50 protein-coding genes (2 of these 50 running past the window's edge) are annotated in these 57,671 nt (G+C 37.7%); 17 read left to right on the top strand and 33 right to left on the bottom strand.

The features are described from left to right. The 3 genes from coaA to ACFIKQ_RS04675 form a co-directional block, all read left to right on the top strand. On the top strand, positions 1 to 35 hold the final stretch of the coding sequence (gene coaA, locus ACFIKQ_RS04665; protein WP_012754619.1) for a type I pantothenate kinase. 964 nt of this gene lie to the left of the window's left edge; only the last 35 of its 999 coding nucleotides appear in the window; its start codon lies beyond the left edge, outside the window; it ends in the stop codon at positions 33 to 35. A gap of 13 nt (positions 36 to 48) precedes the next feature. Next, positions 49 to 1,422 (top strand): M17 family metallopeptidase, encoded by a 1,374-nt coding sequence (locus ACFIKQ_RS04670; RefSeq protein ID WP_375635997.1) that lies wholly within the window; start codon positions 49 to 51, stop codon positions 1,420 to 1,422. 157 nt (positions 1,423 to 1,579) lie between these two features. Further along, the gene (locus ACFIKQ_RS04675; RefSeq protein WP_375639199.1) at positions 1,580 to 2,443 is read left to right on the top strand and encodes an NlpC/P60 family protein; all 864 of its coding nucleotides are present in this window, start codon (positions 1,580 to 1,582) and stop codon (positions 2,441 to 2,443) included. A gap of 212 nt (positions 2,444 to 2,655) precedes the next feature. Here ACFIKQ_RS04675 and mutT read toward each other — a convergent pair whose 3' ends face one another. From mutT to ACFIKQ_RS04690, 3 genes are all read right to left on the bottom strand, one after another. Continuing rightward, positions 2,656 to 3,069, bottom strand: coding sequence for an 8-oxo-dGTP diphosphatase MutT (gene mutT, locus ACFIKQ_RS04680; RefSeq protein ID WP_012754616.1), 414 nt, complete (start codon positions 3,067 to 3,069; stop codon positions 2,656 to 2,658). A gap of 126 nt (positions 3,070 to 3,195) precedes the next feature. After that, complete coding sequence (gene argJ / locus ACFIKQ_RS04685) at positions 3,196 to 4,428, bottom strand: bifunctional glutamate N-acetyltransferase/amino-acid acetyltransferase ArgJ (RefSeq protein WP_375636000.1); 1,233 nt, start codon at positions 4,426 to 4,428, stop codon at positions 3,196 to 3,198. 131 nt (positions 4,429 to 4,559) lie between these two features. Next, a complete protein-coding gene (locus tag ACFIKQ_RS04690) occupies positions 4,560 to 5,513 on the bottom strand; it encodes a peptidylprolyl isomerase (RefSeq protein WP_273787784.1) in 954 nt (317 codons plus the stop codon). A 434-nt stretch (positions 5,514 to 5,947) separates the two neighbouring features. On the opposite strand from ACFIKQ_RS04690, the gene secA reads away from it, so the two are divergent. The 4 genes from secA (at position 5,948) to prmC (ending at position 11,257) form a co-directional block, all read left to right on the top strand. Continuing rightward, positions 5,948 to 8,665: a preprotein translocase subunit SecA gene (secA, locus tag ACFIKQ_RS04695; RefSeq protein ID WP_375636001.1), complete on the top strand. Its 2,718-nt coding sequence runs from the start codon at positions 5,948 to 5,950 to the stop codon at positions 8,663 to 8,665. Then, complete coding sequence (locus tag ACFIKQ_RS04700) at positions 8,604 to 9,095, top strand: Fur family transcriptional regulator (protein WP_026500203.1); 492 nt, start codon at positions 8,604 to 8,606, stop codon at positions 9,093 to 9,095. The genes secA and ACFIKQ_RS04700 overlap by 62 nt, the downstream gene beginning before the upstream one ends. A 222-nt stretch (positions 9,096 to 9,317) precedes the next feature. Next, positions 9,318 to 10,394, top strand: a complete 1,077-nt coding sequence (gene prfA / locus ACFIKQ_RS04705) for a peptide chain release factor 1 (protein ID WP_375644642.1) — start codon at positions 9,318 to 9,320, stop codon at positions 10,392 to 10,394. Further along, positions 10,391 to 11,257 carry a peptide chain release factor N(5)-glutamine methyltransferase gene (gene prmC / locus ACFIKQ_RS04710; RefSeq protein WP_375652622.1) on the top strand — a complete coding sequence of 289 codons (867 nt, stop codon included), beginning with the start codon at positions 10,391 to 10,393 and terminating at the stop codon, positions 11,255 to 11,257. Before prfA ends, prmC begins: the two co-directional genes overlap by 4 nt. On the opposite strand, the gene nrdF is transcribed toward prmC, so the two are convergent. Genes nrdF through nrdH form a run of 4 tightly spaced genes read right to left on the bottom strand, consistent with a single transcriptional unit; the run spans position 11,254 to position 14,994 of the window. Beyond that, positions 11,254 to 12,228, bottom strand: coding sequence for a class 1b ribonucleoside-diphosphate reductase subunit beta (gene nrdF, locus ACFIKQ_RS04715; protein WP_375652621.1), 975 nt, complete (start codon positions 12,226 to 12,228; stop codon positions 11,254 to 11,256). The two genes, prmC and nrdF, sit on opposite strands and share 4 nt — an antisense overlap. A gap of 11 nt (positions 12,229 to 12,239) precedes the next feature. Beyond that, positions 12,240 to 14,390, bottom strand: a complete 2,151-nt coding sequence (gene nrdE / locus ACFIKQ_RS04720; protein ID WP_375636004.1) for a class 1b ribonucleoside-diphosphate reductase subunit alpha — start codon at positions 14,388 to 14,390, stop codon at positions 12,240 to 12,242. After that, positions 14,372 to 14,770, bottom strand: coding sequence for a class Ib ribonucleoside-diphosphate reductase assembly flavoprotein NrdI (gene nrdI / locus ACFIKQ_RS04725; RefSeq protein ID WP_375636005.1), 399 nt, complete (start codon positions 14,768 to 14,770; stop codon positions 14,372 to 14,374). Before nrdI ends, nrdE begins: the two co-directional genes overlap by 19 nt. Next, positions 14,770 to 14,994, bottom strand: a complete 225-nt coding sequence (gene nrdH / locus ACFIKQ_RS04730; protein ID WP_375656057.1) for a glutaredoxin-like protein NrdH — start codon at positions 14,992 to 14,994, stop codon at positions 14,770 to 14,772. The genes nrdI and nrdH overlap by 1 nt, the downstream gene beginning before the upstream one ends. A 679-nt stretch (positions 14,995 to 15,673) precedes the next feature. Here nrdH and ACFIKQ_RS04735 point away from each other — a divergent pair. From ACFIKQ_RS04735 to ACFIKQ_RS04745, 3 genes are read left to right on the top strand one after another with little or no spacing between them, the layout of a single operon-like run. Continuing rightward, complete coding sequence (locus tag ACFIKQ_RS04735) at positions 15,674 to 16,426, top strand: ABC transporter ATP-binding protein (protein ID WP_375636007.1); 753 nt, start codon at positions 15,674 to 15,676, stop codon at positions 16,424 to 16,426. Positions 16,427 to 16,429: 3 nt separating this feature from the next. Beyond that, a complete protein-coding gene (locus ACFIKQ_RS04740) occupies positions 16,430 to 17,299 on the top strand; it encodes a metal ABC transporter permease (RefSeq protein WP_375636008.1) in 870 nt (289 codons plus the stop codon). A 9-nt stretch (positions 17,300 to 17,308) separates the two neighbouring features. Further along, positions 17,309 to 18,226 carry a metal ABC transporter solute-binding protein, Zn/Mn family gene (locus ACFIKQ_RS04745; protein WP_375636009.1) on the top strand — a complete coding sequence of 306 codons (918 nt, stop codon included), beginning with the start codon at positions 17,309 to 17,311 and terminating at the stop codon, positions 18,224 to 18,226. Positions 18,227 to 19,138: 912 nt separating this feature from the next. On the opposite strand, the gene ACFIKQ_RS04750 is transcribed toward ACFIKQ_RS04745, so the two are convergent. The 7 genes from ACFIKQ_RS04750 to ACFIKQ_RS04780 all read right to left on the bottom strand — a co-directional run bounded on the left by ACFIKQ_RS04750 (position 19,139) and on the right by ACFIKQ_RS04780 (position 28,066). Next, positions 19,139 to 20,185, bottom strand: a complete 1,047-nt coding sequence (locus tag ACFIKQ_RS04750; RefSeq protein WP_375636010.1) for a sn-glycerol-3-phosphate import ATP-binding protein UgpC — start codon at positions 20,183 to 20,185, stop codon at positions 19,139 to 19,141. Between the two features lie 2 nt (positions 20,186 to 20,187). Continuing rightward, the gene (gene ugpE, locus ACFIKQ_RS04755) at positions 20,188 to 21,039 is read right to left on the bottom strand and encodes a sn-glycerol-3-phosphate ABC transporter permease UgpE (RefSeq protein ID WP_375656058.1); all 852 of its coding nucleotides are present in this window, start codon (positions 21,037 to 21,039) and stop codon (positions 20,188 to 20,190) included. A gap of 10 nt (positions 21,040 to 21,049) precedes the next feature. After that, positions 21,050 to 21,934 carry a sn-glycerol-3-phosphate ABC transporter permease UgpA gene (ugpA, locus tag ACFIKQ_RS04760; protein WP_012754601.1) on the bottom strand — a complete coding sequence of 295 codons (885 nt, stop codon included), beginning with the start codon at positions 21,932 to 21,934 and terminating at the stop codon, positions 21,050 to 21,052. A 95-nt stretch (positions 21,935 to 22,029) separates the two neighbouring features. Further along, positions 22,030 to 23,364 (bottom strand): sn-glycerol-3-phosphate ABC transporter substrate-binding protein UgpB, encoded by a 1,335-nt coding sequence (ugpB, locus tag ACFIKQ_RS04765; protein ID WP_375656059.1) that lies wholly within the window; start codon positions 23,362 to 23,364, stop codon positions 22,030 to 22,032. Between the two features lie 927 nt (positions 23,365 to 24,291). Then, on the bottom strand, positions 24,292 to 25,014 hold the full coding sequence (locus ACFIKQ_RS04770) for a glycerophosphodiester phosphodiesterase (RefSeq protein WP_375636013.1): 723 nt from the start codon (positions 25,012 to 25,014) through the stop codon (positions 24,292 to 24,294). A gap of 76 nt (positions 25,015 to 25,090) precedes the next feature. Continuing rightward, positions 25,091 to 26,647, bottom strand: coding sequence for a glutamine-hydrolyzing GMP synthase (gene guaA, locus ACFIKQ_RS04775; protein ID WP_208438601.1), 1,557 nt, complete (start codon positions 26,645 to 26,647; stop codon positions 25,091 to 25,093). 132 nt (positions 26,648 to 26,779) lie between these two features. Beyond that, positions 26,780 to 28,066, bottom strand: a complete 1,287-nt coding sequence (locus tag ACFIKQ_RS04780; RefSeq protein ID WP_375647144.1) for an RsmB/NOP family class I SAM-dependent RNA methyltransferase — start codon at positions 28,064 to 28,066, stop codon at positions 26,780 to 26,782. A gap of 515 nt (positions 28,067 to 28,581) precedes the next feature. Between ACFIKQ_RS04780 and ACFIKQ_RS04785 the strand changes: the two genes are divergently transcribed. Beyond that, on the top strand, positions 28,582 to 28,728 hold the full coding sequence (locus ACFIKQ_RS04785) for a hypothetical protein (protein ID WP_273722522.1): 147 nt from the start codon (positions 28,582 to 28,584) through the stop codon (positions 28,726 to 28,728). A 189-nt stretch (positions 28,729 to 28,917) separates the two neighbouring features. On the opposite strand, the gene guaB is transcribed toward ACFIKQ_RS04785, so the two are convergent. The 3 genes from guaB to ACFIKQ_RS04800 all read right to left on the bottom strand — a co-directional run bounded on the left by guaB (position 28,918) and on the right by ACFIKQ_RS04800 (position 33,920). After that, the gene (gene guaB / locus ACFIKQ_RS04790; protein WP_375636015.1) at positions 28,918 to 30,417 is read right to left on the bottom strand and encodes an IMP dehydrogenase; all 1,500 of its coding nucleotides are present in this window, start codon (positions 30,415 to 30,417) and stop codon (positions 28,918 to 28,920) included. A gap of 144 nt (positions 30,418 to 30,561) precedes the next feature. Next, a complete protein-coding gene (locus ACFIKQ_RS04795) occupies positions 30,562 to 32,133 on the bottom strand; it encodes a phospholipase D family protein (protein ID WP_375644648.1) in 1,572 nt (523 codons plus the stop codon). 401 nt (positions 32,134 to 32,534) lie between these two features. Further along, on the bottom strand, positions 32,535 to 33,920 hold the full coding sequence (locus ACFIKQ_RS04800) for a sigma-54-dependent transcriptional regulator (protein WP_375636017.1): 1,386 nt from the start codon (positions 33,918 to 33,920) through the stop codon (positions 32,535 to 32,537). A gap of 253 nt (positions 33,921 to 34,173) precedes the next feature. On the opposite strand from ACFIKQ_RS04800, the gene ACFIKQ_RS04805 reads away from it, so the two are divergent. Next, on the top strand, positions 34,174 to 34,533 hold the full coding sequence (locus tag ACFIKQ_RS04805; protein ID WP_375636018.1) for a hypothetical protein: 360 nt from the start codon (positions 34,174 to 34,176) through the stop codon (positions 34,531 to 34,533). A 268-nt stretch (positions 34,534 to 34,801) separates the two neighbouring features. Here the strand turns inward: ACFIKQ_RS04805 and ACFIKQ_RS04810 are convergent, their stop codons facing one another. After that, positions 34,802 to 35,794 carry an SIS domain-containing protein gene (locus tag ACFIKQ_RS04810; protein ID WP_375636019.1) on the bottom strand — a complete coding sequence of 331 codons (993 nt, stop codon included), beginning with the start codon at positions 35,792 to 35,794 and terminating at the stop codon, positions 34,802 to 34,804. A gap of 39 nt (positions 35,795 to 35,833) precedes the next feature. Next, positions 35,834 to 36,724, bottom strand: coding sequence for a UTP--glucose-1-phosphate uridylyltransferase (locus tag ACFIKQ_RS04815; RefSeq protein WP_375636020.1), 891 nt, complete (start codon positions 36,722 to 36,724; stop codon positions 35,834 to 35,836). Positions 36,725 to 36,989: 265 nt separating this feature from the next. On the opposite strand from ACFIKQ_RS04815, the gene ACFIKQ_RS04820 reads away from it, so the two are divergent. Next, the gene (locus ACFIKQ_RS04820) at positions 36,990 to 38,246 is read left to right on the top strand and encodes a lytic murein transglycosylase (RefSeq protein WP_375652619.1); all 1,257 of its coding nucleotides are present in this window, start codon (positions 36,990 to 36,992) and stop codon (positions 38,244 to 38,246) included. 14 nt (positions 38,247 to 38,260) lie between these two features. After that, the gene (locus ACFIKQ_RS04825; protein ID WP_375644650.1) at positions 38,261 to 39,337 is read left to right on the top strand and encodes an SGNH family hydrolase; all 1,077 of its coding nucleotides are present in this window, start codon (positions 38,261 to 38,263) and stop codon (positions 39,335 to 39,337) included. Between the two features lie 162 nt (positions 39,338 to 39,499). On the opposite strand, the gene ACFIKQ_RS04830 is transcribed toward ACFIKQ_RS04825, so the two are convergent. Beyond that, positions 39,500 to 41,524, bottom strand: a complete 2,025-nt coding sequence (locus ACFIKQ_RS04830) for a M3 family metallopeptidase (RefSeq protein WP_375656060.1) — start codon at positions 41,522 to 41,524, stop codon at positions 39,500 to 39,502. Between the two features lie 542 nt (positions 41,525 to 42,066). Between ACFIKQ_RS04830 and mgtE the strand changes: the two genes are divergently transcribed. The 3 genes from mgtE to ppa all read left to right on the top strand — a co-directional run bounded on the left by mgtE (position 42,067) and on the right by ppa (position 47,142). Beyond that, positions 42,067 to 43,443, top strand: coding sequence for a magnesium transporter (mgtE, locus tag ACFIKQ_RS04835; protein WP_012754587.1), 1,377 nt, complete (start codon positions 42,067 to 42,069; stop codon positions 43,441 to 43,443). A gap of 1,273 nt (positions 43,444 to 44,716) precedes the next feature. Further along, positions 44,717 to 46,543 carry a translational GTPase TypA gene (gene typA / locus ACFIKQ_RS04840; protein WP_375644652.1) on the top strand — a complete coding sequence of 609 codons (1,827 nt, stop codon included), beginning with the start codon at positions 44,717 to 44,719 and terminating at the stop codon, positions 46,541 to 46,543. A 68-nt stretch (positions 46,544 to 46,611) separates the two neighbouring features. Further along, entirely contained in the window at positions 46,612 to 47,142 is a 531-nt protein-coding gene (ppa, locus tag ACFIKQ_RS04845; protein WP_375656061.1) for an inorganic diphosphatase, read from the top strand. A gap of 54 nt (positions 47,143 to 47,196) precedes the next feature. Here the strand turns inward: ppa and ACFIKQ_RS04850 are convergent, their stop codons facing one another. The 13 genes from ACFIKQ_RS04850 to ACFIKQ_RS04910 form a co-directional block, all read right to left on the bottom strand. Further along, positions 47,197 to 47,511 carry a DUF167 domain-containing protein gene (locus ACFIKQ_RS04850; protein WP_375656062.1) on the bottom strand — a complete coding sequence of 105 codons (315 nt, stop codon included), beginning with the start codon at positions 47,509 to 47,511 and terminating at the stop codon, positions 47,197 to 47,199. 22 nt (positions 47,512 to 47,533) lie between these two features. Further along, positions 47,534 to 47,827, bottom strand: a complete 294-nt coding sequence (locus ACFIKQ_RS04855) for a YggT family protein (protein ID WP_375647153.1) — start codon at positions 47,825 to 47,827, stop codon at positions 47,534 to 47,536. A 328-nt stretch (positions 47,828 to 48,155) separates the two neighbouring features. Next, the gene (locus ACFIKQ_RS04860) at positions 48,156 to 48,716 is read right to left on the bottom strand and encodes an invasion associated locus B family protein (RefSeq protein ID WP_375644655.1); all 561 of its coding nucleotides are present in this window, start codon (positions 48,714 to 48,716) and stop codon (positions 48,156 to 48,158) included. A gap of 99 nt (positions 48,717 to 48,815) precedes the next feature. After that, positions 48,816 to 49,337 carry an RNA pyrophosphohydrolase gene (locus ACFIKQ_RS04865; protein WP_375636027.1) on the bottom strand — a complete coding sequence of 174 codons (522 nt, stop codon included), beginning with the start codon at positions 49,335 to 49,337 and terminating at the stop codon, positions 48,816 to 48,818. Between the two features lie 39 nt (positions 49,338 to 49,376). Then, positions 49,377 to 50,687 (bottom strand): S41 family peptidase, encoded by a 1,311-nt coding sequence (locus ACFIKQ_RS04870; RefSeq protein ID WP_375644656.1) that lies wholly within the window; start codon positions 50,685 to 50,687, stop codon positions 49,377 to 49,379. After that, positions 50,677 to 51,957, bottom strand: coding sequence for a murein hydrolase activator EnvC family protein (locus ACFIKQ_RS04875; RefSeq protein ID WP_375656063.1), 1,281 nt, complete (start codon positions 51,955 to 51,957; stop codon positions 50,677 to 50,679). The genes ACFIKQ_RS04870 and ACFIKQ_RS04875 overlap by 11 nt, the downstream gene beginning before the upstream one ends. 96 nt (positions 51,958 to 52,053) lie before the next feature. Then, positions 52,054 to 52,536: a 23S rRNA (pseudouridine(1915)-N(3))-methyltransferase RlmH gene (rlmH, locus tag ACFIKQ_RS04880; protein WP_375636030.1), complete on the bottom strand. Its 483-nt coding sequence runs from the start codon at positions 52,534 to 52,536 to the stop codon at positions 52,054 to 52,056. 1 nt (position 52,537) lies between these two features. Beyond that, positions 52,538 to 52,981 carry a ribosome silencing factor gene (gene rsfS, locus ACFIKQ_RS04885; protein ID WP_375656064.1) on the bottom strand — a complete coding sequence of 148 codons (444 nt, stop codon included), beginning with the start codon at positions 52,979 to 52,981 and terminating at the stop codon, positions 52,538 to 52,540. 53 nt (positions 52,982 to 53,034) lie between these two features. Further along, the gene (locus tag ACFIKQ_RS04890; protein WP_375656065.1) at positions 53,035 to 53,628 is read right to left on the bottom strand and encodes a nicotinate-nucleotide adenylyltransferase; all 594 of its coding nucleotides are present in this window, start codon (positions 53,626 to 53,628) and stop codon (positions 53,035 to 53,037) included. A 29-nt stretch (positions 53,629 to 53,657) separates the two neighbouring features. Next, entirely contained in the window at positions 53,658 to 54,914 is a 1,257-nt protein-coding gene (locus tag ACFIKQ_RS04895) for a glutamate-5-semialdehyde dehydrogenase (protein ID WP_375656066.1), read from the bottom strand. A gap of 45 nt (positions 54,915 to 54,959) precedes the next feature. Continuing rightward, the gene (gene proB / locus ACFIKQ_RS04900) at positions 54,960 to 56,099 is read right to left on the bottom strand and encodes a glutamate 5-kinase (RefSeq protein ID WP_375636033.1); all 1,140 of its coding nucleotides are present in this window, start codon (positions 56,097 to 56,099) and stop codon (positions 54,960 to 54,962) included. Position 56,100: 1 nt separating this feature from the next. Next, on the bottom strand, positions 56,101 to 57,126 hold the full coding sequence (gene obgE / locus ACFIKQ_RS04905; RefSeq protein WP_375656067.1) for a GTPase ObgE: 1,026 nt from the start codon (positions 57,124 to 57,126) through the stop codon (positions 56,101 to 56,103). Positions 57,127 to 57,298: 172 nt separating this feature from the next. Next, on the bottom strand, positions 57,299 to 57,671 hold the 3' portion of the coding sequence (locus ACFIKQ_RS04910; RefSeq protein WP_375656068.1) for an RlmE family RNA methyltransferase. It continues 356 nt past the right edge of the window; 373 of the gene's 729 nt are visible here — the last part of the coding sequence; its start codon lies beyond the right edge, outside the window — the gene reads right to left on this strand; its stop codon occupies positions 57,299 to 57,301.

Consider the following 57,671-nt stretch of genomic DNA (forward strand, 5'->3'; position numbering starts at 1 on the left):
ATTTGGTCGAGTATGTCGCACTTAGACGACTATAAGGATCTCATAACTATGCAGCATTATCACATTCATTTTACCTCAACGCGTATCGATAACAGTTGCCCTATCATCTTGGTAAACCAAAGAACTCTTGCCAACTTATCACTTGATGCGTCAACAACAGCATGGATAAAAGTTAATGACTTTACTGGTAAAGCAGGACAAATACTCTTTGTTCCTCACGAAACGGGGCATTTAAAAAAAGTTTTATTTGGAATTGGAAATGGGAACGATCCCTTTATCACAGGACTGCTTGCTCAAAAACTTCCTGCTGGTCAATGGCATTTAGAAGGTACAACCTCTGATGAAATAAATGCCTATCTTGGATTAGCATTCGGTAGCTATCAATTTAATCGCTATCGTCAAAATTCTTCTTTCAAATCATTGTCTATCCATGTCAATGAGGCCGTTGATCTTAATGAACTCCAACGAATTTATGAGGCTGTCTTTTTTGTCCGTGATCTCATCAATATTCCAGCCAATGATATGACCCCTGATGCTCTCGAAAAAGAAGCACGAAAACTAGGAAAAACCTACGGTGCTCATGTCCAAAGTATTTGTGGAGATGATCTCTTAACCCATAACTTTCCGATGATTCATGCCGTAGGACGAGCAGGCAGTACTGCACCGCGACTGATTGAGTTACACTGGGGGCAAGAACATCATCCTAAAATAACGTTGGTGGGCAAAGGGGTAACTTTTGATACGGGAGGACTCGATATTAAATCAGCCAATAACATGTTGCTTATGAAAAAAGACATGGGGGGTGGAGCAAACGTTTTGGGATTGGCTAAACTTATCATGGATGCCAAATTGCCTTTCCGTCTACGTGTTTTGATTCCAGCTGTAGAAAATGCAATTTCTGCGAATGCTTACCGACCAAGTGATATTCTCAAAAGTCGTAAAGGCTTAAGTGTTGAAGTAGGTAATACAGATGCTGAAGGGCGACTTGTCCTTGCCGATGCGCTCGCCTATGGTGATGAAGAAAGTCCACAATTCATGCTTTGTATGGCTACTTTAACAGGGGCAGCGCGTATAGCATTAGGACCAGATCTCCCCGCATTTTATTGCAATGATTCAATATGGGCACAACAAATCTCTGAATCTGCTCACGCTGTTTTTGATCCTCTTTGGCAAATGCCCCTTTGGAAACCTTACCAAGAGATGTTATCATCACCAATTGCTGATCTTAACAATGTAACTGGAAATAGCTTTGCTGGCTCTATAACGGCTGCTTTATTTCTTAATTCTTTTGTTGAAAAAGCTGAACATTTTGCGCATTTTGATCTTTATGGATGGGTTCCAAAAGAAAAACCAGGATACCCTATTGGTGGATCAGCACAAACTATTCGTGCCCTTTATAATATTTTTAAAAATGAAGTTTGACACACAATATCCACAAAGATAGACAATTTTACATCTTAAAGAATAATTGCAATCGTCTTAAACTGTGTCCTTAGTTTTGTTTGAGGATAAAAAACTTACCAATAGAGTTTTCATGAGTTTGTTTAAAAGTAAGAAGTAACAAAATGGAAGCAAAAAGATGACCTCTAAAGACCCAAGGCTTTATGCATTCAGAGATGATCTAGCGGATCAACGTCTTGAAACAGAAATTACAGCCCAGCGCTTTGTTCAAGGTGAAAAAAAACGTGTTAATACAGCGGTCGCTGGACTTTTTAAAGAAAATAGTAAAAAAAGTGAAAGACAAACAGAATGCTTATTGGGAGAAGAACTTCTCATTTTTGAACAAGGGGAAACGATGTCGTGGGGGCAATCCCTTAAAGATGGTTATGTTGGTTATATTGATACAACAGCCCTTTGTACATCAACTATAAAACAAACGCATATAGTTTCAGTCCCACGTACATTTAAATATTCACACGCTGACTTACGTGGACCAATAGTGTCTCCGTTATCTATGGGAAGCAAAGTCAGTGTTGTTGATGAAATTGAAGTCCGTGACACAATGTATTCTATTCTTGAAAATGGAACAGCAATCATTACGAGCCATCTCAGCCCCATTGGACGTGTATACGAAGATTATGTCACAGTTGCAGAAACCTTTATCCGTACACCTTATCTTTGGGGTGGTGTCAGCGGTTTTGGAATTGATTGTTCGGGACTCATTCAACTCTCTATGATGATGACTGATCAAATAGTTTTACGTGACACCGATATGCAGCAAGAAACTATAGGCAGTCCTCTTACAGATACTGATAAACTTCAACGAGGCGATTTAATTTTTTGGAAAGATCATGTTGCTATTATGGTTGATCATGAAAATATTATTCATGCAAATGGTTTTTCCATGGACGTTATGATCGAGCCATTAGAAGAGGCAATTACGCGTATAGCTAAAAAAAATCAATATCCCATCGCAAAACGTCGTCCAATGCAAGAAACTTAATACATGCCTCCTATAAAAAATAATATCTTTCTCATATTATTTATATTTCTCGTTTATATACTTATTTATGGAGATTTTTTCTTTATCTCTCATATTTGAAATGAAAAAAAATTACGACTCTGGACTTTTACATTCAACATAAAAATTATAAATTATCATTTTAAATCAATATATTGAATTATATTTAAACAATGTTTTCTTCTTATAACACATTAAAGAAGATGATTTTTCAATACCTGAACCAATGGTTTATCAGCATCAGGCATAGGGTATTTATCAAGATCATTAACAAAAACCCATTCTAAATTTTGCCCCTCTCGTCCTTGCGCAACTCCCTCATAATGATAACAAAGATACAACGGCATCAAGAGGTGAAATGTTGCATAGCTATGGCTTGCAAACGTTAAAGGTAATAAATTATTTGCCTGAACATACACACCAAGCTCTTCTTCTAGTTCACGAATCAATGAAATTTCTGGAGTTTCACCTTGCTCAACCTTTCCACCAGGAAACTCCCATAAACCAGCCAGCGATTTTCCTTCAGGACGCTTGGTAAGCAAAACACGATTATTTTGATCTAACAGTGCACATGCAACAACAAGAAGAAGGGAACTTTTTATACACATATCACTCTCCAATGAGAATATAAAGATAACTGTCTCTTTCTAGTATATTCCCTTACCTCAAAAAGAACTCACATATCTCATTCTCTTAAAAAAATAATCGGCAGTTAAATATAGAGAGTGCATCCTTTAACTTCTGTAATCACTATTGATCATAACGTACTCTTTTGTTAAATCGCAAGACCAAACCGTCGCCGTGCTCTTACCTAAACCGATATCAACACGAATTGTGATGTGCTTACCTTGCATATAAGTACCTATTGTCTCTTCACAATACTCAGGATCTCGTACGCCATTCACGGCCACACGATGCTCACCAAACCAAATCGTCAATAGATCACGATCGACTTCAACACCGGCCTTCCCAACTGCCATAACGACCCGCCCCCAATTCGCATCTTCACCAGCAATAGCCGTTTTTACGAGCGGTGAATTTGCAATTGATAAAGCAATAGTTTTAGCTGCATTGTTTGTTGTAGCCCCCATCACATTAACCTCAATTAAATGACGAGCACCTTCGCCATCACAAACAACTTGTAGTGCAAGTTCATGCAAAAGTGCACTCAATTGTTTCACAAAAACTCCATAACGCGGATCAGATTTACTTGTAAGACATGGGAAATGTTCTTTTCCTGTCGCAAACAACATAAGCGTATCTGAAGTTGAGGTATCGCTATCAACAGTAATTGAATTGAAAGAACCCTCAACTGCCTCTGATAACATGGATTGGAGTACATCCGAAGAAATAGTAGCGTCACTAACCACAAACGACAGCATTGTCGCCATATCGGGTGCAATCATACCAGCACCTTTTGCAATCCCGTTAATGGTGACAGTCTCGCCTCCACAATCAAATCTGCGTGTAGAAAGTTTTGGAAATGTGTCCGTTGTCATTATGGCTTTTGCAGCTTCCAACCAATTTCCCTCTTCTGCTGTCTCTGCCATAGTTGGTAAAAGATTCACAACGCAAGAAGCATCCATTGGCTCACCAATAACCCCCGTAGAAGCTATAAAAATTTCATCTCCTCTAACCTTTAAAGCGTTCGCTGCTGCACAGATGATTTCATTGGTTGTGTGCTTTCCTTTGCTTCCTGTAAAAGCATTTGCATTTCCAGAATTCACAACAACACCCCTCGCAACCCCATGAGGAAGCGATGCACGACAATGCTCTACAGGAGCAGACGGACATTTTGAACGGGTAAAAACACCGGCCACACTCACTGGCTTATCGAATATGATGAAAAGAAGATCTGTACGATCTTTATATTTAATCCCAGCTTCAGCTGTTGCTATCCGTACCCCAGATAAGGGAGAAAGCTCCTGGATCTTTTGAGGCGATAAAGGAGAAATTTTCAAAACCACAATATGCTCTCTGTAAAAATAAATGAAATGATTGCAGATCAATAACCTCTCATAGAAAACTGCTAGGCTTTTTGAACAAAACTAACCTAGCAAATTATCTATTAAAGAGGCTATCCACTTATTTTTCCTAGCTATTCTGTATCTTCTTCATCTGATGTCTCATCGGGAAGTAGCGTCCCATTTTGATGAAGCGATTCCATGATTTTTGTAACATTAGGATCAGGGTATTTCACATCCATCTTGCTACGCAAATCAACAATCAGTTCTTGATAGCGCTTTTTTATCAGCTGTGTCCGTAACATCTCTTTAACATCATCAAATGCAGGAGGTTGTTTCAAACGACGATCTTCTAATTTAATAATATGCCAACCAAAAGGACTTTCAACGGGTTGTTTAGTGTATTCGCCAATTTTCAAACCAAATGCAGCATCTTCAAAAGGCTTGACCATTTGACCATGACTAAAATAACCAAGATCACCCCCAACGGCAGCAGAACCATCTGTTGAACTTTTCTTTGCAATCTCTTCAAAATTTTCGCCTTTATTTAAATGCTTAATGATAGCTTCTGCTTCTTTTCTCGTTTTGACCAAAATATGACGCGCTTTAACCTCATCTTCTTTAGGTAAAGCAGCGACTTCTTGCTTATAAAGAGCTTCCAAATCAGTATCCGAGATTTTGTCAACAATCGCCTGTTTAAAATAAAGCTGTTGAAGAACATTGTCACGCATGACTGCCATACGTTTATCGTAAGCTTCTGTCTTATCAAGACCTTTGCTTCTTGCTGCTTTTGCAAGTGCCTGCATATCTAAATAAGCTTTTAGAACCATCATACGGCGTTGTTCATCAGGAAAACGTGCTAAATTAGGATTTATTTCAAGCGCTAAATCATCCAATTGGCCTGCTGTAATATTTTTCCCATCAATAACCGCCATAACATGAGAAGGAGAAACGGCTTTTTCAGAAGCTTTCTCCAAAGTCTTTAAATCATTCGACGATGAATTCAAACCTTCTTGGGCTCTCACCCCTAAACTTGTACTTGCCAATAAAGTTGATGCTAAAAAAAGCGTGATAAAGTTAAATTTCATAAATATACTCCTTAAAAATGAAGGCAGGTTCAAGATTCCAATTTTCTTTACCATAACACTTTAACCTTTAAACATAGAGAAATAAATTAGTAATTTTATTTTAAAAAAGTATAAAATTGTCCTTTTATCTGAGTTGCTCCAATCCTATCTAATGCAGATGAAAACATGATAATAGAGAAAAATGACATATTGTATCTTAAATTACTTTGTATTGTATCAGTTAAATAGCGTACCTAAAGTTGACATAGAGCGCTTAGCCTCTTATCTCTACTTTACAATTAAAGTGAAAAATTGCACACCAACAAGTATAATGGTACCATCTGCATTCCATGATGTCTCTAATCATATCAGATAACTTGAAGAAAATGTAGAGTATGGGGAAAGCGTATGAATTACCCAACAAGAGTGACAACAATTAAAAGAAAGGGCCAGAGATGGTCAGTTTAGGTGTTTTTGCCCGTAAGTTTTTTGGTTCAGCTCATGAGCGACGTCTCAAAGCACTCCGCCAAAAAGTTGCACAAATTAATGCTTTGGAAGAACAATTTGTAAAATTAAGTGATGAGCAGCTTTGCCAAAAAACAGATGCCTTTCGTAAACGTCTTAGTGAAGGTGAAAGTGTTGATTTGCTCTTACCAGAAGCTTTCGCAACTGTTCGTGAAGCCGCAAAACGTGTTTATGACATGCGTCCTTTTGACGTGCAACTTATTGGTGGAATGGTCCTTCACGACTGTGGCATAGCTGAAATGCGTACTGGTGAAGGTAAAACATTAATGGCAACTTTACCAATTTATCTCAATGCATTGGAAGGTAAAGGCGTTCATGTTGTGACAGTAAATGATTATCTCGCCAGTCGTGATGCTGAAACAATGGGGAAAATTTTTAGTTTTCTAGGGCTTACAACAGGTGTGATTCTTCATGATCTTGATAGTGATGCCCGCCGAGAGGCCTATGCATGCGACATCACCTATGCCACAAATAATGAACTAGGTTTTGATTATTTGCGTGATAATATGGCCTTCGATCGTAGTCAAATGGTCCAACGTGGACATCATTACGCAATTGTTGATGAAGTTGATTCGATTCTTATTGATGAAGCCCGTACACCCCTTATTATTTCTGGTCCTCTAGAAGATCGTACTGACTTCTATAATCTTATTGATACATTTATTCCTGCCTTAACTCCAGAAGACTATGAAATAGACGAAAAACAAAAAACAACGACTTTTACCGAAGTTGGTACTGAAAAAATTGAAAAAATGCTCGAACAAGCTGGACATCTTAAAGGTGAAAGTCTTTATGACATAGAAAATGTCGCTATCGTTCATCATGTCAATAATGCTCTAAAAGCTCATAAACTGTTTGCTCGCGATAAAGATTACATTGTTCGCAATGATGAAATCGTTATTATTGACGAATTTACAGGGCGAATGATGCCTGGGCGACGTTATTCTGAAGGACTTCATCAAGCGTTAGAAGCTAAGGAGCATGTTGCTATTCAACCAGAAAACCAGACACTTGCTTCCATCACTTTCCAAAATTACTTCCGTATGTATAGAAAATTATCTGGAATGACTGGAACTGCAACAACAGAAGCCGAAGAATTCAGAAATATTTATGGTCTTGACGTTGTCGAAGTCCCTACAAATTTGCCAATACAACGTATTGATGAAGATGATGAAATTTATCGAACAGCAGAAGAGAAATATCGGGCAATTGTGCGTGATATCCGTCAAGCACATGAAAAAGAACAGCCTATTCTTGTTGGAACAACCTCTATTGAGAAATCAGAACAATTGGCAGAGCGTTTGCGAAAAGAAGGCATTACCGATTTTAGAGTCTTAAATGCTCGCTATCACGAACAAGAAGCATACATCATTGCGCAAGCAGGAGTTCCTAGAGCTCTCACCATCGCAACCAACATGGCAGGACGCGGTACGGATATACAGCTTGGTGGTAATGTTGAAATGCGCATCCGACAAGAGTTACAGGATATCCCCGAAGGTCCAGAGCGGACAGCTAAAATTGAAGAAATAAAAAAAGATGTTCAGAAGCTTAAAGACAAAGCTTTAGCGGCTGGTGGTCTTTACGTCATTGCAACGGAACGTCATGAAAGCCGTCGTATTGATAACCAGCTTCGTGGACGTTCTGGTCGCCAAGGCGATCCAGGTCGCTCAAAATTCTTTCTCTCTCTTCAAGATGATCTTATGCGTATCTTTGGCTCCAATCGTATGGATGGTATGCTGCAAAAACTTGGATTGAAAGAAAATGAAGCTATTATCCATCCATGGATTAATAAAGCCCTTGAAAAAGCACAAAAAAAGGTCGAAGCACGAAACTTTGAAATTCGTAAAAATCTGCTAAAATATGATGATGTCATGAATGATCAGCGCAAGGTTATTTTTGAACAGCGTATGGAGATCATGAACGCAGATGATTTATCAGAAATGATCCTTGAAATGCGCAATGAAGTCGTAGAGGATCTCGTAGAGGCTTATATTCCATCAGGGACATATTCTGAAAAATGGGATGTAAAAACTCTCGAAGAAGAACTTCAACAACTCTTTAATCTTGAGCTTCCAGTAGAAGAGTGGGCAAAAGAAGATGGAATTGCCGAGGAGCAAATTTTGGAGCGTGTATCAGATGCTGTTACAAAACTTGAAAATGAACGTACTGAACGCTATTCTCCAGAGGTTATGGCTTATTTTCACAAGGCAGTATTGCTCGAAACTATTGACACGTTATGGCGTGAACATCTGGTGAGTTTAGACCATTTGCGTTCTGTTGTTGGTTTTCGTGGTTATGCGCAGCGGGATCCGCTCAATGAATATAAGACAGAATCTTTTGAACTCTTTCAAAGTATGTTGAGAAATTTGCGCCGAATTGTCACTTCTAAGCTTATGCGCTTTGAAATCATTCAACAACCTACAGAACCGATCATGCCTGAGCAAACTGATGCTACTTCTTCTGTCTTTAATGATCAAAGTCAAGAAAATGCTCCCACCTTATGGGCACGATCACAAGAAAATAGATTTGTTAATCCACAAGATCGTGACCCTAATGATATAACCACATGGGGAAAAGTTGGACGTAATGAGCGTTGTCCTTGCGGTTCAGAGAAAAAATACAAACACTGTCATGGAGCCTTTGTTTGAAAAGCAAACTATGAAAATGAATAAAAAGCGAAATTATGAGCAAGAATTGCGCACAGCTGGTTTAAGAGTAACACGTCAACGACGAGTTATTCTTGATATTTTGACTGACACAAATGACCATCCCAATGCATTTGAAATTTTTCAGCGTGCAAACAAAATAGATTCGAGTATTTCACTCTCAACTGTTTATCGAACCATGAAAACATTAGAAGGAAATGGAACAATTCATCGCCATAGCTTTAGTGGTGGTCCATCTCGTTTTGAGCAAGCAGATGGTCAACATCATGATCATCTCATTGATATAGAAACAGGACAAGTTATCGAGTTTCATTCTGATGTTATTGAAAAGCTTCAAGAGGAAATTGCAAAGTCCCTTGGCTATGATATTATTCATCACCGCCTTGAACTTTACGGAAAAAAAAACTCTTAAAAAAGTGATTATATATCATTAGATAAAATACCTCAGGTAAATCGAGTTTTATAAAAATTTACCTTTAAGATATAATAGTTTCCATTGGCAAAAAAAAAATTTTGCTCTATTACCCCTTTTTGTATGATGCTATACGGTAATTCATTGTCAGTATTATAACAAAAAATCATTGCAACAAAATATTATAAAAATTGTATTATGAAAAATTAGGCCAATATTATCATGGTTTCCTTGCCACAAGATCGTATGAGACAGCTTGAAAAGCGCTTTGAAATAATTGAAAGCCAAATGACGACTAATCCAAATGCTGAAACATATGTCAAATTAGCTTCTGAATATGCAGAACTACAACCCGTTATTGCCTCTATACGCGCATTAAATGCTCTTTACAAAGAGATTACAGAATTAGAAACAATTATCAATGATAAACAAACAGACGTAGAGATGCGTAATCTTGCCCAAGAAGAGCTACCATTGTTATATAAAAAAGTAGAGCAATTTGAAAAAGAACTCCAGATTCTGCTTTTGCCTAAAGATGTTGCTGATGAAAAAAACGCTATTGTTGAAATTCGAGCAGGAACGGGTGGATCAGAAGCAGCACTTTTTTCCGGTGATCTTTTCCGTATGTATGAACGTTATGCCCATGCTCACCATTGGACAGTAGAAGTTATTTCACTCAGTGAGGGAGAAGTTGGCGGATATAAAGAGATTATTGCTACTATCTCAGGAAAAGGTGTCTTTTCTAAATTGAAATATGAATCAGGGGTTCACCGTGTGCAACGCATCCCCGAAACAGAAACCGGTGGACGTATCCATACATCTGCTGCTACCGTTGCAGTCCTTCCGGAGGCTGAAGAAATTGATATTGATATTCGCCCTGAAGATATTCGTATTGACACAATGCGTGCATCTGGAGCAGGAGGACAGCATGTTAATACAACGGATTCAGCTGTTCGTATCACGCATATTCCAACAGGAATTATGGTCGTACAAGCAGAAAAATCACAACATCAAAACCGAGCACGAGCCCTTCAAATTTTACGGGCACGCTTATTCGATATCGAACGACAAAAAGCGGAAAGTGAACGTTCAGCTTCTCGTAAAAGCCAAGTTGGTTCTGGTGATCGTTCAGAACGTATTCGTACCTATAATTTTCCACAAGGACGTGTCACGGATCACCGTATTAATCTAACCTTGTATAAGCTTGATCGCATTCTAGAGGGAGATCTTGATGAGCTTCTTCATGCACTCATCTCAGATCATCAAACAACACTGCTTATGGAAATGGATAATAATTGAGCGAATATTCTTTCAAGAATGTCATCCAACGAATGCAAGAAAAATTGCGCACGAAAGGAATTGTTGAAGCCGATCTCGATGCGAAAATACTCGTTGAATGGATAACAGGAATAAATGCTGCTGAAAGAATTTCTAAACCAGATATGCATCTGTCTTCTGAGCATATTATACAAATAGAACAGGCTCTACAACGGCGTATTGCAGGAGAACCCGTCTACCGTATTATAGGAGCACGAGAATTTTATGGTATATCTTTTGCATTGTCTCAAGAGACGTTAGAACCTCGTCCTGATACAGAAACGCTAATAGATCTTGTTCTCCCTTTTCTCCAAAAACAGGTCGAAAATTCGAGAAGAACAAGATTCCTTGATATGGGAACAGGAAGTGGCGCCATTGCCATTACACTCCTTAAACAAATTCCCCAATCCTATGCGGTGGCAGTCGATATTTCTGAAGATGCCCTTAAAACAGCGAAAAAAAATGCAAAAAACGCTGAAGTAGCACACCGCTTCACACCTCTTCTTAGCGACTGGTTTGATGCGGTCGCAGATCGCTTTGATTTCATTGTTTCTAATCCACCTTATATTCCCGCACAAGATATCGAAAAACTTGCAAAAGAAGTGCGCTTACATGACCCATTACGCGCCCTGATAGGAGGGGAAGATGGACTTGATTTTTATCGAAAACTCGCCCATGAAGCAGCCCACTACTTAAAAGAAAACGGCTATGTCGCTGTTGAAATTGGTTACTCTCAAGAAAATGAAGTCTGTAATTTATTTGAAAAAAATGGTTTTCAATGTTTAGAAGTGCGTAAAGATCTAAGTGGAATACCCCGCGCACTTCTATTTGCATGCAAACATTAAAATTCCCAATCATCATCCGTGGTAGCAACCGCCTTGCCAATGACATAAGAAGAACCTGCCCCTGAAAAAAAGTCATGATTTTCATCAGAGTTTGGTGATAAAGCTGCCAAAATAGCGGGATTAACACGACAAACCTCAGGGGGAAAAAGAGCTTCAAAACCTAAATTCATTAAAGCCTTGTTAGCATTATAATGAAGAAAAATTTTAACATCTTCTGTCAATCCAAGTGCATCATAAAGATCTTCAGTATATTTGCACTCGATATTATAAAGATCAAAGAGCAGGTTAAAAGCAAAATCTTTAATTTCTTTCTTTTTGGCTTCATCAAGCTTTGCAAAGCCCAATTGGAATTTATAACCTATATAATAACCATGGACTGCTTCATCACGAATGATTAATCGAATGAGATCTGCTGTATTGGTCAACTTAGCGCGACTGGCCCAATACATGGGCAAATAAAAACCAGAATAAAATAAAAAGCTTTCCAGCAAAGTCGAAGCAATTTTTTTCTTAAGTGGATCATTTGCTTCATAACGCTCAAGTACTAATCTAGCCTTTTTCTGCAAATGAATATTTTCTTCTGACCATCTAAACGCATCATCAACTTCTACCGTCGAACAAAGGGTTGAAAAAATAGAGGAATAAGAACGTGCATGAACCGCTTCCATGAAAGCAATATTCGTCAACACTGCCTCCTCATGCTCTGTTATTGCATCAGCCAGAAGCGAAATGGCTCCAACAGTATTTTGAATTGTATCTAAAAGCGTTAGTCCTGTAAAAACACGAATTGTTAATTTACGTTCTTCATCTGTTAAGCTTGACCATGAGGGAATATCATTGGAAAGTGGAACCTTCTCAGGTAACCAAAAGTTCCCAGTTAAGCGGTTCCATACTTCAAGATCTTTCTCATCATGTAATCTATTCCAATTAACAGCGCACACAACAGGATTTTTGGTTGCAATCTTTGTCATATGATGATCTCCTATAAACTGCACGAAACACAGCCATCAACTTCTGTTCCACTTAATGCTACTTGCCGTAATCGTACATAGTAAATACTCTTTATACCCTTTTTCCAGGCATAAATTTGTGCGCGGTTAATATCACGTGTGGTAGCGGTATCAGGAAAAAATAATGTCAATGAAAGACCTTGATCAACATGCTGTGTTGCTGCAGCATAGGTATCTATAATTTTTTCAGGACCAATCTCATAAGCATCTTGGTAAAAATTCAAATTCGTATTATCCATATAAGGAGCGGGATAATAAACGCGTCCAATTTTTCCTTCTTTGCGAATTTCAATTTTTGAAGCAATTGGATGAATAGAAGAAGTGGCATGATTAATATAGGAAATAGATCCCGTAGGTGGAACTGCCTGCAAATTACGGTTATAAAGCCCATACTCAATGACTAATTTTTTGAGTTCCTGCCAATCCTTTTGATCTGGGATAACAATATTGTTCCGTGCAAAAAGCTCTTGCACAAGCGCAAATTGCGGTTTCCATTCTTTTTCAATATATTTTTCGAAAAAACGTCCATCTGCATAAGCTGATTTTTCAAACCCTGCAAACATTTCTTGACGTTCACGTGCAATCAAATTGGAAGCCCGTATGGCGTGATATGTCACAATATAAAAATATATATTGGTAAAATCTATCGCTTCTGGAGATCCATAATAGATCTGTTCACGCGCTAGAAACCCGTGCAAATTCATTTGTCCCAAACCAATCGCATGACTTTCAGCATTGCCTTTCGCAATGGAAGGCACACAGGCAATATTGCTCATATCCGAAACCGCAGTAAGGGCACGAACAGCAGATTCCACGGTCTGTCCGAAATCAGGACTTTCCATTGCTTTGGCAATATTCATGGATCCAAGATTACAGGATATATCACTTCCAATCGTGCGATAAGTTAAATCTGTCTCCAGTTCACTTGCCTCACTCACCTGCAAAATTTCTGAACATAAATTGCTCATACTTATGCGCCCAGCTATTGGGTTCGATCGATTAGCAGTATCCTCAAATAAAATATAGGGATAACCCGACTCAAATTGAATTTCCGCTAATGTCTGGAAAAAAACGCGTGCACTTATTTTCTTTTTACGAATCTTTGCATTATCAACAAAAGAACGATAATGCTCCGTTAAAGAAATATCGCTAAAGGGCTTACCTGTCACACGCTCGATATCATAAGATGAGAAGAGATACATATCCTCATTATTCCGTGCAAGCTCAAAAGTAATATCAGGAATAACGACACCAAGCGAAAGCGTTTTGATTCTAACTTTTTCATCAGCATTTTCACGCTTTGTATCCAAAAACTTCATAATATCTAAATGGTGAGCATGCAAATAAACAGCTCCAGCCCCCTGTCTTGCCCCAAGCTGATTGGCGTAAGAAAAAGAATCTTCCAAGAGTTTCATCACCGGTAAGACTCCTGAGGACTGATTTTCTATTTGCTTAATTGGTGCCCCAGCTTCCCGCAAATTCGTTAAACAAAGCGCCACACCTCCACCACGTTTTGAAAGCTGCAAAGCCGAATTAACCGAACGACCTATCGATTCCATATTATCTTCAACACGTAGCAAAAAACACGAAACCAATTCACCACGTTGTTTTTTCCCAGCATTTAAAAATGTCGGTGTTGCCGGCTGAAAACGTCCTGTAATAATTTCATCCACAAAACTTTCAGCAAGAGCTTTATTCCCTTGTGCCAAATATAAAGCTACAAGACAAACACGATCTTCATAACGTTCAAGATAACGTTTCCCATCAAAAGTCTTTAATGTATAGCTGGTATAGTACTTAAATGCGCCTAAAAAGGTAGGAAAACGAAACTTAAATGCATAAGCACGTTTAAAAAGCTTTTTAATAAAAGAAAAATCATAAAGCCCAAATAAAGCTTTTTCGTAATAACCTTCTTCTATTAAGTAGTCTATTTTTTCCTTCAGGTTATGAAAAAAAACTGTATTTTGATTAACATGCTGAAGAAAATATTGCCGTGCGGCAAGCCTATCCATATCAAATTGAATATGACCATTTTCATCATAAAGATTAAGCATTGCATTCAGCGCATGATAATCAGTAATCTGATCCGATTTCTGCGATTGCCCTATACCAATTGTTTCCAAAATCTTTCCAATCCCTTTTTTACATAAATAACGTCTTCATCAGTTCCACGCAGCTCAAAACGATAAAGGCAAGGTACACAACATTTTTCAGCAATGATTTTACTTGCTAAATTATAATAACAACCAAAATTACGATTCCCACCACCAATGACACCACGAATTAATTTTCGGTTCTCAGCTTCATTAAGAAAATGGATAACGGCTTTCGGCACTGCTCCTCTTCCTTCACCATCTGCATATGTAGGAACAACCAGTACATAAGGTTCACCAACCAATGCAGAAGGCTTTCTTTTATCAATTTTGAAGAGTCGTTGACCAAGTTGCGAGACAAAATGTTCTGTATTACCCGTTGCACTCGAATAATAAACAATAAGCCCCATTAAGCACAAAGACCACTAATCATATCTGGTCTAAAACCAGACCAATGATTTTTACCACAAACAACGACAGGAACCTGACGATACCCCAGAGATTGAACAAAATTGTATGCTTGTTCATCACAAGAAATATCAACAACACGATAATGAATGCCTTTTGCATCAAAAGCGCGGCGTGTAGCATCACATTGGACACAAGATGGTTTGCTATAAATAGTGATCGACATTTTCTTCAACTTTCACAATTCCAAACAATCAACCCTAAAAGGTCAATCTAATAATTTTATAAGTACTCAAGAATAACAAAAAACAGAAATTGTACGCAAAACATGTGGTTACTTTCAAATAGTACACAGCTTCTTGAACATAACAGAATTCCTCATCAAATAACTTCAAAGACTATGATGAGAATAAGCGATTATTCTATAACTTAAATGGCAAAGCCCCCCAGTTATAAAACAATCTTTTGCTTGCATTACAATTCCCTCCTGCTGTCTAAAAACTAACGTTCTAAACTACCGTTTTTCAAGAGCTCTGTTTTACTCTTTTACGGCAAAAATCAATTACAAAAACGAAAGGAATCCTTCCAAAAGAGATCCTTCAGCAAAAACACTGCTATGCCCTTGGTCAATAAACTCTTTACAATAATGGAAATAACTTAGATACCAAACGAAACACACTAACACCCTCTCTTGTGCTTATTTAGAATCACCAATCATTTTGATACTATATATAGTATATACTCTCTCTCTTTCGTCAAGGTGAATTCAATTATTATTTTTAATTTTCCACGATCTTCACACTAAAATTTTCAGTCCTCAAAACTATGTAATAATATAACATTTTATTGACAAACGTTATATTATTACATAGTTTTCAAAATAATAAGCAACGATGGTAAAAAATATGGATCTGCACTTCAATAAGACAACATTAGGCTATGGAAATAGAATAGCAATAAAGAACTTTTCAGCAAAGTTAAAAGCTGGTTCATTGGTCGCAATAACAGGCGATAATGGCGCTGGAAAATCGACACTGCTAAAAGCCATCGCCGGATTGATTAAACCTCTTAAGGGAAAAATTACAAAACCAAAAAAAAGCCGTATTGCTTATCTTTCTCAGCAATGTGATGTAGATCAAACATTTCCAATTGATGTGAAAACGCTTGTAAAAACAGGACTGTGGTCTTTTTGTGGATTATGGAAAAGCCAGCGCCTTTATGATTCTAAGATTCAAAATGCGCTTGAAACGGTTGGGCTTACAGAACTAGCACCCCGTTCGCTTGAAACATTATCAGGCGGGCAATTACAACGCGCTCTTTTTGCACGTATCATTGTGCAAGATGCCAATATTATTTTGCTTGATGAACCTTTCAATGGTGTAGATCATAATACCCAAAAAGACCTTCTTACACTGATCACATACTGGCAACAGCAAGGACGCACAGTTCTCGCAGCACTCCATAACCCTCTCATCGTGCAAGAATTTTTCCCCCAAATGATTCAAATTAATCAACAAAACGCCTTTTATGGAAAAACAACACAGTTTTTTAACAACACTATTCATCACGTTATGCCACCTCTCACATCCAATTCTTTTCCTATTAGCGCACAAAAACAAAATCTTCCCATCAATGATCCTCTCTTTCTTAGGTTATAAGACGTGTATGCATTTTTTCTTGCCCCCTTTGTTGATTTCCAATTTATGCAAAACGCCCTTATCGGTTCTATTTTCCTGTCTATTAGCGCTTGTCCTGTTGGTGTATTTTTGATGCTCCGTGGAATGAGCTTGATAGGAGATGCTATCTCTCATGCCATTCTTCCTGGTGTTGCAACTGCTTTTCTGATTTGTGGCTTTTCCCTCATATCTATGACACTTGGTGGCATCTTCGCTGGTATTATTGTTGCTTTAGCAACCATTTTAATTTCACGAAATAGCTTTCAGAAAGAAGATGCATCCATGACCGTCTTTTATCTTATTGCACTCGCGGCAGGTGTCATTATTATCTCACTAAAAGACTCAACAATTGAGCTGCTTCATCTCTTATTCGGATCGGTTCTTGCACTTGATGCACAAGCCCTTTGGTTAATCACTATTATAATGCTGATTACACTATGCAGCCTTTGTATTTTTTGGCGTGCACTTGTTTTAGAAAGCTTTGACCCCCTCTTTTTTAAATCACTCTCTCCGTTGAGTAAATATATTCATATTTCATTGCTTGGACTTGTGGTGTTGAATCTGGTTGGAGGCTTTCAATCACTAGGAACATTACTTTCCGTTGGCATTATGATGATTCCAGCTATTACAGCCCGTTTTTGGTTTTCACGGCTAGGCCCTATTTGCGCGCTTTCCACTCTTTTTGGAATCATTTCTAGCGTATGTGGTCTCCTGCTTTCTTTTCATCTTTCTCTTCCCTCCGGCCCTGCTATCATCATTGCCGCAGGATTTATTTATCTTTTTTCCTGCTTGATAAGTCCACGTGGCTTTATTGTAACATGGTTTCCCCACCTCTTTTATACCTCCTCACTTTAAGGAAAAAATGTGCCTAAGTTTACTCAAAAATTTGTTCTTCTTGGAGCTTTATTGCTTTCCCTTTCTCCATTTTCTGCTTCTGCAAACAATAAAATCAAAGTTGTTGCGAGCTTTTCTATTCTCGCAGATCTCGTAAAAAATGTAGGAGACAACCATATCTCTATGACCACTTTTGTAGGTCCCAATGCGAATACCCACACTTATGAACCTACCCCCCATGATGCTCAAGCTCTTAGAAATGCTCAAATTATTTTCATCAACGGACTTCATTTAGAAGGATTCATTGATCGCCTCATTACAGCAAGCGGTACAAAAGCACTTCTTGTCAAAGTTAGCGCTAACATTCCCTCCCTCAAAATGAAAAATCAAGAACATAATGCCCATCACCACCATAGCGTTATTGATCCACACGCTTGGCAAACAATTCCCAATGTCAAAATCTATGTGAAGAATATCGCTGCTGCTTTTTGTAAAATCGATCCACAATCCTGCACCAGCTACAAAAAAAATGCCGAAACCTACATCCAAAAACTTAAAATAGCACAAGATACCCTGAAAACAAAAATTGCTACCATCCCTAAAGATAAACGTATCATTATCACATCTCATAACGCCTTTGGCTATTTTGCCAAAGAATATGGTTTTACTATCCTTGCTCCCCAAAATGCTTCAACAGAAGCTGAAGCAACCGCAGCCGATGTTGCTAAACTTATCAAACAAATTAAGGCGAATAAAGCAGCTGCACTATTCGTTGAAAATATCTCTAATCCTCGGCTCATAAAACAGATTGCAAAAGAAACAGGTTTAAAAATTGGTGGGACTCTTTATTCTGATGCATTGTCAAATAAAAATGGCCCTGCAGCAACTTATCTCGATATGATGGAACATAATGTGAATACCATCATTGATGCCATCACAAAACATTAAGATTTTCTACAAAAGAGATAAAAAAGCGTTCATAAAATCGTAAGTCTATGATTATATTACTAATGATACCCAACATCTATAATTGATAATATTGATATAAAATAAAGTTACTTTTACAGAGAAATTTATACTCAATAGATGCTAAGATAGATAAAGTAAGTGGATTTATTGCCTCATGATGCCCAGATCGTCAGCGGCATCATTCTATTTTCCAACGCTTCTTTTACAATAACTCTCGACACTTGAAACGATTCATAAGAAGCATTTGGGGTCTCTTTCTTAAAGTATTTTTATCTACCCAACTCCATTTATAACATACAAGTAGAATGAGTGTATGAATAAAAACCACTTGAAGAAAAAATGCCTCTTATAGGATCTCTGAAACCATTTAAGATCATATAGTCAGCAGTAAAATAGAATATGCCTATTCTCGTACAGACTATTTAGAACAGCGTCGTATTTTTTGGATCAAATAGACTTCTTATGTTAGGGATCAAAGCTACGATATGGGGCGCATCCCCTCTCATCTGTGAATTATTGTTTCCCTCTATTTCTCTCATTTACTTTTTATAAGTTACATAAATTATTACATCAAGAAACACATGATAATATATTGTTTTTTATGAGCAATAATATGGTTAATCAATGGTTATTTTATATTAATATTTTTTATAGTGAAAATGATTTTATTATGTTTGAGATTTGAAAATAATATTCTTCTCACAGACCGTGAAAATGCATATTTTCTTCATATAAATGTTTTGACATTCTCAGCGCCATGGGACAATGGATCATTACCAAAACTTTTAAAATTTTGTTTTTAATCCCATCGGTTACAACCTGATTTTGTAAATGCAATCGAGAAAATCGAAACGCAACATAAAAGAAAGTCGTGTCACAATCAATTAATGCTTACTTACTATTTGTGCGCTTTCCAGTGTTTTTGTTAAAAGTATGAAAATTCTGATGAGCGACAGTGAAACTTAGTTTTTGCCCATAGTCGTGTGTCAAGCGTTCTTTTATTTCAATCGTAAAGATGATATTATTCCAACGCGTTAAAACATGGCAACCTGTTCCGATAGGCTTGATAAGCTCAATTTTTGTGTGAAAGACAGGTCCTTTATCCGGATGTTCGCCTAATAAGATTATTTCAGGTCTGAATGCTAAAAGATCAGTTTCTTCGCCATAAGAAAATGAATGCCCTAAATGTTGTTCTAAGACATGGCGATCAAGAAAATTCATAGGAGGAGAACCAATAAAATCAGCAACAAATGTTGTTGCTGGAGTGTCGTAAATTTCCATTGGTGTTCCAATTTGCTCGATAGCTCCTTTATTCAAAACGACTATTCTATCAGCTAATGTCATAGCTTCTAGTTGATCATGGGTAACATAGAGGCTGGTCGTTCCTAATGAACGCTGTAGTGTTTTTATTTCAATACACATTTGCGCCCGCAATTTTGCATCAAGATTTGAAAGAGGTTCATCAAAGAGAAAAACACGGGGTTGGCGTACAATCACACGCCCCATTGCAACACGCTGACGTTGTCCTCCTGATAATTGTCGTGGCTTACGATCAAGAAATGATTCTATCTCCAAAAGTTTTGCAGCATGTGCGATGCGTTTTTTAATTTCTTCTTTAGGAGTTTTACGATTTTTAAGACCATATTCTAAGTTTCCACGAACTGTCATATGGGGATAAAGAGCATAATTTTGAAAAACCATAGCAATATCACGATCAGCTGGTTCACGATCATTGATACGTTCGTTATCAATACATAATTCACCTGAGGTAACTTGTTCAAGTCCTGCTATAATACGCAATAAGGTTGATTTTCCGCACCCTGAAGGACCGACAAGAACAAGAAGTTCTTTATCAGCAACAGTTAAGTTTAAATCATCAATGACCAGAATGCCGTTGTCATACCGTTTTTTTATATTTGATAACTGGATTATGGCCATAATTACTTCTCCGTTTCAATAAGGCCTTTGATAAAAAGCCGTTGCATGAAGATAACAACAAGAACAGGGGGAACCATGGCAACAACCGATACTGCCATGAGTATATTCCATTGAGGATCATGTTGAAGTGATTCGACAATAAGCTGTTTTAAAATAATAAGGATCGTTTGATGATTTTGATCCGTTGTGATGATAAGAGGCCAGAGATATTGTATCCATCCATAAATGAACATAATGATAAATAAAGCAGCGATATTGCTTTTACTAAGAGGAAGAAGAATATCCTTAAAAAATTTAACTGGACCTGCACCATCAACACGTGCCGCCTCTAAGAGTTCATCTGGAATAGTCAAAAAAAACTGGCGAAATAAAAATGTAGCGGTTGCAGATGCAATAAGTGGAATAATCATTCCACTATAGGTGTCGATCATCCCCAATTTCGCAACAACCTCATAGGTTGGAAGAATACGAACTTCGACAGGGAGCATTAATGTAACAAAAATAAGAACAAAAGCAGTTTTTCGGAAAGGAAAACGCATGTAAACAATTGCATAAGCAGACAAAAGTGAAATAATAATTTTCCCAATACTAATCCCAAGAGCCATAATAAGTGAATTCATTAAGAGTGGCCAGAGGTTGGGAAGACCGAGTTGTGCAAGGCCATCACCAAAGATTGTTTTATAATTTTCCAAAGTATATTTCCCAGGTAAAAGAGGAAGTGTTCCTGAGTTGAATGCTGCTGAACTATGGGTTGATGCAATGATAGCAACGTAAACTGGAAAGCAAATAATGATAATGCCAACAATGAGAGTAATATGGGTTAGAAATTTCAAAATAGGGCGATTTTCAACCATAATTTACTTCCTAATATTGTACACGGCGCTCAATCCAGCGAAACTGAATAAAGGTTAAGACAATAACCATCAACATCAATATTGTTGATTGTGCTGCTGATGCACCGATTATTTGATTTCTAAAGCCATCGTCATATACTTTATAGACGAGGATGCTCGTTGCACGCGCAGGACCTCCAGAAGTTGTATTATCAATAATACCAAAGGTATCAAACATAACATAATTGACATTGACAATAAGAAGGAAAAACGTCGTTGGTGAAATTTGCGGGAAGACCACAGTCCAAAATCGTTTAAAGGGACCAGCACCATCAATGGCGGCTGCTTCTATTTGAGAACGCGGAACAGACTGAAGCCCCGTAAGAAAAAAGAGAAAATTGTAAGAAATTTGTTTCCAACTAGCTGCTATGACAATAAGAATCATTGCTTGAGTGCCATTAATACGATAATTCCATAGCACCCCTATTTTCTCGAGAAGAAAAGGGATAATTCCGATGGTGGGATGAAAGATAAACAGCCATAATATACCTGCCAATACTGGAGCAACAGCATAGGGCCAGAGCAAAAGCATTGTATAAGCCTTTTTTGCACGGATGACACGATCAACACAGACAGCTAAGAGAAGTGATATTGTCATTGAAGCGACAGTAACTGAGATGGAAAATACTGCGGTTGTAAGAAGTGATTGCAGATAAGTAGGATCAGAAAGAACGGTTAGATAATTTTCAAAACCAATAAAGGTTGTTGTAAAGCCAAAAGGGTCTTCACGCTCAAAAGATGATTTTATTGCTTGAGCAGCAGGCCAAAAGAAAAACAAAAAAGTCACAAGAAGCTGAGGAAAAAGCAGTCCGTAAGAAAGTAGACTATTTTTAAAATATGCATGTTTTTCTTGCATTCGTAGGGCTCTTTAAATGTAGAGACTTTAAAAAGATAAACAAAAAGAACTCAACTGTTTTTGTTGAGTCTTTAATGTTTAACAATAAAACGAGATTAATGATTAGATTTTTCAAATTCACGCAAGAGTTTATTTCCACGTTCAACGGTCTCATCTAAACCATCTTTCGGTGTTTTTGAACCACTAAGAACAGCTTCCAACTCTTGATCAAGAATGGCACGGATTTGTGGTAAATTACCAAATCTTATCCCTTTCGAGTTAACTGTTGGTGGATTAAGATTAATCTGTTTGATAGCTATATCCGCACCTGGCGTTTTTTCATAGAAATGTTGTTTTTTGCTCAATTCATAAGTCGCTTTTGTGGTTGGAAGATAACCTGTTTCCTGATGCCATTTTGCTTGGTTTTCTGTTTTTGAAAGAAATTTAAGAAAAGCGGCTGCCCCTGCATATTCCTTTGGGGTATGTCCCTTAAACGCCCAAATAGAAGCTCCCCCAATAACTGAATTTTGTGGTGTTCCTTCTGCATCCTTATAATACGGTAGCATACCAACTCCCACATCAAACTGAGCTTCCGAAACAATTCCAGCATGTGATCCTGAAGATTGCATAAAAATTGCACAATTTTGTGCCATAAACATTGGTGTTGAATCCAATGCACCTGCTGGACCACCATAACGGAAAATACCTTGATCAGACCACTTTTTCAGGTCAGTCCACATACGCACTTGTAAAGGTCCATTAAATGTAAGTTCTGAATCAAGTCCTTTAAAGCCATTTTCCTTCGTTCCAAAAGGAACATTATGCAACGCTGAAAAATTTTCTATACCAATCCATTGAGCAGCATAAGCCATCGTAAAACCGCAAGTTGCCGCTTTAGTCTCAAGAATTTTTTTGGAAAAGTCTTCTATATCTTGCCACGTTTTAGGAGGCTGTTCCGGATCAAGCCCTGCTTTTTTAAAGATATCTTTGTTATAATAAAGAATGGGAGTTGAAATATTAAATGGCATAGAGATGATACGTCCCTGTTCATCGGAGTAATAACCACTAATAGCAGGGAAATAATCTGTAGGATCAAATTCTTGTTTTGTATCAGCCATAAGTTGATAAAATGGATAGATTGCGCCTTTTGCAGCCATCATAGTTCCAGTACCAACGTCATAAATTTGGGCAAGCACTGGTTGTTTCTTTCCACGAAATGCTGCAATGAGTGAAATCAACCCCTCTTCATATTCGCCGCGAAATGAAGGAACAACTTTATACTCTGATTGACTTGCATTAAAATCGTTAATGAGACTTTCAGTTTGCTTTCCTAATTCACCACTCATAGAATGCCAAAAGCTGATTTTTGTCTGCGCAAAACTTGCTGTTATTCCCGCTGTAGACATTATGATAGCAACCGTGGCCGCTATGGAAAGATAAAAACGACTCATGGCTCACCCTTTCTGAAGTGATGGAATACAAACTACCCCTAAATTTATAGTATTACACATGAACATGCTATGACAGTTTTATTTCAGAAATATATTCTCTCATTTAAACAGGAACCACCAAAAGGTCAAATGAATTTGTTTAAATTTATTCGTTTTCTTTTATAAGCTTTCTTATGTATTAACGAGATACGCGTTTGTAACTATCTGAAAAAAGTGAGATGGCTTAAATAAGCAAAGTCAATTGGTAAAAAGATATAGATCGTAAATGTCATTCAATGACTATTCTAATATCTGGATTTACTTTTTTTAAAAAGAATTATTTATTCTTTTGCTATTTGTCTTATAACTTTCGGCTTATAACTTTAACACGATGTTGCTACTGAATTTAACGAAGAGACAAATAGAATTTTTCTTAAAACTACGAAAATCATTTTGAAACGCTTAATAGTTCCTTTCCTGTAGTGAGATCACGCTCCTCACGCAAAACAAAATGACATTGTATTACCAATTTCCATGCTGTTAAAAAATCTTTCAATACATCTACATTTCATGATAGCTCCTATAAAATAAGCCATAAAGCCTCTCCACTAAATTATATAAGACTTTTTGTATGCCATCATATGAGCCCCTAATGCTTCAACAAGTCTTGCATTTGAAATACGTTAAATGAATATTTTTATTCTTTTCTCAATAATTTTTTATCCACACACCAACCCTGCTTGTAATGTGTAAACGAATGATTTTGATTGATTCATTGTAAAAAGATTTGAAATAAGAAAATCTTACGTATTAAGATCTCTTATTCATATGAATGAACCATTAATTATCATTATAAATCAATGTATTATTGTTATATATTAGATAATTTTCTTCTTTCATTACGCTAGCTTTATGAGGATATATAGTTCCCTTTGTATTGATGTATTTTTACCTTTGTGCACGCAATTGCAATGCGAGATCGGGTTGATCTGTCGTAATATAATGTACAGGCATGTCAAGCCAATGTGATAACCGAGCTTTTCCATTAATTGTCCATACCCCTACAGTAAAACCAGCCTCAAGAGCTGATTCAATAAAGTCCTGTGAAACAATGGAGCCATCTAAACTTAGATCAGAATAACCTAATTGCTTCCATACAGAAAAATGACGGTACATATCACCTTCAAGATTATCAACACATGGACCAGATGGTATTCCTGCTTCAATAAAAGGACGAAGGATCAAAGGATCAAAACTAATTGCAGAAACCCGTTCTGATAAATTTCGGCTTTTTATTAGCGCAAGCGCTTTTTGGGATAATATTGTTTCACGCTCCACTTCACCACATGTCTTGATTTCAAGATGCAATGCAATATTCGTTGGTGCTAAAAGATCAAGCACCTCTTCTAATAAGGGAGGTGCTTCTTGGCTTCCTTTTACGCAGAGTTGTTTGCGTGTTTCATTATCAATGTCGTGAATATACCCCTTTTTTCCAACCAATTGGTCTAGACGGAAGTCGTGAAAGACAACCACTTCACCGCTTTTCAGCAAATGAACGTCGCATTCAACTTCATCAACACCTAACGCTATAGCATTATTAAATGCCGAAAGAGTATTTTCAGGATAAAGATGAGCTCCGCCACGGTGTGCAACAATTTTTTTCTCAGACATGCAAAATTCCACACTTCTCAATTTTAAACGATATTAGCGTACAGATTGCCAGATAAAGGCTTATCCTTCATTTTAATTATTCCCATTCAATAGTACTAGGAGGCTTTGAGGTTACATCATATACAACACGATTAATCCCTCTAACTTCGTTAATAATACGTGCTGCCGTCTTACCTAAAAACGCCATATCATAGGGATAAAAATCAGCAGTCATTCCATCTACAGATGTGACGGCACGAAGAGCACAAACAAATTCATAAGTGCGACCATCCCCCATCACGCCAACAGTTTGAACAGGAAGAAGAACAGCAAAAGCTTGCCAAATTTCGTCATAAAGACCGGCTTTACGGATTTCCTCAAGATAAATAGCATCTGCTTCACGTAAAATTTCTAATTTTTCACGGGTCACAGTACCTGGACAGCGAATTGCAAGACCTGGACCTGGAAAAGGATGGCGACCAATAAACTGCTCTGGTAATCCTAACTCTCGCCCTAGCAAGCGAACCTCATCCTTAAAGAGCTCACGCAACGGTTCTACAAGTTGCATATTCATCTGTTCTGGCAGCCCACCCACATTATGATGGCTTTTAATGGTTACCGTTTTACCAATAGCAGACACACTCTCAATAACATCTGGATAAAGTGTTCCTTGTGCTAAGAACTCTGCACCTCCTATTTTTTTAGTTTCTTCTTCAAAAACTTCAATAAAAAGGCGACCAATCGTTTTGCGCTTTTTTTCTGGATCTGTCTCACCCTCTAAAGCATTAAGAAATATATCGGCAGCATTAACGTGAATAAGCTCTATGTTATAATGATCACGAAAGAGCGTGAGAACTTCTTCAGCTTCATTCTTGCGCATCAGCCCATGGTCTACCAAAATGCATGTCAGTTGATCTCCTATGGCTTCATGAAGGAGTACCGCTACAACAGATGAATCCACCCCCCCTGAAAGACCACAAATCACACGACTTTTCCCAACTTTTTGTCGTATCGTAGCAATTGCCTGCTCACGATAAGAAGCCATTGACCAACCACCTTTAATAGCAGAGATTTTATGAATAAAGTTTTGCAAAAGTTTTGTACCATCTGGTGTATGGATAACTTCAGGATGAAACTGTACTGCATAAAAATGTCTTTTTTCATCAGCAATAGCCGCATAGGGAGCTCCGTTTGAGGTCCCTATGACACGAAAACCTTCTGGTAAAGCTGCCACACGGTCACCATGGCTCATCCATACTTGATAACGAGAACCTTTTTCCCACACTCCATCAAAAAGAGCACTCTCTTCTTGCACTTCCAAAAAAGCACGCCCAAATTCACGCTCATGTCCAGCTTCAACCTTTCCTCCAAGCTGAACACACATGACTTGTTCACCATAGCAAATACCCAGAATCGGAATACCCGCCTCAAAAATTTCCATTGGAGCACGCGGAGAGCCCTCATCAATAACGGAATAAGGACTCCCTGATAAAATAATAGCTTTAGGATTTATGCGGCGCACAGCTTCTAAAGCCAATTGAAAAGGAGCAATTTCACAATATACCCCCATTGCTCGTACCCGTCGTGCAATAAGTTGTGTAACTTGTGAACCAAAGTCAATAATAAGAACCGTGTCTGGATGTGATATGCTCATAGAAAACCAATCAACAATTGTAAAAGAAAACTCATGCGAGTTATGATTCAATCTTTCTTTTTTCACAAGCCTATTTTCTTAAGAAAAAGATTATTCTCGTAAAATTTATGATAAAAAATGCAAAAATATGGATCAATGTTTTTTTTGCAACACAGATAAAAAGAACCCATCTGTTTGTGTTGTGGCCGGCGACAAAGTAAGTCCATAATTTGAAAAAACTGGTTGCACAGGAGAAAAACTAAAATGTTTCTGCCAAAGCGCTGGCATATCTATTGGAGCAAAATGAGAATGTTGTTGAAGGAAACGGGAAATTTGTTCCTCATTTTCATCTGTAAAGAGAGAACAGGTAATATAGACTAGGCGCCCATTTGGCTTAAGATAAGCTATCGCTTCATTCAAAATAGATCTCTGTTCTGTTTGGCGTTGTTTCACCTGTTCTAATGTTAAACGCCATTTCGCATCTGGACGACGACGCCATGTTCCTGTCCCACTACATGGTGCATCTAGTAGAACTCTATCCATCTGACCTGTTAATGGTTTTAATTCTTCTCTTTGCACTCGTATTTGTACATTACGAACACCAGCGCGTCGAAGACGATCAAAAATAGGAGCCAAACGAGCTTTGTCTGAATCATAAGCATAAATTTGCCCACGATTGTTCATATCGGAAGCTAAAGCTAATGTTTTACCCCCAGCACCTGCGCAATAATCTAATACCTGCATGCTTTCTCGCGCTTCCACAAGGTGAGCAACAATTTGAGATCCTAAATCCTGTATTTCAAAGTGTCCTTTTTGAAAAGCTGGTTCCACTTGAACATTAGGATGACGGTTAAACTTTTCAATCGGTGCAATTCTCAAAGCTTGCTCAAACCATGGCAAAGATTTAAGTTTGGTTTTTGCTAATTCTTTCAACACCTTTTCTGGTGTTGCCTTTAAGTTATTTACCCGTAGGTCTAAAGAAGGACGCGTTGCTAACGCAGCCGCTTCAGTGATCCAATTATCACCAAATAAAGGACGCAGATGCGCTTGACACCATTGCGGAATATCACCACGAATATAGTCTGGAGCATCCACTAATTGCTGACCTTGCCACGATTTACGCTGTTTAGCTCCTAATAACTGCGGCGCAAACCGATCTTCTGCTAACTCACCGTCAATTTGCTCCAGCGTCATTTTTCCAGAATCTAATAAGGCACCAAAAACGATATCTCGGATATCATCACTCTCCATACGCCATTGTAAAGAATAGCGTCGTCTTAAAACATCATAAACGATTGTGCCAATAGCTGCGCGATCACCTGCTCCAGCAAAGCGATGAGAAAGCCCCCAATCCTTTAAAGCTTCTCCTACTGGGCGATGCTTCATTTCTATCTCTTTGAGAACATCTATTGCTGCTTGCAAACGCCCACCTAATCGCATTCATTTCTCCCATTAAAATAATAAAATCTTAAATCATCTAAAAAAATAATATTATCTTCTTCTTGCCAATAAAACCTTCTCAAAACCATTAAAAATTTACATTCAACATTAAAATGATCTGATCATACTTTTTATAAGATCCAATATTAGAGTATCTAGATTTTTCCTTTCATCTTCTGCCCATTCACTTTTTATCCCTCTACCTCTTATACTAAAAGATACGCAGCCATCCATAAAGAACTTATTTCCGCCATGCATTACGAAAAAACAAACTCCTTAATTATTGCGTAAAATAAAATTTACGAGGATTATCTGAATAACAGAAAAAATCAAATATCTCCCATCTTTTTAGGGCTATCCATCTGAAAAAATAGAAAAAATCTTCTCATAAAATTAAACACGTCCATCTTACGTTCACCAAAAAATTAACTTTTTAGAAAATGCTTGGAACCACTATTTGGCATGACCGTTTTTACTCTACTGGCAACTGCCAGACAATTTAAAAGGAGAAAATAATGACTTATAATAATGGAAAAACAACTTCATCTAAAAGCCGTCATAACACAATGCCCTCAAACAACGGAAAGAAATCCGTCCAAAGTGATCAGACAAACACTCGCCAACGTGCGTCAAAGACAGGACGGAAGACTACAAAAAGTTAATTCTAATTTTATATAACTTATTTCATATAGTCTTAACAGAAAGAATTAGAGTTTTGACCTCTAATTCTTTCCTTTTTGGGATTATTACACCAAATCACAAACAGAAAAAAGCGCAGTCTCTCTCTCTTGTTCTCGGAAGATTTTATATTTATGCGATATGACATTATGCTCTTATATCTTTAAATATCTTTAAACTGGCCCACGATAGTTTGGACTCTCCCGTGTGATAGAAACATCATGCGTATGACTTTCATGGAGTCCCGCATTCGTAATACGTACAAACATTGCTTTTTCACGAAACTCTACGAGATCTTTTGCTCCAACATACCCCATTGAAGCACGAAGTCCACCAGCAAGCTGATGTAGAACTGATGCTATAGGCCCTTTATAAGCCACCTGCCCCTCCACACCTTCAGGAACCAACTTAAGTTCATCACGAACATCATCTTGAAAATAGCGATCTGCCGATCCTCGTGCCATAGCACCAACAGATCCCATACCACGATAGGCTTTAAAAGATCGACCTTGATAAAGATAAACTTCACCAGGACTTTCTTCTGTACCTGCTAAAAGAGATCCAATCATCGCTGCACAAGCCCCACCAGCTAAAGCTTTAGCAAAATCACCTGATGCTTTGATTCCACCATCTGCAATAATGGGAATGCCCGCTTTTTCAGCAACTTCTGCGGCATTCATAATGGCTGCAAGTTGAGGAACACCGACACCAGCAACTATACGCGTTGTGCAAATAGATCCAGGACCAATACCAACTTTTACCGCATCTGCACCACTGTCAATCAATGCCTGCGTTGCTTGAGCGGTTGCTACGTTCCCAGCAATAACAGCTGGAGAGGAAGCCATCTTTTTAATTCGTTCAACAGTTTCTAGCACATGTTGAGAATGTCCATGCGCTGTATCAATGACCAACACATCAACACCCGCGTCTATGAGGCGTTCAGCACGCTCAATCCCTCCATTCCCAACACTACTGGCCGCTGCAGCACGCAAGCGCCCTTGAGAATCTTTAGCAGCATTTGGATTTAATTTTGCTTTTTCAATATCCTTAACTGTTATCAGTCCGACACAACGATTTTGTTCATCCACAACTAATAATTTTTCAATACGATGATGATGTAAAAGATATTTTGCTTCATTAAGTTGGACATTTTCACGCACTGTGATCAAATTTTCATGCGTCATTAATTCATAAATTTTTTGTTTTGGATCTGATGCGAAACGGACATCTCTATTGGTCAAAATGCCAACAAGTCGTCCCGCTGTCTCACCTTTAACACTATTTTCAACAACCGGAATACCTGAAATGCCATGAGAGCGCATCAAAGATTTCGCTTCTTCAAGTGTTGCATCTGGTCCAATTGTGACTGGATTAACAACCATACCAGATTCAAACTTTTTTACTTGGCGGACTTCTTCCGCCTGTTCTGCAGGAGACATATTACGATGAATAACCCCAAGACCTCCAGCTTGAGCCATAGCAATTGCCAAACGCGATTCTGTTACCGTATCCATTGCAGCAGAAAGCAATGGCAAATTGAGCTTAATATCCGCTGCAATGCGCGTACTGAGATCCACTTGACTAGGCATAACAAGAGAATGACCGGGCTGTAAAAGTACATCATCAAAAGTCAGTGCCAATGCACCTGTCCCCGTTTCAACAATCTTTGCCATAGCAAAATTCCTTTTATAATAAAACACCGCAAGGAGCTTTAAAATACAACTGCGGTTCTCATACATGGTAGATTGGCAAAAAATTATGCCATGCTACAAACAAAATGAAAAGAAAAATAAATATTTTTTTTGGTTTATAAAAATTTACAATTGTGATTCAATAGGTAACCAACTTATTATTTTTGCAAATGCGCGACGCCAAAAACTGCTTTCTGGCTCATGGTCAATGCTATATTTTTTTTCATTTTCAATAAAATCCCAATAAATACGGTTATTATTACCAAGACGCAGATGATAGCTCATTTCCCCTGTGATTTCTTCAGAAAACAACAAATCTAATCTTGCTGTAATAGGAGCACATTCAAAAAGAATGCCCATTTCTGTATTTAATGATGCTGATCTTGGATCAAAATTTAAAGATCCAATAAAAGCTGTTTTACGATCAATTAAAAAAGCTTTGGCATGTAAACTTGCCTTACTCGATCGAAACAACCGTAACCCATGGGTGTTGCCCTCCGCTTTTAATTCATAAAGCTTAACACCACTTTTCAACAACGCCTTACGATACGATACATAACCACCATGCACCAATGCTACATCAGTAGCTGCTAAAGAATTCGTCAGAATTTTGACATCAACACCCTTTGAAACCAAATTACTAAAATTCTGCGTTCCAACCTTACCAGGAACAAAATAAGGTGACGTAATCTGAACCGTTTTTTGGGCATTTCCAATAACCTTTGAAAGTGCCTTCATAAGCCAATTGCTTGCTTTTTTACGCAATGCTTTTTCTGGAGGGTCAGAAAGAACAACAACTTTTTCTGCTAAAAATAACCGCCTTCCTGTTTGAATAAAACAATCAAAATTAATGTGCTCTTTGACATAATCTAAATAAACTTTTGCAACCTTGGAATCCCGAAATTTTTGTAATTTATCCTTCCAATAGCTAAGATCACTTGCGCTTTTAGGAACAACCAAAGTATGAATTGGCAAAACAACAGCACTATTCCAAAAATCATCAAAAATACTTTCCACCTTTTTAACAGAAGGTCCGATTAACATCAAATCTAAATCTCGAAAATGGGATTCTTCACCAGCATCAAAATAAGAATCTGCAAGATTACGTCCTCCTACAAAAGCGATTCTACCATCAACAATAAAAGCTTTATTATGCATTCTACGTGTAACAGTAATCGCCCGTAATATAATCTCTAAACCACGGCGTAATCCACCTTTACGCGATCGTCCTGGATTAAACACTCTCACCTCGATATGAGGATGTTTATCTAGCGCAATATAAGCTGGATCACGTGCTTGAGCATTAATATCATCCAAAAGAAGCCGTACCCGAACACCCCGATCCGCTGCCTTAACTATTTCACTTAATAATAGACGCCCTGTTAAATCATCATCCCAAATATAATACATCAGATCAAGGCTACGCCCAGCCTCTGCAGCTCCTATTGCACGAACACAAAACGCATCCAAATTGCTGATAATGAGGGAAAGGGCATCTTTATCAATCCCCAATCCATTTTCTTCCTCAGCTAATTGACTAATGATACGATCAAGCTTAGTTTCATCTTTCTGAATAGGTAGCGCATAAGAACATTGCCCCCTAGCATTTTTCATAAAACGCCCATAGGTGTAGATTGCCAACATAGATGCAATAAAAAAAAAGAGGACAAAACCAATAACAATATGTAAAAGAGTCAAAGAGGACAAACTTTCTATTTTAAGCTATCGCATCATCAGTAATGCAAACGATAATACTAATCACTTTATCTTAACCGTGTAGCAGATAAAATGCCACCTCTTGCTTAAGAGAGTATAAATTTAATATTAATGATACAAAAATTTTAGCGGTAGTATTTAAAAGTTTTTAAAAATGCTTCTCTGCTTTAATAAATGTAAACTCAACTAAAATTGTATAAACTGAAACAGACGATTAAAATAGTCACATAAAATTTATATTTCATTTAAATCTACAAAATCATCCTCTATAGATAAATTTTACAATAAATGATTGTTTTCTTAAGCCCCCCACGGACTTTATCAAAATCCACTCTATTTTTTTGAAACTCATACTTGTCATGAAGAGAGATTTGTTATGAATTTTACTTTCTTTCTTGATTTCTTATTGCTCGCAATTCTTCCATTTTTCTATAAAGTGTAGAGCGACCAATATGAAGGCGGCGCGCAATCTCACTCATATGTCCTTTATAATGTTTAACCGCTTTCTCGATAATATCATGTTCCATCTCTGCAAAAGTACGCACATGCCCATCAGTATTCAAAAATTTTATAGATTCTTGTTCATTATCTTCTTGCATATTATCCTCAATGATATTGGGAACATTCATTAATGGATTTCCCATTAATTGCGGAAAATCTCGAACAGTTAATAACGGTCCTTCACTGAGTAAAATCGCACGAAATAAAAAGTTTTCAAGCTCATTTTTATTACCAGGCCAATCATACTGCATAAGCAAGGAAAGAGCAGATCCTGCTAAACCATGGACATGTGACCGCCCTGTTTCGGTGATAATACGATCAATCAAACGTTGTGTGATCTCTGGAAAATCATCCCTTAATTCTCGTAAAGCAGGGACGCTAATAGACAAGTGAGAAAATTGTTCAAACAAACTATGCAAAAAAAAGTTCTCTTTAACCAAATCCTTTAAACGCGATGTTGAAATAGCAATGATCCGAAAAGGGAAAAAATCTCCTTTTGTATCCCTTTCCCTTTCTTTAAGGTAATGAGCAAACCGTTTTTGCTGTATGGGCTCAAGTCGATCAATATCACAAAGGCAAAGTGTCCCTTTTTCAAGAGAAGAAACCAATGGTAGGAATTCTTTAAACCACTGCTGATTTTCTTCTTCTGGATCAACGATGGCTGAACATTGAAAGCGAATAAAAACACCTTCCGAGAATAATCCCTCATGATGAATAATCCGAGCTAATGTCTCACGTCCTGTTCCAACTTCCCCCTCTATCAAAAGATTCTGTAAAGAAGTTGCTGCTTGTCTCGATTGTTCTAACACTACCTGCATAGCTCTACTTTTTATGCAAAGATCAGAAAACCGTAAATGATTCTCTTTTTTTCGCCGAATATCTCGAACTTCATGCTCCAAGGCAGAAATAAGAGCAAGAATATCCAAAGTAACCCTTACGCGTAATAATGTTACTGGGTGGATCCAATAATCAATAGCTCCAGCTGTTAAAGCCTTCTGGAGTAAATTCTGATTCTCTTGTTGTGCTATAACGACAATAGGAACAGAAACACCAGCAACTCTAATCATTTTAATCAAATCGCTCACACTCAAATCACTCATAACGACATCAAGGAGTGCAAGCACAATGTTTTTACGCCTGTGTAAAAGATCAATCGTACGGAGACCATTTTCTGCTTCAATGACACGATAACCAAAACCTCGCAGCATAGCAGAAAGTTCTATACGTCTTCCATAATCTTCACTCGCAACAAGAATGGGACCAACCATAATGTCAATAATCTCCTTTGAGACTACTCAGCAGCTTAATATAAAAATTGTTGTAAACCATAAGAAATATTTCACCTCTTGTGTTTCACTTACGAACTTCATCAAGCTATTAATTAAATACAACATTAAGGCATTTTTTTCCATTTTTTTGCTTTTTCATTGATTTTCATCAAATTTTTCATATTGACTCATGGAGTAATTTAATAATGTTATAAAAACTAGAGAGCAAAATAATCTAAATAGAGTGCAATAAATGAAACATACCTATCATATTTTATGTCTTACAACTACCACCTTGCTGTTAAGTGCCTGTAGCTTTTCGCAATATTATAACTCAAATATGCCAACTGGAATTGATGGAAAATGGGTTGATGAGAATGGTATTATTTCTTCTTTCCACAATGGTGTTTTTGAAACGCGTGCAGCAGATACAGAAGAAAAACTATCAGAAGGGGCATATAATTATCTCAATGCCCAAAATATAGAAATTGAAATACGCTCTATTCTCCGTGGAACAATTTCTAGAGTCAATTGTACAATGTCATATGACGCCACACAACTTCTCTGCACCTCACATACAGGAGCACAGTTTTTCCTTAAGCGGAAATCTTAAACAACGTACAAGGGAAGCCTCTCTTAAGAACAGAGGGGGCACATACATTAAGCAGGAGGCGATCCTTTCTCCTCCTGATAGAAAATCCTCTCTAAAATACGCAAAGAGACTAATATAATCTTTATCCTGAAAATTTTCTAAACAGCGTAAAATAACCATTTTCTTCCACAGAATATCAGTAAAGTCACCTCACAATAAAACTGTGACTTTGTATCATTCAATCTATTTTAACCTAAAATAACATTTTATTTGATAGGGAAACTTTAATCTAGGCAGCGCCAATGCGCAAAAGATCATGAAAATGAACAATTCCTATCGGTTTTTTATCTTCAACCACGAAAAATGCACCAATATGATGATCATTAATGAAAGCTGTTGCTGCACCAACAAGTGTATTTGGTTTTACAACTTTAGGAGCCTTGGTCATCACCTCGTCAACATTAAATTTTGATAAATTAAAATGCATGTTACGTGCAAGATCGCCATCGGTTACAATTCCGATTAGTTCGCCTTCTTGATTCACAACACCAACACAACCAAAATGCTTTTCCACCAAAACATTCATCGCTTCAATCATAGATGTTCCCTGCATAACCAAAGGAATATTATCACCCTCGTGCATAATATCACACACGTATTTAAGGCTTGCACCAAGAGAACCACCAGGATGATATATTTTGAAATCCGTTGCGGTAAAACCACGCATTTCTAAAAGAGAAACCGCTAATGCATCTCCCATTGCCAATTGCATAATTGTTGAAGTTGTAGGAGCAAGCCCATGGGGGCAAGCCTCTTCTATCTTTGGTAATAATAAAACAATGTCAGCTTGTCGTCCTAATACAGAGCACTCACTTGATGTCATCGCAAGAAGGGGGATACGAAAACGCGCCGCATAACTGATAATACCACTTAACTCTTGAGTTTCACCAGACCATGATAAAGCAAGAATAACATCATCAGATCCAATCATACCAAGATCACCATGATTGGCTTCTGCAGCGTGAACAAAAAAGGCAGGCGTTCCAGTTGAGGCTAGGGTTGCTGCAATTTTTGTCCCTATATGACCACTTTTCCCAAGACCAGTAATTACCACATGTCCACGAGCATTTCTAATAGTTTGAACAGCCGCTTCAAAAGAAGAAGAAAGACTTCCCAGAAGAGCTTTTTCAAGGACTTCAAGCCCCTGCTTTTCACTGGCAAGTGTTTTAAGCGCTGATGCAACAGCACCTTGCAAAGCCATATGAGGAGACGGTGTTATCATAATCAAATTCGATCAATAAAATTAAATGAGAGATCTATATTATTTTTCAACATTAATGGTTTCCAGTAAATTTTTCAATGAGGCAGAAACATGGCTGTGCATATCAGCGCGTGCCAAAGAAAATGCAACGTTGGCTTCAATAAAACCAGCTTTAGAACCGCAATCAAAAGTGCGCCCTTCTACTTGCAACCCCCAAAAATCTTGTTCATTTGAAAGCCGTATCATAGCATCTGTTAATTGAATTTCATTTCCTGTTCCTCGTTCTTGAGTGGAAAGAATATTAAAAATTTCTGGCTGCAAAATATAACGTCCATTGATGTACAAATTTGATGGTGCCGTTCCTAGCACTGGTTTTTCTACCATTTTTGTGATTTTAAAACCATTGGCAATCTGTTTACCTTTGCCAACTATACCGTATTTATGTGCTTCCTCAAGATCGCATTCCTGAACTGCAATAATATTTCCCCCCCCCACCTTTTCATAAAGACGAATCATCTCAGAAAGACATCCCTTTTTGGCTTGAATCAGCATATCGGGTAATAACAAAGCAAAAGGTTCCCCTGCAACTAATTCACGCGCACACCAAAGAGCATGCCCTAATCCCAAAGGTTGCTGTTGCCGAGTGAAAGAAGTTGACCCTGGTAATGGCTGTAAACGGTATAAATGTGCAAGATCTTCTTTCTTTCCACATTCAGCAAGTGTCGTGTATAATTCAACTTGCGCATCAAAATAATCCTCAATGACTGCTTTGTTACGTCCAGTCACAAAAATAAAATGCTCAATACCAGCCTCCCTCGCCTCATCCACAACATATTGAATAACAGGTTTATCAACAACTGTTAGCATTTCTTTAGGAATTGTTTTTGTCGCAGGAAGAAAACGCGTACCAAGACCTGCTACTGGAAATACAGCTTTCCGGATTTTACGCACACTCATCCTCCTCAATGAATTCATATATTTTTTGTTTTATTTAACATATGTTTTTACGAAATGGTAAAAAAGATATCTTATTGTTTTGATTATCATTATAATGGACAATCAAAAATGTAAAAGAGAATATGAGAATTTATTGCAAAGATTAAAATGAATTATTTATTTTAGTTTTCTCCTCTTCTTGATCATATTATCGATTCAACTAAATACAAGATAAAGTTATTGCACATCTAATAAATTGAATATTAATGGGGATTTCAAAATGCAAAAAACAGAATTGAAGACTTTCTCTTTTTTAGAGAAGTCAATAACTTGGAGAACTCTTCTCACTGGCTCTGCCGTTATTTTTTCTGCTTTTTTAATGTTTTTTGTATCCCTTTCATATGCTGATAGCGGATTTAAACACTGGATTAAAGAATTTAAAAAAATAGCTATTTCTCACAATATTACCCCTTCTACGTTTCATATGGCATTTAAAGGTGTTAATGCCATTGATCCAGAAGTTCTAAAAAGCGCCGCATACCAACCAGAATTTGTTGCTCCTTCATGGAACTATTTCGATAATCGTATCCATGATATTGCAATTGTAGAAGGACGGCGCCAAACTCAAAAATGGAACAAATGGCTTCTTCAAATTGAAAAACGTTTTGGTGTTGACCGCAATATTCTGCTTGCTATTTGGTCAATGGAAAGCAACTATGGGAAAGTTTTAGCCAATAAAAGTGTAATGCGTGATACCATTCGCTCTCTTGCAACTCTAGCCTATGCTGATAAAAAACGTGCAAAATATGCACATACACAGCTGATTGCTGCTATGAAAATTTTACAAAGTGGCGAAATTAAACGCTCTCAACTCACTGGATCTTGGGCCGGTGCATTGGGGCATACACAATTTATTCCAAGCAGTTATCTCGCCTATGCAGTTGATATGGACCAGGATGGACGGCGTGATATCTGGAACTCTGTTCCAGATGCTCTGGCTACTGCTGCTAACCTTCTCCACAAAAATGGCTGGCAACCTAATCTTATTTGGGGAGTAGAGGTAAAAGTGCCGCAGGGGAAAAACCTTCCTGAAGGGTGGTATTCCTTTGAGCAATGGAAAAAATTAGGTGTAAAACACGCAAATGGGCATCCTCTTCCTACATTAGCTGAACAAGCAATATTAAAATATCCAGATGGAGCAAAAGGACCTATATTTTTAGTCACAAAAAATTTCTTTGTTCTGAAACATTATAATAATGCAGATCGTTATGCGTTTGCTGTTGCTCTTCTTGCTGATCGCATCGCTGGACATCCTGGATTGGTGCATGATTGGCAAAGACCTTTTCAACCTCTTACTTTCCAAGAATGCAAAGAACTGCAATCTCGCTTAAGTGCACTGGGCTATTATAAAGGGAATGTTGATGGAAAAATCGGAACAGCTTCTCGCAAAGCAATTAAAGCCTTTCAACTACGTCACGGTCTAAAAGCAAATGGATATCCATCATCTCAAGTGCTTTTTCTCCTGCGCAAACAATAATGGAGACTAAGGTTTTGTCTTCTGTTCGCCTGATATACTTGACATTATTGCTATTTTCACTTTCTATTGTGGGGCTCATACAGCCATCCCCAAGTAAAGCAACGAACTTCTTCAAATGGTTATCACAACATAACAAACAGACGCAACAACCACCGCAAATTATAGAACAAAAAATAGACAAGCCGCAAAAAAAGATCGTAACACAAAAAAATATACAAAAGCTAAAAAATGAGAATGCAAAGCGCATTCTTGTCATAGGGGATTTTACAGCTTCTGCTGTTGCCGATGCACTTAAGAAGTTTTTTATAAATAATAGCGATATCGTTATCATGAACAACGCAATGCCAGCTTCCGGCTTAGTTCGAACGGATTATTATTCTTGGCAAAGCAATATTTCTAAACTCATTGATCAAAATAACCCCGATGTTATTATCATGATGATCGGTGCAAATGATAATCAACCAATCACAGACTCTTATAGCACAATTAACACAGATCAATCAGAATGGATGCACATCTACAAACAAAGAATTATCGAAATTGCTGAAAGTCTTCATGCCTCTGGAAAATCATGGATATGGATAAGTCAGCCTTCTTTTGGAAATGACCTTTTGACACAAAAAATGAAAATTTTTAATGCGCTCTACAAACAAGAAACAGAAACAGCAGGAGGATATTTCCTCGATATCTGGAGCGGCTTTAGTGATGAAGAAGGAAATTTTTCTTTTTCAGGCTATGATATTAATGGAAAAATAACCAAATTACGCACCAATAATGGCATGCATTTCACCTCTGAAGGAAAGAAAAAACTTGCCTCTTATTTAGAAAAACCATTGAAAAATATTTTAAATTTTTATGCCTTTTCTCATGAAAATCCTTACTCAACCGATCAAGTTATTCAAAAACTTATACAAGAATCAGAGAATAAAGAGCGGAGTAATATTATGCGTCAGCCTCCAATGAGCCTCGATGATATGGCACAACAAAACACTCACCTTTTAGGCAAACGAAAGTTAAGTTTTATAAAAAAATCATGGTTTCCATCAAATGGGCATCAAAAAGATCGAGCTGATAATTTTTCTTTCCCATAATGTCTCTTTAAAATACAAAATCTAATTTCCTCCGTAAACAAAAAGCAAATAAGATAAAAAACTCTGTTTACAGAGCTATGGTGAAGAGAAAATTTGCATAAATCACAACTGCATTTTTCGAATAATATGAAAACGGCATGGTATTAACCATACCGTTATATCTTATAGTCCACGTTTGTTAATCATTGCCTCTGGTAAAGGCATCCGTCCCCGAAAAGCTTTATAAAGCTCCTCTGGATCACGACTTCCCCCAGCAGAGTAAATAAAACGTTTCAACTTATCAGCAAGCTCTGAATTAAAAACATCTCCCGTTTCTTCAAAAGCCTGAAAAGCATCAGCATCAAGGACTTCCGACCACATATAAGAATAGTAACCAGCGGCGTAACCATCACCTGAAAATATATGCGTAAAATGTGGAGGACGATGGCGCATAATAATTGTATCAGGCATTTGCAGCTTTTCTAATTCTTGGCGTTCAAACACTGTTGGATCAGTTACCTTTTGTCCTTTATGAAAAGCCATATCTACAAGAGCTGATGAAGTAAATTCAACTGCAGCAAAGCCAGCATTAAATGTCTGTGCTGACAAAACCTTATCCATTAATACTTGCGGCATAGGATGTCCTGTTTTTGCATGCGTAGCATAAGTTTGTAAAATCTTTGGTACAGTTAACCAATGTTCGTAAAGTTGAGAAGGCAGCTCAACAAAATCACGCGAAACCGATGTTCCCGATACAGATGGCCATGTGACATCAGAAAGCAAACCATGCAATGCATGCCCAAATTCGTGGAAAAGCGTACGCGCATCATCGAGTGATAAAAGAGCAACCTCCCCTTTAGAAGGTTTAGCAAAATTACAAACATTGTAGATAATAGGCTTTTGTCCGCCATCCAATTTATATTGTGATTGCAAGCTACTCATCCACGCACCGGACCGTTTTGAAGAACGTGCAAAATAATCACCAATGAAATGCCCAAGTAGACTTCCATCAGACTTTTTTACTTCCCACAAACGTGCATCAGGATGCCAAAGTGCAACAGCGTTTTTTTCTTCAAATGTAATGCCAAAGAGTTTTTCTGCTACCCCAAAAGCCGCTTTAATCATACGATCAAGCTGAAAATAATATTTAATCTCAGCGCTATCGAAAGAAAGTTTTTCAGTGCGAAGTTTTTCAGCATAATAACGCCAATCCCAAGCCGCTAAAGATTCATTGCTGCCCTGATTGTTGGCAAAATTTTGTAATTCAATTTGCTCAGTAGAAGCCTTCGCTCTTGCGCGCTCCCATACAGGCATAAGCAAATCCATAACGGAATCAACACTTTTAGCCATGGTATTATCGAGTTTCAAATCTGCGAAAGATTTATATCCTAATAATTTAGCCTGCTCATCTCGAAGCGCAACAATCTCTACAATAATTGTTTTATTATCATTCTTGTTATTATTTTCACCACGTTTAGCCCAAGCTTGGAATGCAACCTCACGCAAATCACGACGATCAGAGAATTTTAAAAAAGGTTCAACAATCGAACGTGCTAGTGTTAATGCATACGCTTCTTCATTACCTCTTTCACACGCAATTTCCTTCATTGAATCAATGAGATCTTGCGGTAAACCAGATAAGTCGGTCTGTTTTAAAAACAGAATCCATTCAGCTTCATCATTTAAGACATTTTGTCCAAAAGTAGCATTTAAAAAAGCAAGTCTTTCATTAATTTCCAAAAGCCGTTTCTTAGCTTTTTCATCGAGTTTTGCCCCACGACAAACAAACTTTTTCCACCATAATTCAAGAACACGTGTTGTTTCACTCTCAAATATGCCCAGCTGCGACTGTTTATAAAGCGCATCTATTTTCGCAAATATCCGTGCATCCATCATCATTTTTGAAGAATACCGAGAAAGTTTTACAACGAACTCTTGCTCTAGCTGTTGAATTAATACATTCGTATGAGCACTGGTGCGCAAGAAAAATATTGAACAGACACGATCAAGCGCTTTGCCACAAAGCTCAAAAGGCTGCAAAAAATTCTCAAGCGTTGGTGGTTCTTGCACCATCGCAATCGCCTCTAGTTCTTCTTCGGCTTCTTGAAGTGCCTGTTCAAAAGCGGGTTTAAAATCTTCATCACTGATAGAAGAAAAATCAGGAAGACCTGAAAATCCCTTCCAGTCCAGCATTGCTGCTTTTGTCATAATACTTTATGTCTCCATTATAAATTTAAGCTGTAACGATTATCTTTACGACACAAATTGATAATATACTAAAACTATTTCGTGAGTTTCAAAACGACCTTTCCAAACGCTATTGAATAAAAAACTAGAAATCGTAAAATTCTTTCATTTCAAAACATATTATATTGGAGAAATAAAGATTATTCGCTCGCACACCACAATAGAATTGCATATTAATAAAAACACTTGAAGAAAGGCATAATCTCCACTCTTTACAAAATATTGCTGTAGATTCTTTTGAAAATCACAAAACTACATTAAAGAAATGATGGTAAAAATCAGAACTGATTTTTATATTATATTATCCTCAAATTAAGCTGTATTCTCGTTTTAGTGATTCAGAAACTTGTTTATAACTTATAATTCACCCTTGACTTTACTTCAAATATTAACAATTGGGAATATAGCTGGGGAGTTTTTTTTAAATCTTCCATAAACTTTTGTTTTTATCTCATCTATTATCTAGATTTACAACTCTCCAACTCTTCAGGAGGTACTTTATCATGACTGAAATTAAAACGACCTTCGACTTCAAAAATTTTTCTCCTGAAGCTCTCGCTGAAAAGTTAAAAAATCAGCATTTTGCAGACTCTATTGATATCATCAATGACCTCGATATCATGGAACGTGTAACCATTCTTAGTCTTCTGCCTCTTGATTATGTTATCGAACTTTTTGATAAACCCGAGCTTGAGCAACCTGCTTCCATCCTAGAACTTCTCCCTATAAATCGTGCTGTTGAAATTCTTGATGGCATGTCTGCCGATGCTGCTGCAGACGTCTTTCAAGAAATGGATAAAGAAACCCGCACACGACTTTATGCCTTGCTTAAACCCTTAACGCGCGCTGAACTTAAGAAACTCACCAGTTATCCTGATCATACAGCAGGGGCACTGATGACAACAGAGTTTATAGCCGTTCCTTCAAACTGGACTATACAAAAAACTTTGGATCACATTCGTGAGGTCGAGCGAACACGTGAAACCGTTTATACCAGCTATGTAATTGACCCTAAAACAGGTATTCTTCTCAAAGCTGTTTCACTGCGTAACCTTATTCTTGCCTCACCTGATGAACAAATTCTTAATGTCCCTACCCATGACTCGCCCATTACAATATCGCCCTTCACACATCATGAAGACATCGCACGCCTTTTCCAGCGCCATGATCTTCTCTCTGTGCCTGTAGTTGATGAAAGTAACCATGTCATTGGCATTGTAACCGTCGATGACGTGCTTGATACTATGGTTGATGAGATGAATGAAGATGCCTATAAATTTGGGGGTATGGAAGCGCTTAATAAGCCCTATATGCAAATTAAGTTTCCTGAAATGATGAAAAAACGCGGCGGATGGCTCGCTTTACTCTTTGTCGGTGAAATGCTGACAGCAAGTGCTATGCAACATTTCGAAACAGAACTCGAAAAAGCGATTATTCTTACACTGTTCATACCTCTCATTATGAGCTCAGGAGGAAATTCCGGCTCACAGGCTACATCCCTTATTATCCGTGCATTGGCTTTACGTGAACTCACGTTGAAAGACTGGTGGAAAGTGTTCATTCGTGAAATTCCAACAGGACTATCTCTTGGTCTCTTACTCGGAATTATTGGCATTACGCGCATTGCTCTTTGGCAACAATTCGGTATCTACGACTATGGGCAACATTGGATTGCTGTTTCGACAACAGTAGGTACAGCTTTAGTCGGAATCGTTACCTTTGGTTCTCTTTCTGGATCTATGCTGCCTTTTATTCTTAAAGGTTTAAAATTTGATCCAGCAAGTGCTTCTGCGCCTTTTGTGGCAACTTTAGTAGATGTCATGGGCATTATAATCTATTTTTCTGTAGCTTCCATCATTTTGTCAGGAACTCTTCTTTAAACATGTAAAGTAAAAACTCTTTCTTCTGGAAAGACTTTGTCATGTAACCTAAGATCTTTCCAGAAGAGAATAAGCTCCATTAATTTATTTTCTAGCGCATCGCTCCATAGACAATTTATTATTTTTATTGAATAACAGCTCCGAATATCGTAAATTTGCCTCATCATAAAGCTTCTCATATTAAATGAATCAAAGTTATCTTCTTGCCTGTCACAAACGAGATTGGTGTATAGCTAAAAACTATTCAAGAAAAAATTAAATACTTCTTTATATCCTCTCTCTCGCATCAAAAACTGTTGCAATATTGACAGCTGAGAAAGAATAATAATGATATGCTCAATAGGCTTTATATTTCTTCACAACGGTGTTGATAGTATACTATTCGCGTATATTATATCATTTATGAGCCCTATCATGAAATGGATGTAGTGTACGTTCAAAAATCTCTCTTAAGTACATGAATATGCAACAACAAGTCTATTCTGTTTAAAGCGTTCTGTTTGGCATGAAACGCATACTCCTATTAGAGAATGCGATTAACAAAAGTGTGAGGCAATGCACTATCTTCATGGTTTTAAAGATATTGCTTAGATGCTTTTGAAAGCATAAATTTGTCTTAACGGCAAAGATAAGAATTTTCTTTTGATGCCTTCATATTCCTTCTAAATAAGACTGTATTCCGGTTTCATAAATAAATAAAACAGATATAACTATTGACCCAATCTGGCATACAAAAGCTAGAACTTCTTATAAAATGCTTAATCGTCTCAATATTTACCTCAAATACACGGTTGCATTAGATCTGGATTTTGATTGACAAGTTATAGAAATAGAATAAGAAAAAGCTTTATTAGAATAAAAATGTCGTACAATCGTCAATAAATTGGCTATGGATTGAGAGATCTTCCGGATTTTTATCAATCTCTTTGCAAAACTACAACAATAATACAGCTAGCTTTATACTTACTTATTCTTACAAGCGTTCATATAAATTCCTTACATCATATTGATAAAAATCAAATTGACAGTGATTTTTATGGACAATTCTTAGCTCGAGAATAAAACATCCGTACTATAAAAAACTTTTTACGAAGCTCCAGTAATTGAAGCTTAATAGAGCCTTAAAGACTTGGATGAATAGTTTTACCATAAAAATATTACCTCCATCTTCCAAAATTATAAAAAAACATGTAAAAGGTTTTGTAATAGTCAGGCAAAGAATGTAAAGACTCTGCCTCAAATGAAATTTCATTAAACGAAAAGAAGAAAATTTATGCAATTGCGTAACATTGCCATCATTGCCCACGTTGACCATGGGAAAACAACGCTTGTAGACGGACTACTCAAGCAATCAGGAAACTTCCGTGATAATCAGCGTACAAGTGAACGTATGATGGATTCAAACGATATTGAAAAAGAACGCGGAATTACAATCCTAGCGAAAGTGACATCTGTTGTTTGGAAAGATACTCGAATTAATATTGTTGATACACCAGGGCACGCCGACTTTGGTGGAGAAGTTGAACGCATTCTAAATATGGTTGATGGAGCCATTGTACTTGTTGATGCTGCTGAAGGACCAATGCCACAAACAAAATTTGTCGTTGGCAAAGCATTGAAAGTGGGATTGCGCCCTATTGTTGCTATTAATAAAATTGACCGACCTGATGCACGCGTTGATGAAGTCATTAATGAGGTTTTTGACCTTTTCGCTGCTCTTGATGCAACAGACGAACAGCTTGATTTTCCTATTCTTTATGGATCTGGACGCGATGGATGGATGGCTGAAGCCCCCGAGGGACCAAAAGATCAGGGATTAAGTCCTTTATTTGATCTTGTGACGCAGCATGTCCCTTCTCCTAGTGTAGCAGAAGGACCGTTTCGCATGATTGGAACTATTCTTGAAGCAGATCCGTTTTTGGGACGAATTATTACAGGGCGGATTCATTCTGGCTCTCTAAGACCCAACCAAAATGTCAAGGTTCTTGGACAAGATGGAAAACTTTTAGAAACTGGGCGTATTTCAAAGATTTTAGCATTTCGTGGCTTAGAACGGCAACCTATTGAAGAAGGAAGTGCTGGTGATATTGTTGCGATTGCAGGTCTACAAAAAGGTACCGTTGCTGATACTTTCTGTGATCCTACTGTTAATGAACCCCTTACTGCCCAACCAATTGATCCTCCTACTGTTACTATGAGTTTTCTCGTCAACGATAGTCCCCTTGCTGGAACTGAAGGCGATAAAGTAACAAGTCGTGTCATTCGTGACCGATTGTTAAAAGAAGCAGAAGGCAACGTCGCTCTTAAAATTGAAGAATCAGCCGATAAAGATTCTTTCTACGTTTCAGGACGAGGAGAATTACAGCTTGCAGTTCTCATTGAAAATATGCGCCGTGAAGGATTTGAGCTTAGTGTTTCACGCCCACGTGTTGTTATGCAAAAAGATGAAAATGGAATAACTCTTGAACCAATCGAAGAAGTTGTTATCGATGTTGATGAAGAATATTCCGGTACTGTTGTACAAAAAATGTCTGAACGTAAGGGCGAAATGGTGGAATTACGCCCTTCTGGGGGTAATCGTGTCCGACTTGTTTTTTATGCGCCAACCAGAGGACTCATTGGTTATCAATCTGAACTTTTAACGGATACACGTGGTACAGCAATTATGAATCGCCTTTTCCATGCTTATGAACCTTATAAAGGAGACATTGCTGGTCGCGTTAATGGTGTTATGATTTCAAATGACAATGGTGAATCTGTCGCTTATGCTCTTTTTAATCTTGAAGATCGTGGACCTATGATCATCGATGCGGGTGTGAAAGTCTATCAAGGTATGATTATTGGCATCCACTCACGAGATAATGACCTAGAAGTTAATGTGTTAAAAGGAAAAAAACTCACCAATATGCGCGCTTCCGGAAAAGATGAAGCCGTAAAGCTAACGCCTCCCATTAGAATGACATTAGAACGTGCCTTATCGTGGATACAAGATGATGAACTTGTGGAGGTAACCCCTAAAAATATTCGTCTCCGCAAACTCTATCTTGATCCTAATGAACGTAAACGTTTTGAAAAAACACGTGCATCAATTTTAAGCTAATTTGATAATCTCTTTGGTAAAATATTTAATTGTATTGAGCCTCACTATATCCCAGAAAGGATGTCTCTATGAATATTAAGGAAATACCTGTAGGCAAAAATCCACCAGAAGATATTAACGTTATTGTGGAAGTCTCCCTTGGTGGTCAACCAATAAAATATGAGATGGATAAAAAGTCGGGCGCATTATTTGTTGACCGTTTTCTTCATACATCAATGGTTTATCCTGGAAATTACGGTTTTGTCCCTCATACACTTTCAGATGATGGTGATCCTATTGATGTCCTTATCTGTAATACCCGTCCACTTATGCCTGGTTGTGTTATCAATGTTTGCCCCATCGGAGCTCTGATGATGGAAGATGATGGTGGTAAAGATGAAAAAATTATTGCCATTCCCACTCCAAAATTAACAAAACGCTATATTAATATTCATGACTATACAGATCTTCCCGAGATTACACTCAAACAAATTGAACATTTCTTCAAGCATTACAAAGATCTGGAACCTGGAAAATGGGCTAAAATTGAAGGATGGCGTGATAAAAACTTTGCTCATGAATTAATTAAGAAAGCTGTTGAGCGCAATGAAAAAATATAACGATTTTAATAAAATAAAGCCTGTTTTTTTAATAGGCTTTATTATTTATTTTTTCTACGAGATGCAATCTCTAAAGGATTGCCATATCTGCTTTAGCTCTTCTACATGTGTTGAAAAGTAAAGTTGTTTGTAGCGAGATATTGCGCCATTTTTCAGAGAAATAGAAGAAGATGGTATTTTCCACTGCTTCGCAAGAAATTTAATGAGAGCTTTATTCGCTTTTCCATCTTCAGGAACAGCACGAAGGCGTATAACCAGATATTGTTTTTCACCATCCCTACATTCAACCCCTATTATTTTGTCAACGGATGATTTGGGAATGAGATATACAAACAAAATCAAGTTATTTTTATCAACTTGATAAAACATGTATTCGCCTCAAGTAATATTTCTATAAATACATGTTTGCGTAAACGCGCCACATGAAAGTACGAATAAAATAAATAATAATGAACACTACAATAGGTGAAATATCAATTGTTCCAAAATTTGGTAAAATTTGCCGGACACGGCTTAGAACCGGATTTGTAAGACGATTTAGAAAGCTTCCTATCAAAACAACAAAGCGATTGCGCGAATTTATGATATTAAAGACATAAAGCCAAGAAAAAATGACACTAGCGATTAAAATATCAATATAAATATTAAAAATCAAATCAATCGTCCGAAGCAATGCATAAATCATGCGTCATCCCTTTCAATCGAGGAAACAGAAGAGCGTATAGAAAACCTTCATTAAAGCAGGTTTTTGTATCAAAAAATGGTTTTATACTTCAATACTCTTTTTTCTTGAATAAAAACCAGACATCTAGATTCTTCATCTCTCTATTTAATGACGATGCAGCTAGAAAACAAATATCAAAATTAAAAATAGCATATGAAAATAGAAGAAACAGCAAAAAATCTGAATATCCCTTATAGGATTAATCTTAAATCTCATCGTTTTAATTATTAATATATAGAAAACAAACAAACTAAAAACGGCCTTTTAAAGGCCGCTTTTATTTTTAAAATTATTTCTGCAAAGCCGTCAAACGGTTAAGAGCACTGCTAAAACCATTGAGCTGAACAAATAAATCATTCAAAGCTGGTTCACCTGCAGCAGCAATTGTCATCGCCAACTTTAACTGTTTTCCAGAACGTAAAGCTGCTACGTGATTTTTGTCAAAAACGACAGGAACCATGCAACCTGCTGGTACACAAGTCCGAATACCAGTTTCGATAACAGCTTTTCCCTCATCAACTTGTAAACGAACAGGCTTAGAAACCAAAATGCCAAAAGGAACTGTTAAATTACCAGATACAACACCCTCAGCATTGAGAATAAGGCTCATAGCCACAACAACACGCCCCTGATCATTCACTTCTTGACGGTGCATAAAACAAATTCTTTTCCCTTCTTGTATACCACAATTAATAGTCCACAAACCGTAGGTTTCAGTCAAAGAAGAAGCTCCATTTGGCAATGTCGCTGCCGCATCTTTTGATGCAGGAGTTTTTGAATTTGTTGCAAATGCAACAGATGAAATACTCAAGAGAGTAAAAACTATAAGTAAATTAAATAATTTTTTCATTTTATATTCCTGTTCTTTACATAAAAGAGAAACATGTTTATTATTTATAAATGATATAAAGCGTCTTAATAAAAAAGCTTTCTCATAATCATATAGCTTTTATAATGGTCTAAGGCTACCTCGAAATTCGCTGACAACTTTCATATAGACATGCTTTTTAAAAGAAACAGCGATCAACGGAAGGGTTTCTAGATCAATCCATTTCCATTGATCGAATTCCGCTTTATTGCCATCTGGTGGCGGATTAATCGCAATTTCAGAAAGCTTTCCCGTAAACTGGAAAGCAAACCACTTTTGTATTTGTCCACGATATTTATTGCTTAATGTACACCCAATAAGTTCTTGTGGAAAATCATAGTGGAACCAATTTTGTGCTTCTTTAATCAACTTTACAGATCGAATACCCGTTTCTTCATAAAGTTCACGATATGCTGCATCTAATGGTTTTTCATCTTCATCAATCCCTCCTTGAGGAAGCTGCCAACGATGAGATATCTCGGTCTCTGCATGAATAGGCGTCATTAAACGACGCCCAACCCAAACTTTACCCTCATGATTAAAGACAACAATCCCAACACATTTGCGATATGGAAGAATCTTCAAATTAATACCTGCATCCATTTAATATTCCTCAAAATCGCAAGCTATAGATATCATTTCTCACTTTAACACATCCTTATTGGGATCTGGTGGAAATGCTGCATTTGCCATTTCACCTCGTAACAGCTTATAGGCCTCATTCAATTGAATATCATCTTTAGGGTCTTTCGGAACAAAAGCAGCTGAACCAGATCCTTTATTACTCTCTCGTTTTCCTTTGATATGTCCTTTTAATGCAGACTCACCAACTTTTACATCATAACCCTTATATTTTTCAGGGAGTGGTTGCTCTACAATAATATCAGGCGTGATCCCTGTTCCTTGAATAGAAGTGCCAGATGGCGTGTAATAAAGTGCTGTTGTTAAGCGTAAAGCTCCATTTTCACCCAAAGGAATAATTGTTTGAACAGATCCTTTACCAAAAGACTGCGTCCCTAAAATTGTTGCACGACGATGATCTTGTAATGCACCCGCAACAATTTCAGAAGCACTTGCCGAACCACCATTAATAAGGACAATGAGCGGTTTTCCATGGATAACATCACCTGGCTTCGCATCAAATCTTATCACATCACTCTTTTTGCGCCCACGCGTCGACACAATTTCACCTTTATTGAGAAAAGCACTCGAAACATTAACAGCTTGATCTAAAAGCCCACCAGGATTAAGTCGCAAATCAAGAACGTAACCTTTTAGCTTATCTTCAGGAATTTTAGATTGGATATCTTTAATTGCCGCCAGAAGATTACCTAATGTCTGCTCAGAAAACTGGATAACTCTTAAATATCCAATATCGCCCTCAACCCGATACTTCACTGCTTTTACCTTGATAATATCACGAACAATCTTCACTTCAAATGGCTTATCAACGCCAGAACGAATAATTGTTAAGGTAATTGGTGTTCCAGGAGCACCTCGCATCTTATTAACAGCTTCATTCAATGTTTGACCATTCGTTTGTACATCATCAATTTTTGAAATAAGGTCTCCTGCTAAAATACCTGCTTTTGAAGCGGGAGTATCATCCATTGGTGAAACAACTTTAATCAAGTTTTTTTCCATAGTGACCTCAATACCAAGACCTCCGAACTCTCCTTTCGTAGAATCCCGCATATCCTTGGCTTCTTCAGCATTCAAATAAGATGAATGAGGGTCCAGTGATGTGAGCATGCCATTGATAGCATTTTCAATGAGCTTTTTATCATCTGGAACTGTAACGTACTGCATACGCACGCGCTCAAAAACATCGCCAAATATAGCTAGCTTTTTATATGCATTATCTTCATTATTCGCAGCAACAGACTGCACCATAATCATTGAACAGGCGCCGAGCAATACCCCAGCGACCAAAAGAATAACTTTACGAATCATTTTGGCTCCTTCTTATTTTTTCAGTCTGCCACCAAGGAGTTGGATTTACAGGTTTTCCCTGCTTTCTAAACTCAATGTAAAGCATTGGAGAAGTTTTTCCTATATCCAATGCAACACTGTTTGAAATAAATTGCATCTCCATTATACCCAGAGGCTCACCAGAAAGGACAAACTGCCCCTGTTTTACATTAATTCTCGACATTCCAGTAAGAATAATATGATAACCATTTCCAACATTAAGAATAATTAACTGTCCGTAAGAACGAAATGGCCCAGCAAAAGCAACAAAAGCATCTACAGGTGATATAACAACAGCTCCTGACTCTGTTTCTATCGTTTCACCAAAGCGCGTAATCTGCGAATTTTTGTTAGAGCGATGTATTCTTTTTCCTGAAACAGGAAAAAGTAAAGAACCTTTTCGGCTTTCAAAATTGGACTGTTCTAACAATTGCAAACTTTTCCGTACCTGTACTGATGCATCAGAGCTAAGTTTTGACTGACGGTCGAGCTCTAAAATCAATTCTTCCAAAGACTGCGCTTTTTTAGCAAGAGCAATATTTTTTTGTTGCTGTTCTGTAAGTTCTTTTTCTGATTTTTTTTGTAGTTTGTTTTTTTTGTCTAATAAAAGCTCTAGACGTTTTCGCTGCTCTGCTTGATTTTGCAGTTTTGTCTTTAATGCCGTATATTCCGTAGTAATGGAATTACTCAAATTGGTCAACTCCTTGAGTTTCTGTGTTAAATCTCGTGTTTTCTCTTGCATCTGAGGAATAACAGTACCTAATAAAACAGAACTACGTATAGAAGCCAACGCGTCCTCTGGCTGTATCATAAGAGCAGGAGGCGGATTCAATCCCATACGTTCCAAAATTGCAAGAACTTCCGCAAATTCAGTGCGACGACTTTTTAAACTTTGATAGACTTGTACCCGCTCTTCTATCATTTTTTTAAGCTTTTCTTCCCTTTTAGCAATATCATCTGCTACTGTACGTTCTTCTTTAGCCGCCTTTATGAGTGCATCACTCAAAACACGTTGATCTTTTTTTAAATGCTCAACCTGATGCGTAAGAAAAGCAACACGCTCACGCGAAAGTGAAATGTTTTGGCGAATTTCTCCTAATTCTTTATGTGCTTCCGTACTCCTCATTGTATCTTCCGCATGCGATACAGAAAAGCAAAAAAACATACTCAAGAGCAAAATGACAAATATCACGCACTCCCCATATAAATATAGCATCTTTCTATGAAGAAGCTTTTTCATTTGCCCAATCATGACACCTCATCGTATACATTAGAGATGCTTTAAATGGTGTCAGCTAAAACAATATTAATAAATATATAAATAAGTGCTAAAAATTGCACAAAAATATTAAAAACGATGATATGGATGATTATTTTCGATTGTCACAGCGCGGTAAAGTTGTTCTGTAAGAAGAATACGTGCGATTTGATGTGGCCACGTCATCAAACCAAAAGATAAAAGAAAATCAGCATGCTTCCTTATTTGTTCATTATGTCCATCAGGTCCTCCTAAAGCAATGACGACATCTCGAATGCCTTCATCACGATAACACCTCAATTTTTCAGAAAAAGAAATTGAAGAAATCGATTCTCCACGCTCATCTAACACAATTAATCGACATTTTTCAGGTAAAAATTCAATAAGTCTTCTCCCCTCTTCCTCCATACGTTGACACGCTGTTTGAGCACGACTTTCTGGTATCTCTTGTAACTTTTTTAAATGAAAGCCTACAACTCCAGAAATTTTAGAAAAACGATCCAAATAATGCTGAACTAATTTTTGCTCCGCCCCACTTTTCATACGACCAACCGCAAAAATAGAAATTTGCATTTTAATGATCTCCGAAGAGAAGCAAAACTGTATCGTTTAAATCCGGAGTCATCCATATTTTTTCTAAATTATAAAAAAGGCGAATTTCTGGACGAAAAAGATGAATGATAATATCACCTGTATCAATCAATACCCAGTCACCTCCAGCAAGCCCTTCTACACGCGCAAGCCCCTGCCCACTATCTTTCCAAGTATGTAATAAATGATCAGCAACAGAAGATACATGACGCTGCGAATTTGCTGAAGCTATGACCATATAATCAGCCAAAGATGACTTCCCCCGAATATCAATAGCAACAATATCTTCTGCTTTTGTATCTTCTAAGCTCTTGAGAATAACTTCAAGACTCTCTCTAACAGAAAAAACTTTTTTTTCTTTTGAAGGCATACTATCGTAAGAGTGTTTGTGTGCAATATTTTTCAGATCAATATCCTTTCTTATCATTGTGGAATCTAAAAAGAGATTTCTCTAAAGAGAAGCAGAATCTTATGAAATGTTCAAGAAAAATCATTCTTTTTCAAACGCAGGTTTGTTGAAGATTGAAAAGATAAAGGTCCATGCAAATAAGTCCAAACTGGTGGCTTGATAAAAGGTAATCGCTTACTTTCTCTCTCATCCAAACGAAAACGACGATAAATATGTGCCATAGGAGAAGAAAGTGCCGACCGATTGCCTAAAGGACGATCAATAATCGCAATAGGAAGCATAGAAACGATATCATGCCATCGATACCAATGATGTATCGTCGTAAAACTATCTGCCCCCATAATCCATACAAAATTTACGCCACTGTAATGGGTAAGAATATGAAAAATTGTATCTATTGATACTTTGCTCCCTATAGCCTGTTCAAAACCTGTTAGGCGAATTTTCGGATGGTCAATAAGTTTAAAACTTAATTGTATTCTCTCCTCTAAAGAGAGCAACTGTGTACGATCCTTTAAAGGATTTCCTGGAGTGATCATCCACCATAACTGATCAAGATGCAAACGCCGAATGGCAATTTTTGCAACAAGAAGATGCCCTGCATGCGGTGGATTAAAGGAACCACCAAAAAGACCCACAACATTGGATCTTTCAACATGTGGCATACAATTTTTCCATGGAAAAAATGGTGTTCTCAAGCTCTAACCTGACCATTTCCTTTAACATGATATTGAAATGAAGTTAGCTGTTCAACACCTATCGGGCCACGTGCATGCATTTTTCCTGTTGCAATACCAATTTCCATTCCAAAACCAAATTCACCTCCATCAGCAAATTGTGTGGACGCATTGTGCAGCAAAATAGCTGAATCTAAATGATTAAAAAAATTCTTCACCACTTCCAAATCCTCAGCAATAATCGATTCCGTATGTCCTGATGAATAACGCTTGATATGAGAAATGGCTCCCTCAACACCCTCAACCGTTTTAACAGAAAGAATAGCATCAAGATATTCATGCGACCAATCTTCTTCAGAAGCTAATTTGACATCTGGTATAAGAAAAACAATATCTTCTGTAGCACGAATTTCACACCCCTTCTCCTGTAAAGCAGTTAAAACAGGAAGAAACTTTTTTAATGCCTGACTGTCAATGAGAACTGTCTCAACAGCACCGCATATCCCTGTCCGCCGCAACTTTGCATTTAAAACAATATTGCGTGCCATATCTAAATCTGCCGATTTATCAATATAAATATGACAAAGTCCCTCCAAATGAGCAAAAATTGGAACACGTGCATCAGACTGAACGCGGGCAACAAGGCTCTTTCCACCACGTGGTACTATCACATCAATCGCTCCATCCAATCCTTTGAGCATTTCCCCAACGGCAGCGCGATCTGTCGTTCCAACCATTTGAATAGCATCTTTGGGTAAACCAGAGCGCTCTAAACCTTGTACCAAAGCTACATGAAGAGCATGAGAAGAATGAAAGCTATCCGAACCACCACGCAAAATCGCAGCATTGCCTGCTTTTAAGCACAAAGAACTCGCATCAACTGTAACATTTGGACGACTTTCATAAATAATACCAATCACACCAAGAGGTGTTCGTACACGACTTATATGAAGCCCATTTGGACGTTTCCACGCGCTCATGACCTGTCCAACAGGATCAGATAAACGAGCAACTTGGCGAACACTGTCTATCATTGCACGTAAACGCAAGTCATCTAATTTTAGCCGATCAATCATTGCAGCTTTCAAATTATTCTGAGCAGCATTCTCTAAATCTTGACAATTCGCCCGTAAAATCTCATCTGACTGAGCCTCCAGACTTAAAGCGATCATTTCCAATGCATTGTTCTTTTGCTCAGAAGAAGCAACAGCCAACGCTGCAGCAGCATAGCGCGCTTTTTGTCCCATATCTTTCATTTGTTCTTCTAAAGTCATCGTATCATCCACTCTGCCAAAACAATAAAAACAAAAGTAACTTTTTTAAACAGAATTGGTCAAGCAACGTACAATCATATCATTACGATGCACCATAGCAGAGCGCGCCTCATACCCAAGAATAGCTTCAATTTCTTCACTTTTATGTCCTATAATGCGTACAGCCTCATCTTTGTCATAGCTTACAAGTCCACGCGCAATCTCAACTCCATCTGTACCAACAATTGCAACCGTATCCCCACGCTGGAAATTTCCCTCAACGGCAATAACCCCTGCAGCTAATAACGATTTTCCTGTTTCAAGGGCCCTAATGGCTCCTTGATCAATCGTCAAAACACCAGATGGATCTAAATGACCAGAAATCCATGTTTTCCAAGCACTGACAGATTTCTTACTTGCCGCAAAAAAACTCTTACGTTCACCTTTGTCAATTGCAGCAAGGGGATTCATACGCTTGCCTGAGGTGATAATCATCGCCGTTCCAGCAGCATTAGCGATTTTTCCGGCATCAAGCTTAGTCTTCATTCCTCCCCGTGAAAACTCTGAAGCAGCAACATCTGCCATTTTTTCGATATCATGCGTAATGGATGCAACAAAAGGTATAAATTCAGCCGTAGGATCACTATGGGGAGACTTTGTATAAAGACCATCAATATCAGATAAAAGTATTAAAAGATCTGCCCTCACCATTGTTGCCACACGTGCAGCTAAACGATCATTATCACCATAACGAATTTCAGTTGTTGCAACAGTATCATTCTCATTAATAACAGGCACAGCTCCCAAATATAAAAGCATCTCAATCGTTGCACGTGCATTGAGATAACGCCTTCGCTCCTCCGTATCAAATAAAGTGAGCAAAATTTGGCCTGTTTTGAGCCCATGTTGAGCAAGCGCATCACCATAGGTTTTTGCTAACTCAATTTGCCCCAAAGCAGCACATGCCTGACTTTCTTCCAATTTCAAAACGCCCTTAGGAAGCTGTAGCAATGTCCTTCCTAAAGCAATAGCGCCTGAAGACACCAACAATATCTCTACGCCTTTTTTGTGCAATTCAACAACATCACTGATCAAGCTTTTAAGCCATTCAACCCGTAAACCTGTCTGAGGATCAACCAAAAGGGCAGATCCAATCTTGACCACAATACGTTTATAGTGTGTAAGTTTTTGCGATCCAACAGCCATCTCAATCAACCTTGCTATCCCCACTGATCTCCTCTTTGCTTGACATTTCAATAATATGTGCACCAGCCCGCAGCACATTTTCTAAACCTTCGCGGCTAACCGCAGAAAACATCATAACAGGTTGACCCGCAGCTCTTTGCAAAGCTTCTTGTTTCGTTTTACGCTCTTCAATTGTCAGAGTATCTATCTGGCTTAAAGCGACAATTTCAGTCTTATCACTTAGATTATTTCCATATGCCTCAAGTTCATGACGCACAATTTGATATGCTTTTGCTACATCTTCTTCTTGAGAAGAAATCAGATGAAGCAGTACGCGACAACGTTCTACATGTCCTAAAAAACGATCTCCAATTCCCACACCTTCATGCGCTCCTTCAATTAATCCTGGAATATCAGCCAAAACAAATTCACGACCATCAATACGTACAACACCAAGATGAGGATGTAGAGTGGTAAAAGGATAATCTGCAACTTTTGGTTTTGCAGCCGTTACAGAAGCTAAAAAAGTTGATTTTCCAGCATTAGGTAAACCAACAAGCCCAGCATCAGCAATTAATTTCAAGCGAAGCCATACTGCGCGCTCTTCTCCAGCCAAACCTGGATTTGCACGACGCGGTGCCCGATTTGTCGATGTTGTAAAATGAAGATTACCAAAACCGCCATTCCCTCCTTTTGCAAGACGATAGCGCTGTCCCACTTCCGTTAAATCACAGATTAACGTTGTATTATCTTCTTCAAAAATTTGCGTCCCAACCGGAACTTTAAGGATGACATCGTCACCCTTTTCACCCGTCATATTACGACCCTTGCCATGCCCCCCTGTTTTTGCTTTAAAATGCTGTTGGTAGCGATAATCAATCAGCGTGTTAAGCCCATCAACAACAAGAGCCCAAACATCACCACCCCGTCCTCCATTCCCCCCATCAGGTCCCCCAAATTCTATGAATTTTTCACGACGAAATGATACTGCTCCAGAACCTCCATTACCAGAACGAATATAAACCTTAGCTTGATCAAGAAATTTCATTGGAAGCACTCTCTGAGGAATCAATCTCTCTACCTCTATAGGCAATACATTAGTTTTACCAGTTTTTCATCATTGATAACAGAAAAACTGTCAATATCGCCGATAACTCTTTGAGAAAAAATCATCACATCTAAATAGGTTAAGTAAAGTTAAATCTTCTTAAAAGAAGGCGCTATTCTTGTATTTTTGTTTTTCCCTTAAATTCAAGTGCTAGAAGATAAAGCTCTACTGATTCTGATCGGCTTGCAGGCGGTTTAACATGATAGACTTTTTTAAAATGCTGTTTTAGTATCGTGAGAAGAGTGTTTTCTGCTCCTCCTTGAAAAGCCTTTGCTAAAAAATGTCCCCTAGGCTTAAGAACCGAAAGAGCAAAATCAGCCGCAACTTCACATAAATAAATCGTTCTTAAATGATCCGTCTGACGATGACCTGTTGTTGGCGCTGCCATATCAGAAAGAACCACATCCGGTTTTGTCCCTAAAGTTTCAATTAATTTCTGCGGTGCATCTGTATGCAAAAAATCCATTTCCAACATGGCAACTCTA

The organism is Bartonella sp. MR63HLJHH (assembly GCF_042194155.1).
Taxonomy (GTDB): Bacteria; Pseudomonadota; Alphaproteobacteria; order Rhizobiales; family Rhizobiaceae; genus Bartonella; species Bartonella grahamii.

Excerpts from the sequence above, each read along its gene's own strand:
- mgtE (WP_012754587.1), top strand. The coding sequence starts at position 42,067 with ATGACTGAAATTAAAACGACCTTCGACTTCAAAAATTTTTCTCCTGAA.
- ACFIKQ_RS04820 (WP_375652619.1), top strand. The coding sequence starts at position 36,990 with ATGCAAAAAACAGAATTGAAGACTTTCTCTTTTTTAGAGAAGTCAATA.
- ACFIKQ_RS04700 (WP_026500203.1), top strand. The coding sequence starts at position 8,604 with ATGAGCGTTGTCCTTGCGGTTCAGAGAAAAAATACAAACACTGTCATG.
- ACFIKQ_RS04875 (WP_375656063.1), bottom strand. The coding sequence starts at position 51,957 with ATGATTGGGCAAATGAAAAAGCTTCTTCATAGAAAGATGCTATATTTA.
- guaA (WP_208438601.1), bottom strand. The coding sequence starts at position 26,647 with ATGAGCATATCACATCCAGACACGGTTCTTATTATTGACTTTGGTTCA.
- ACFIKQ_RS04785 (WP_273722522.1), top strand. The coding sequence starts at position 28,582 with ATGACTTATAATAATGGAAAAACAACTTCATCTAAAAGCCGTCATAAC.
- ACFIKQ_RS04830 (WP_375656060.1), bottom strand. The coding sequence starts at position 41,524 with ATGACAAAAGCAGCAATGCTGGACTGGAAGGGATTTTCAGGTCTTCCT.
- ugpE (WP_375656058.1), bottom strand. The coding sequence starts at position 21,039 with ATGGTTGAAAATCGCCCTATTTTGAAATTTCTAACCCATATTACTCTC.
- ACFIKQ_RS04670 (WP_375635997.1), top strand. The coding sequence starts at position 49 with ATGCAGCATTATCACATTCATTTTACCTCAACGCGTATCGATAACAGT.
- ACFIKQ_RS04865 (WP_375636027.1), bottom strand. The coding sequence starts at position 49,337 with ATGGATGCAGGTATTAATTTGAAGATTCTTCCATATCGCAAATGTGTT.
- ACFIKQ_RS04770 (WP_375636013.1), bottom strand. The coding sequence starts at position 25,014 with ATGTCTGAGAAAAAAATTGTTGCACACCGTGGCGGAGCTCATCTTTAT.
- ACFIKQ_RS04810 (WP_375636019.1), bottom strand. The coding sequence starts at position 35,794 with ATGATAACACCGTCTCCTCATATGGCTTTGCAAGGTGCTGTTGCATCA.
- guaB (WP_375636015.1), bottom strand. The coding sequence starts at position 30,417 with ATGGCAAAGATTGTTGAAACGGGGACAGGTGCATTGGCACTGACTTTT.
- ACFIKQ_RS04800 (WP_375636017.1), bottom strand. The coding sequence starts at position 33,920 with ATGGTTGGTCCCATTCTTGTTGCGAGTGAAGATTATGGAAGACGTATA.
- ACFIKQ_RS04675 (WP_375639199.1), top strand. The coding sequence starts at position 1,580 with ATGACCTCTAAAGACCCAAGGCTTTATGCATTCAGAGATGATCTAGCG.
- ACFIKQ_RS04805 (WP_375636018.1), top strand. The coding sequence starts at position 34,174 with ATGAAACATACCTATCATATTTTATGTCTTACAACTACCACCTTGCTG.
- ugpB (WP_375656059.1), bottom strand. The coding sequence starts at position 23,364 with ATGAGTCGTTTTTATCTTTCCATAGCGGCCACGGTTGCTATCATAATG.
- ACFIKQ_RS04735 (WP_375636007.1), top strand. The coding sequence starts at position 15,674 with ATGGATCTGCACTTCAATAAGACAACATTAGGCTATGGAAATAGAATA.
- ACFIKQ_RS04855 (WP_375647153.1), bottom strand. The coding sequence starts at position 47,827 with ATGATTTATGCATTGCTTCGGACGATTGATTTGATTTTTAATATTTAT.
- ACFIKQ_RS04860 (WP_375644655.1), bottom strand. The coding sequence starts at position 48,716 with ATGAAAAAATTATTTAATTTACTTATAGTTTTTACTCTCTTGAGTATT.
- nrdF (WP_375652621.1), bottom strand. The coding sequence starts at position 12,228 with ATGACAAAGATTGCAACCAAAAATCCTGTTGTGTGCGCTGTTAATTGG.
- ACFIKQ_RS04750 (WP_375636010.1), bottom strand. The coding sequence starts at position 20,185 with ATGGCCATAATCCAGTTATCAAATATAAAAAAACGGTATGACAACGGC.
- ppa (WP_375656061.1), top strand. The coding sequence starts at position 46,612 with ATGAATATTAAGGAAATACCTGTAGGCAAAAATCCACCAGAAGATATT.
- ACFIKQ_RS04850 (WP_375656062.1), bottom strand. The coding sequence starts at position 47,511 with ATGTTTTATCAAGTTGATAAAAATAACTTGATTTTGTTTGTATATCTC.
- ACFIKQ_RS04890 (WP_375656065.1), bottom strand. The coding sequence starts at position 53,628 with ATGCCACATGTTGAAAGATCCAATGTTGTGGGTCTTTTTGGTGGTTCC.
- obgE (WP_375656067.1), bottom strand. The coding sequence starts at position 57,126 with ATGAAATTTCTTGATCAAGCTAAGGTTTATATTCGTTCTGGTAATGGA.
- ACFIKQ_RS04780 (WP_375647144.1), bottom strand. The coding sequence starts at position 28,066 with ATGCGATTAGGTGGGCGTTTGCAAGCAGCAATAGATGTTCTCAAAGAG.
- secA (WP_375636001.1), top strand. The coding sequence starts at position 5,948 with ATGGTCAGTTTAGGTGTTTTTGCCCGTAAGTTTTTTGGTTCAGCTCAT.
- typA (WP_375644652.1), top strand. The coding sequence starts at position 44,717 with ATGCAATTGCGTAACATTGCCATCATTGCCCACGTTGACCATGGGAAA.
- rsfS (WP_375656064.1), bottom strand. The coding sequence starts at position 52,981 with ATGATAAGAAAGGATATTGATCTGAAAAATATTGCACACAAACACTCT.
- proB (WP_375636033.1), bottom strand. The coding sequence starts at position 56,099 with ATGGCTGTTGGATCGCAAAAACTTACACACTATAAACGTATTGTGGTC.
- nrdI (WP_375636005.1), bottom strand. The coding sequence starts at position 14,770 with ATGGGGCTTATTGTTTATTATTCGAGTGCAACGGGTAATACAGAACAT.
- ugpA (WP_012754601.1), bottom strand. The coding sequence starts at position 21,934 with ATGCAAGAAAAACATGCATATTTTAAAAATAGTCTACTTTCTTACGGA.
- prfA (WP_375644642.1), top strand. The coding sequence starts at position 9,318 with ATGGTTTCCTTGCCACAAGATCGTATGAGACAGCTTGAAAAGCGCTTT.
- ACFIKQ_RS04690 (WP_273787784.1), bottom strand. The coding sequence starts at position 5,513 with ATGAAATTTAACTTTATCACGCTTTTTTTAGCATCAACTTTATTGGCA.
- rlmH (WP_375636030.1), bottom strand. The coding sequence starts at position 52,536 with ATGCAAATTTCTATTTTTGCGGTTGGTCGTATGAAAAGTGGGGCGGAG.
- ACFIKQ_RS04870 (WP_375644656.1), bottom strand. The coding sequence starts at position 50,687 with ATGATTCGTAAAGTTATTCTTTTGGTCGCTGGGGTATTGCTCGGCGCC.
- nrdH (WP_375656057.1), bottom strand. The coding sequence starts at position 14,994 with ATGTCGATCACTATTTATAGCAAACCATCTTGTGTCCAATGTGATGCT.
- mutT (WP_012754616.1), bottom strand. The coding sequence starts at position 3,069 with ATGTGTATAAAAAGTTCCCTTCTTCTTGTTGTTGCATGTGCACTGTTA.
- ACFIKQ_RS04895 (WP_375656066.1), bottom strand. The coding sequence starts at position 54,914 with ATGACTTTAGAAGAACAAATGAAAGATATGGGACAAAAAGCGCGCTAT.